Annotated in this window: 53 protein-coding genes (2 of these 53 running past the window's edge); 25 read left to right on the top strand and 28 right to left on the bottom strand. The window is 62.4% G+C overall.

Annotated elements, in window-relative coordinates; translation table 11 throughout:
* From rpsM to bfr, 7 genes are all read left to right on the top strand, one after another.
* Window positions 1-219 carry the 3' portion of a 30S ribosomal protein S13 gene (gene rpsM / locus WIN67_RS27570; protein ID WP_003186020.1) on the top strand. Its footprint begins 138 nt before the window's first position, so 219 of the gene's 357 nt are visible here — the last part of the coding sequence; the start codon falls outside the window, past its left edge; the stop codon is at window positions 217-219.
* Between the two features lie 30 nt (window positions 220-249).
* Window positions 250-639, top strand: coding sequence for a 30S ribosomal protein S11 (rpsK, locus tag WIN67_RS27565; RefSeq protein ID WP_007924177.1), 390 nt, complete (start codon window positions 250-252; stop codon window positions 637-639).
* A gap of 18 nt (window positions 640-657) precedes the next feature.
* Window positions 658-1,278, top strand: coding sequence for a 30S ribosomal protein S4 (rpsD, locus tag WIN67_RS27560; RefSeq protein ID WP_011063772.1), 621 nt, complete (start codon window positions 658-660; stop codon window positions 1,276-1,278).
* Between the two features lie 22 nt (window positions 1,279-1,300).
* Window positions 1,301-2,302 carry a DNA-directed RNA polymerase subunit alpha gene (locus tag WIN67_RS27555; protein ID WP_007970428.1) on the top strand — a complete coding sequence of 334 codons (1,002 nt, stop codon included), beginning with the start codon at window positions 1,301-1,303 and terminating at the stop codon, window positions 2,300-2,302.
* Between the two features lie 42 nt (window positions 2,303-2,344).
* Window positions 2,345-2,731 carry a 50S ribosomal protein L17 gene (rplQ, locus tag WIN67_RS27550; protein ID WP_007924175.1) on the top strand — a complete coding sequence of 129 codons (387 nt, stop codon included), beginning with the start codon at window positions 2,345-2,347 and terminating at the stop codon, window positions 2,729-2,731.
* Between the two features lie 176 nt (window positions 2,732-2,907).
* Complete coding sequence (locus WIN67_RS27545) at window positions 2,908-4,356, top strand: catalase (protein ID WP_339070315.1); 1,449 nt, start codon at window positions 2,908-2,910, stop codon at window positions 4,354-4,356.
* Window positions 4,357-4,511: 155 nt separating this feature from the next.
* The gene (gene bfr / locus WIN67_RS27540) at window positions 4,512-4,976 is read left to right on the top strand and encodes a bacterioferritin (protein ID WP_025129396.1); all 465 of its coding nucleotides are present in this window, start codon (window positions 4,512-4,514) and stop codon (window positions 4,974-4,976) included.
* A 117-nt stretch (window positions 4,977-5,093) separates the two neighbouring features.
* Here the strand turns inward: bfr and uvrA are convergent, their stop codons facing one another.
* Window positions 5,094-7,928 carry an excinuclease ABC subunit UvrA gene (uvrA, locus tag WIN67_RS27535; RefSeq protein WP_102882401.1) on the bottom strand — a complete coding sequence of 945 codons (2,835 nt, stop codon included), beginning with the start codon at window positions 7,926-7,928 and terminating at the stop codon, window positions 5,094-5,096.
* Window positions 7,929-8,105: 177 nt separating this feature from the next.
* On the opposite strand from uvrA, the gene WIN67_RS27530 reads away from it, so the two are divergent.
* Window positions 8,106-9,500, top strand: coding sequence for an MFS transporter (locus WIN67_RS27530; RefSeq protein ID WP_110596282.1), 1,395 nt, complete (start codon window positions 8,106-8,108; stop codon window positions 9,498-9,500).
* A 9-nt stretch (window positions 9,501-9,509) separates the two neighbouring features.
* Window positions 9,510-10,019, top strand: a complete 510-nt coding sequence (locus tag WIN67_RS27525; RefSeq protein ID WP_011063767.1) for a single-stranded DNA-binding protein — start codon at window positions 9,510-9,512, stop codon at window positions 10,017-10,019.
* A gap of 96 nt (window positions 10,020-10,115) precedes the next feature.
* Here the strand turns inward: WIN67_RS27525 and WIN67_RS27520 are convergent, their stop codons facing one another.
* The 13 genes from WIN67_RS27520 to WIN67_RS27460 all read right to left on the bottom strand — a co-directional run bounded on the left by WIN67_RS27520 (window position 10,116) and on the right by WIN67_RS27460 (window position 27,404).
* Complete coding sequence (locus tag WIN67_RS27520) at window positions 10,116-11,168, bottom strand: hypothetical protein (protein WP_339070314.1); 1,053 nt, start codon at window positions 11,166-11,168, stop codon at window positions 10,116-10,118.
* A gap of 14 nt (window positions 11,169-11,182) precedes the next feature.
* Entirely contained in the window at window positions 11,183-13,009 is a 1,827-nt protein-coding gene (locus WIN67_RS27515; protein WP_339070313.1) for a hypothetical protein, read from the bottom strand.
* A 3-nt stretch (window positions 13,010-13,012) separates the two neighbouring features.
* Entirely contained in the window at window positions 13,013-14,299 is a 1,287-nt protein-coding gene (locus WIN67_RS27510) for a hypothetical protein (RefSeq protein WP_306400029.1), read from the bottom strand.
* Between the two features lie 13 nt (window positions 14,300-14,312).
* On the bottom strand, window positions 14,313-15,260 hold the full coding sequence (locus tag WIN67_RS27505) for a hypothetical protein (protein WP_110596278.1): 948 nt from the start codon (window positions 15,258-15,260) through the stop codon (window positions 14,313-14,315).
* 66 nt (window positions 15,261-15,326) lie between these two features.
* Window positions 15,327-17,774: a hypothetical protein gene (locus WIN67_RS27500; RefSeq protein WP_339070312.1), complete on the bottom strand. Its 2,448-nt coding sequence runs from the start codon at window positions 17,772-17,774 to the stop codon at window positions 15,327-15,329.
* Between the two features lie 12 nt (window positions 17,775-17,786).
* Complete coding sequence (locus WIN67_RS27495) at window positions 17,787-18,974, bottom strand: hypothetical protein (RefSeq protein ID WP_339070311.1); 1,188 nt, start codon at window positions 18,972-18,974, stop codon at window positions 17,787-17,789.
* Complete coding sequence (locus WIN67_RS27490) at window positions 18,953-20,398, bottom strand: alkaline phosphatase family protein (protein ID WP_102882393.1); 1,446 nt, start codon at window positions 20,396-20,398, stop codon at window positions 18,953-18,955. The genes WIN67_RS27495 and WIN67_RS27490 overlap by 22 nt, the downstream gene beginning before the upstream one ends.
* Window positions 20,388-21,626: a metabolite traffic protein EboE gene (eboE, locus tag WIN67_RS27485; RefSeq protein WP_339070310.1), complete on the bottom strand. Its 1,239-nt coding sequence runs from the start codon at window positions 21,624-21,626 to the stop codon at window positions 20,388-20,390. The genes WIN67_RS27490 and eboE overlap by 11 nt, the downstream gene beginning before the upstream one ends.
* Window positions 21,623-22,507 carry a TatD family hydrolase gene (locus tag WIN67_RS27480; protein WP_102865272.1) on the bottom strand — a complete coding sequence of 295 codons (885 nt, stop codon included), beginning with the start codon at window positions 22,505-22,507 and terminating at the stop codon, window positions 21,623-21,625. Before WIN67_RS27480 ends, eboE begins: the two co-directional genes overlap by 4 nt.
* 54 nt (window positions 22,508-22,561) lie before the next feature.
* Window positions 22,562-23,329 (bottom strand): EboA domain-containing protein, encoded by a 768-nt coding sequence (locus tag WIN67_RS27475; RefSeq protein WP_102882391.1) that lies wholly within the window; start codon window positions 23,327-23,329, stop codon window positions 22,562-22,564.
* Complete coding sequence (locus WIN67_RS27470) at window positions 23,326-24,210, bottom strand: UbiA family prenyltransferase (protein ID WP_339070309.1); 885 nt, start codon at window positions 24,208-24,210, stop codon at window positions 23,326-23,328. The genes WIN67_RS27475 and WIN67_RS27470 overlap by 4 nt, the downstream gene beginning before the upstream one ends.
* Complete coding sequence (locus tag WIN67_RS27465; RefSeq protein WP_339070308.1) at window positions 24,207-26,090, bottom strand: 3-dehydroquinate synthase; 1,884 nt, start codon at window positions 26,088-26,090, stop codon at window positions 24,207-24,209. The genes WIN67_RS27470 and WIN67_RS27465 overlap by 4 nt, the downstream gene beginning before the upstream one ends.
* Window positions 26,091-26,855: 765 nt before the next feature.
* The gene (locus WIN67_RS27460; protein ID WP_102882388.1) at window positions 26,856-27,404 is read right to left on the bottom strand and encodes a cysteine hydrolase family protein; all 549 of its coding nucleotides are present in this window, start codon (window positions 27,402-27,404) and stop codon (window positions 26,856-26,858) included.
* A gap of 159 nt (window positions 27,405-27,563) precedes the next feature.
* Between WIN67_RS27460 and WIN67_RS27455 the strand changes: the two genes are divergently transcribed.
* Window positions 27,564-28,505, top strand: coding sequence for a GlxA family transcriptional regulator (locus tag WIN67_RS27455; protein ID WP_222933686.1), 942 nt, complete (start codon window positions 27,564-27,566; stop codon window positions 28,503-28,505).
* Window positions 28,506-28,611: 106 nt separating this feature from the next.
* Here WIN67_RS27455 and WIN67_RS27450 read toward each other — a convergent pair whose 3' ends face one another.
* Window positions 28,612-32,898 (bottom strand): DEAD/DEAH box helicase, encoded by a 4,287-nt coding sequence (locus tag WIN67_RS27450; RefSeq protein ID WP_339070307.1) that lies wholly within the window; start codon window positions 32,896-32,898, stop codon window positions 28,612-28,614.
* Between the two features lie 220 nt (window positions 32,899-33,118).
* Between WIN67_RS27450 and WIN67_RS27445 the strand changes: the two genes are divergently transcribed.
* The gene (locus WIN67_RS27445) at window positions 33,119-34,003 is read left to right on the top strand and encodes a sugar nucleotide-binding protein (RefSeq protein ID WP_102865279.1); all 885 of its coding nucleotides are present in this window, start codon (window positions 33,119-33,121) and stop codon (window positions 34,001-34,003) included.
* Window positions 33,996-34,925, top strand: coding sequence for an NAD-dependent epimerase/dehydratase family protein (locus tag WIN67_RS27440; protein WP_253085098.1), 930 nt, complete (start codon window positions 33,996-33,998; stop codon window positions 34,923-34,925). Before WIN67_RS27445 ends, WIN67_RS27440 begins: the two co-directional genes overlap by 8 nt.
* Window positions 34,926-34,985: 60 nt before the next feature.
* On the opposite strand, the gene WIN67_RS27435 is transcribed toward WIN67_RS27440, so the two are convergent.
* From WIN67_RS27435 to WIN67_RS27415, 5 genes are all read right to left on the bottom strand, one after another.
* The gene (locus WIN67_RS27435; protein WP_041120027.1) at window positions 34,986-35,684 is read right to left on the bottom strand and encodes an OmpW/AlkL family protein; all 699 of its coding nucleotides are present in this window, start codon (window positions 35,682-35,684) and stop codon (window positions 34,986-34,988) included.
* Window positions 35,685-35,862: 178 nt separating this feature from the next.
* Window positions 35,863-36,384, bottom strand: a complete 522-nt coding sequence (locus tag WIN67_RS27430) for a DUF3299 domain-containing protein (RefSeq protein WP_102865508.1) — start codon at window positions 36,382-36,384, stop codon at window positions 35,863-35,865.
* Window positions 36,385-36,409: 25 nt separating this feature from the next.
* Window positions 36,410-37,675, bottom strand: coding sequence for an ABC transporter permease (locus tag WIN67_RS27425; protein WP_102865281.1), 1,266 nt, complete (start codon window positions 37,673-37,675; stop codon window positions 36,410-36,412).
* 1 nt (window position 37,676) lies between these two features.
* Window positions 37,677-38,387 carry an ABC transporter ATP-binding protein gene (locus WIN67_RS27420; protein WP_110596268.1) on the bottom strand — a complete coding sequence of 237 codons (711 nt, stop codon included), beginning with the start codon at window positions 38,385-38,387 and terminating at the stop codon, window positions 37,677-37,679.
* Window positions 38,388-38,450: 63 nt separating this feature from the next.
* On the bottom strand, window positions 38,451-39,044 hold the full coding sequence (locus WIN67_RS27415) for a DUF2796 domain-containing protein (RefSeq protein WP_339070306.1): 594 nt from the start codon (window positions 39,042-39,044) through the stop codon (window positions 38,451-38,453).
* A 134-nt stretch (window positions 39,045-39,178) separates the two neighbouring features.
* Here WIN67_RS27415 and WIN67_RS27410 point away from each other — a divergent pair, with 134 nt between their 5' ends.
* Window positions 39,179-39,520 carry a hypothetical protein gene (locus WIN67_RS27410; RefSeq protein ID WP_102882381.1) on the top strand — a complete coding sequence of 114 codons (342 nt, stop codon included), beginning with the start codon at window positions 39,179-39,181 and terminating at the stop codon, window positions 39,518-39,520.
* Window positions 39,521-39,612: 92 nt separating this feature from the next.
* Here the strand turns inward: WIN67_RS27410 and trxA are convergent, their stop codons facing one another.
* The 3 genes from trxA to WIN67_RS27395 are packed head-to-tail and all read right to left on the bottom strand — an operon-like array spanning window position 39,613 to window position 41,682.
* Complete coding sequence (gene trxA / locus WIN67_RS27405) at window positions 39,613-40,485, bottom strand: thioredoxin (RefSeq protein WP_339070305.1); 873 nt, start codon at window positions 40,483-40,485, stop codon at window positions 39,613-39,615.
* 31 nt (window positions 40,486-40,516) lie between these two features.
* A complete protein-coding gene (locus tag WIN67_RS27400) occupies window positions 40,517-41,227 on the bottom strand; it encodes a class I SAM-dependent methyltransferase (RefSeq protein ID WP_115581033.1) in 711 nt (236 codons plus the stop codon).
* Window positions 41,224-41,682, bottom strand: a complete 459-nt coding sequence (locus WIN67_RS27395; RefSeq protein ID WP_339070304.1) for a hypothetical protein — start codon at window positions 41,680-41,682, stop codon at window positions 41,224-41,226. The genes WIN67_RS27400 and WIN67_RS27395 overlap by 4 nt, the downstream gene beginning before the upstream one ends.
* Window positions 41,683-41,811: 129 nt before the next feature.
* On the opposite strand from WIN67_RS27395, the gene nrdR reads away from it, so the two are divergent.
* The 12 genes from nrdR (at window position 41,812) to WIN67_RS27335 (ending at window position 50,489) form a co-directional block, all read left to right on the top strand.
* Window positions 41,812-42,276, top strand: coding sequence for a transcriptional regulator NrdR (nrdR, locus tag WIN67_RS27390; protein WP_019095943.1), 465 nt, complete (start codon window positions 41,812-41,814; stop codon window positions 42,274-42,276).
* Window positions 42,273-43,406, top strand: a complete 1,134-nt coding sequence (gene ribD / locus WIN67_RS27385) for a bifunctional diaminohydroxyphosphoribosylaminopyrimidine deaminase/5-amino-6-(5-phosphoribosylamino)uracil reductase RibD (protein WP_102882378.1) — start codon at window positions 42,273-42,275, stop codon at window positions 43,404-43,406. Before nrdR ends, ribD begins: the two co-directional genes overlap by 4 nt.
* 47 nt (window positions 43,407-43,453) lie before the next feature.
* Window positions 43,454-44,119 carry a riboflavin synthase gene (locus WIN67_RS27380; RefSeq protein WP_047306287.1) on the top strand — a complete coding sequence of 222 codons (666 nt, stop codon included), beginning with the start codon at window positions 43,454-43,456 and terminating at the stop codon, window positions 44,117-44,119.
* Window positions 44,120-44,135: 16 nt separating this feature from the next.
* Entirely contained in the window at window positions 44,136-45,227 is a 1,092-nt protein-coding gene (ribBA, locus tag WIN67_RS27375; RefSeq protein WP_102882377.1) for a bifunctional 3,4-dihydroxy-2-butanone-4-phosphate synthase/GTP cyclohydrolase II, read from the top strand.
* A 91-nt stretch (window positions 45,228-45,318) separates the two neighbouring features.
* Entirely contained in the window at window positions 45,319-45,795 is a 477-nt protein-coding gene (gene ribE, locus WIN67_RS27370; protein ID WP_003228649.1) for a 6,7-dimethyl-8-ribityllumazine synthase, read from the top strand.
* Window positions 45,792-46,292, top strand: a complete 501-nt coding sequence (gene nusB / locus WIN67_RS27365) for a transcription antitermination factor NusB (protein ID WP_102865291.1) — start codon at window positions 45,792-45,794, stop codon at window positions 46,290-46,292. Before ribE ends, nusB begins: the two co-directional genes overlap by 4 nt.
* 18 nt (window positions 46,293-46,310) lie before the next feature.
* Entirely contained in the window at window positions 46,311-47,276 is a 966-nt protein-coding gene (thiL, locus tag WIN67_RS27360) for a thiamine-phosphate kinase (RefSeq protein WP_213665102.1), read from the top strand.
* Complete coding sequence (locus WIN67_RS27355; RefSeq protein WP_102865293.1) at window positions 47,273-47,776, top strand: phosphatidylglycerophosphatase A family protein; 504 nt, start codon at window positions 47,273-47,275, stop codon at window positions 47,774-47,776. The genes thiL and WIN67_RS27355 overlap by 4 nt, the downstream gene beginning before the upstream one ends.
* A 10-nt stretch (window positions 47,777-47,786) precedes the next feature.
* Window positions 47,787-48,545, top strand: coding sequence for a substrate-binding periplasmic protein (locus tag WIN67_RS27350; RefSeq protein ID WP_110652019.1), 759 nt, complete (start codon window positions 47,787-47,789; stop codon window positions 48,543-48,545).
* A 113-nt stretch (window positions 48,546-48,658) separates the two neighbouring features.
* Complete coding sequence (gene ribA, locus WIN67_RS27345) at window positions 48,659-49,276, top strand: GTP cyclohydrolase II (protein WP_102865295.1); 618 nt, start codon at window positions 48,659-48,661, stop codon at window positions 49,274-49,276.
* Window positions 49,273-49,692, top strand: a complete 420-nt coding sequence (locus WIN67_RS27340) for an MFS transporter (RefSeq protein WP_102865296.1) — start codon at window positions 49,273-49,275, stop codon at window positions 49,690-49,692. Before ribA ends, WIN67_RS27340 begins: the two co-directional genes overlap by 4 nt.
* The gene (locus tag WIN67_RS27335) at window positions 49,692-50,489 is read left to right on the top strand and encodes a cobalamin-binding protein (RefSeq protein WP_339070302.1); all 798 of its coding nucleotides are present in this window, start codon (window positions 49,692-49,694) and stop codon (window positions 50,487-50,489) included. Before WIN67_RS27340 ends, WIN67_RS27335 begins: the two co-directional genes overlap by 1 nt.
* Window positions 50,490-50,505: 16 nt before the next feature.
* Here the strand turns inward: WIN67_RS27335 and WIN67_RS27330 are convergent, their stop codons facing one another.
* From WIN67_RS27330 to WIN67_RS27310, 5 genes are all read right to left on the bottom strand, one after another.
* Window positions 50,506-52,398 carry a TonB-dependent receptor plug domain-containing protein gene (locus WIN67_RS27330; RefSeq protein ID WP_339070301.1) on the bottom strand — a complete coding sequence of 631 codons (1,893 nt, stop codon included), beginning with the start codon at window positions 52,396-52,398 and terminating at the stop codon, window positions 50,506-50,508.
* A 119-nt stretch (window positions 52,399-52,517) separates the two neighbouring features.
* Window positions 52,518-54,419 carry a 1-deoxy-D-xylulose-5-phosphate synthase gene (dxs, locus tag WIN67_RS27325; protein ID WP_110596265.1) on the bottom strand — a complete coding sequence of 634 codons (1,902 nt, stop codon included), beginning with the start codon at window positions 54,417-54,419 and terminating at the stop codon, window positions 52,518-52,520.
* Between the two features lie 112 nt (window positions 54,420-54,531).
* Window positions 54,532-55,419, bottom strand: coding sequence for a polyprenyl synthetase family protein (locus tag WIN67_RS27320; protein ID WP_102882371.1), 888 nt, complete (start codon window positions 55,417-55,419; stop codon window positions 54,532-54,534).
* Window positions 55,416-55,658, bottom strand: a complete 243-nt coding sequence (locus WIN67_RS27315) for an exodeoxyribonuclease VII small subunit (protein WP_011063724.1) — start codon at window positions 55,656-55,658, stop codon at window positions 55,416-55,418. The genes WIN67_RS27320 and WIN67_RS27315 overlap by 4 nt, the downstream gene beginning before the upstream one ends.
* A 111-nt stretch (window positions 55,659-55,769) precedes the next feature.
* A protein-coding gene (locus tag WIN67_RS27310) for a Fic family protein (RefSeq protein WP_339070300.1) crosses the window boundary here: on the bottom strand, window positions 55,770-56,013 show its final stretch. Its footprint extends 920 nt past the window's final position; only the last 244 of its 1,164 coding nucleotides appear in the window; its start codon lies off the right edge, out of view — the gene reads right to left on this strand; it ends in the stop codon at window positions 55,770-55,772.

Genomic DNA, 56,013 nt, shown 5'->3' with positions numbered 1-56,013 from the left:
GATCTGAGCGACGAGCAAATTGAACAGCTGCGTGGCGAAGTGGCGAAGTTCACCACTGAAGGTGACCTGCGTCGCGAAATCAACATGAAAATCAAACGCTTGATGGATCTGGGCTGCTACCGCGGTCTGCGCCATCGTCGTGGTCTTCCAGTGCGCGGTCAGCGTACCAAGACCAACGCGCGTACTCGCAAAGGTCCGCGTAAGCCGATCCGCAAGTAATCGCACCAGCGAATCGACAGGAATTTAGTCATGGCAAAACCTGCTGCTCGTCCTCGTAAAAAGATTAAAAAGACAGTGGTTGATGGCATCGCCCACATCCACGCGTCTTTCAACAACACCATCGTGACCATTACCGACCGTCAAGGTAACGCTCTTTCCTGGGCAACCTCCGGTGGTTCGGGTTTCCGCGGTTCTCGCAAGTCCACCCCGTTCGCTGCTCAAGTAGCTGCCGAGCGTGCTGGTCAAGCTGCGCTGGAATATGGCCTGAAGAACCTCGACGTTAACGTCAAGGGCCCAGGTCCAGGTCGTGAATCCGCAGTCCGCGCTTTGAACGGCTGTGGCTACAAGATCGCCAGCATCACCGACGTGACGCCAATCCCGCACAACGGGTGCCGTCCGCCGAAGAAGCGCCGCGTGTAATCCAGGAGATTGTAAAGAATGGCTCGTTACATTGGTCCAAAATGCAAACTGGCTCGTCGCGAAGGCACCGATCTCTTCCTGAAGAGCGGCGTGCGCGCTATCGAATCCAAGTGCAACATCGAAGCAGCTCCTGGCATCCACGGCCAGCGTCGTGGTCGTCAATCCGACTACGGTACTCAGCTGCGTGAAAAGCAAAAAGTTCGTCGTATCTACGGCGTGCTCGAGCGTCAATTCAGCGGCTACTACAAACAAGCAGCTGGCAAGAAGGGCGCAACCGGCGAAAACCTGTTGCAACTGCTCGAATGCCGTCTGGACAACGTTGTATACCGCATGGGCTTCGGTTCTACTCGTGCCGAATCCCGTCAGCTGGTATCGCACAAGTCGATCAGCGTAAACGGTCAGACCGTTAACGTTCCGTCCTACCAGGTTCGTGCTGGTGACGTGGTTGCTGTTCGCGAGAAAGCAAAAAATCAACTTCGCATTGTCCAAGCTCTCGATCTGTGTGCTCAACGTGGCCGCGTAGAATGGGTAGAAGTAGACACTGAGAAGAAGTCGGGCGTTTTCAAGAACGTTCCAGCTCGCAGTGATCTGTCCGCCGACATCAACGAAAGCCTGATTGTCGAGCTCTACTCCAAGTAAGGGCTAGAAAATAGGTGCATCCATGCAGATTTCGGTAAATGAGTTCCTGACACCCCGCCACATTGATGTGCAGGTTGTCAGTCCAACCCGCGCCAAGATCACCCTCGAGCCTCTCGAGCGTGGTTTTGGCCACACCCTGGGCAACGCGCTGCGCCGCATCCTGTTGTCCTCAATGCCCGGCTGTGCAGTAGTCGAGGCCGAGATTGACGGTGTGCTCCACGAGTACAGCGCCATCGAAGGTGTACAGGAAGACGTAATTGAAATCCTGTTGAACCTTAAAGGTCTGGCTATCAAGCTGCACGGCCGTGACGAAGTTACGCTGACCTTGTCGAAGAAGGGTTCGGGGGTGGTTACCGCTGCCGATATTCAGCTGGATCATGATGTCGAGATCGTTAACCCCGATCACGTAATCGCTAACCTGGCGTCTAACGGCGCCCTGAACATGAAGCTCGTAGTAGCTCGTGGTCGTGGTTATGAACCGGCCGACTCGCGTCAGAGCGATGAAGACGAAAGCCGCAGCATTGGTCGCTTGCAGCTCGACTCTTCGTTCAGTCCGGTTCGCCGTATCGCATACGTGGTGGAAAACGCCCGTGTCGAGCAGCGTACTAACCTGGACAAGCTGGTTATTGATCTGGAAACCAACGGTACTCTGGATCCTGAAGAGGCTATCCGTCGTGCTGCAACCATTCTGCAACAGCAGTTGGCTGCGTTCGTCGACCTCAAAGGTGACAGTGAGCCAGTGGTAGTCGAGCAGGAAGACGAGATCGATCCGATCCTGCTTCGCCCGGTTGACGATCTGGAACTGACTGTACGTTCGGCTAACTGCCTTAAGGCGGAAAACATTTACTACATCGGCGACCTGATTCAGCGTACCGAAGTAGAACTGTTGAAGACTCCGAACCTGGGCAAGAAATCCTTGACCGAAATCAAGGACGTTCTGGCCTCCCGCGGTCTGTCCCTCGGCATGCGCCTCGACAACTGGCCGCCTGCAAGTCTTAAGAAGGACGACAAGGCGACTGCCTGATCGTCGTAATCACCGAACGTTGTGTTTGGTAAGGAATGAACCATGCGTCATCGTAAAAGTGGGCGTCACCTGAGCCGCACCAGCTCGCACCGCAAGGCCATGTTCCAGAACATGGCGGTGTCGCTGTTCGAGCACGAGCTGATCAAAACTACACTGCCGAAAGCTAAAGAACTGCGCCGCGTTGCCGAGCCGCTGATCACTTTGGCCAAGACAGACAGCCTGGCTAACCGCCGTCTGGCTTTCGACCGTACTCGTTCGAAAGCTATCGTTGGTAAGCTCTTCAACGACCTGGGCAAGCGTTACGCTACCCGTGAGGGTGGCTACCTGCGCATCCTCAAGTGCGGTTTCCGCGCTGGCGACAACGCTCCTATGGCGTACGTTGAACTGGTTGATCGTGCTGTCGGCGGTGAAGCTGTATCCGCTGAGTAAGACGTCAGTCTGAAACAAGGAACCGGGCCTAGTGCCCGGTTTTTTGTGTCTTTATGTATTAGATATTTCTATCGTTAGCTAATGTGTAATGCATTGGATGTTGTAACACTGGTGGTCAATACTCTTCGTCAGCCGATTAGCCGGCAGTTTCACAGACTGACAGAGGAAGATTGTGCATGAGCCAGACCAAAACTCTTACTACCGCTAGTGGCGCTCCTGTCGCTGATAACCAGAATTCCCGTTCCGCCGGCCCTCGTGGCCCGCTGCTTCTCGACGATTTTCATCTGATCGAAAAGCTCGCCCATTTCAATCGCGAGAATATCCCTGAGCGTCGCGTGCACGCCAAGGGCTCGGGTGCCTACGGCACTTTCACGGTCTCTCGCGACATCACCCAATACACCAGTGCCAAGTTGTTTGAAGCGATTGGCAAGAAAACTCCGACCTTCCTGCGTTTCTCTACAGTAGGCGGCGAACGTGGTTCGGCTGACACCGAGCGCGATCCCCGCGGCTTTGCCCTCAAGTTCTACACCGAAGAAGGCAACTGGGACATCGTGGGTAACAACACCCCGGTCTTCTTCATTCGTGACCCGCTGAAGTTTCCCGATTTCATCCACACTCAGAAGCGCCTTCCTCAGAGCAACCTGAAAAGTGCTCAGATGATGTGGGATTTCTGGTCGCATTCGCCTGAGGCGCTGCACCAGGTAACCATTCTGTTTTCCGATCGGGGCATTCCAGACGGCTACCGTCATATGCACGGCTTTGGCAGTCACACCTACAGCCTGATAAACGCCAAGGGCGAGCGGCACTGGGTCAAGTGGCACTACAAGACCAAGCAAGGCATCAAGAACCTGGCGCCGGCAGAGGCTGCACGTCTGGCGGGTACCGATCCGGATTACGCTCAGCGCGACCTGTTCAACGCGATCGAGCGCGGCGACTTTCCGAAGTGGAGCGTGTGCATCCAGATCATGACTGAGGCGCAAGCCGCGGCGCACTATGAGAACCCGTTCGATGTGACCAAGACCTGGTCGCAGAAGGAGTTCCCGTTGATCGAGGTTGGCGAGTTGGAGTTGAACCGCAATCCGCTGAACTACTTCGCTGAGGTCGAACAGGCCGCTTTCGGACCAAGCAACATGGTGCCAGGGGTCGGGCTTTCTCCAGATCGCATGCTGCAGGGCCGGGTGTTTGCTTACGCCGATGCTCACCGTTATCGCGTTGGTACCAATCACCAGCAACTGCCAGTGAATGCGCCGCTGAGCCCGGTGAACAGCTATCAGCGCGACGGCTCCATGGCTTTCGGAAGCAATGGCGGTGCTGCGCCGAACTACGAGCCCAACAGCTACAGCGATGCGCCTAAGCAGGCTCCACGCTACGCAGAACCGCCCCTGGCCCTTAGCGGTGGTGCAGACCGCTACGATCATCGCGAAGACACCGACTATTACAGTCATGCAGGAGCTCTGTTCCGCTTGATGAGTGTTGAGCAGAAGGCTCTGTTGATCAGCAACATTGCCGGTGCCATGACTGGAGTGACTGCTGATGTGGTTGATCGTCAGCTGCAACATTTCTATAAGGCTGACCCGGCTTACGGCGAGGGTATTGCCAAGGCTTTGGGTGTATCGCTCAAGTAAGTCTAAATAAGAAGCAGAACCGCCCTCATTTGGGCGGTTTTTGCGTTATTTATACTGCTTTTCTCAGATAATCTTCACTTTTTCGGTTATTTCTAAGTGACCTGCAAGTCAGCTTGGTTCACACTATCGACTTTCAAGCAGGGAGATGTAGGGCGATGCAAGGTCACCCGGACGTAATCGATTACCTCAACACGTTGCTGACGGGCGAACTGGCAGCACGCGACCAATATTTCATCCACTCGCGGATGTACGAAGACTGGGGCTTTACCAAGCTCTACGAGCGTATCAACCACGAAATGGAAGAAGAGGCGCAACACGCCGATGCCCTGATGCGCCGCATTCTGATGCTGGAAGGCACGCCGCGCATGCGTCCTGACGATCTCGACACCGGGACCACGGTGCCGGACATGCTGGCCAGCGACTTGCGCCTTGAATACAAGGTTCGCGCTGCGCTGTGCAAAGGTATCGAGCTGTGTGAACTGCACAAGGACTACGTCAGCCGCGATATTCTGCGTATCCAGTTGGCAGATACCGAGGAAGATCACACCTACTGGCTGGAGAAGCAGTTGGGCCTGATCAAATCCATCGGGCTGGAGAACTACCTGCAGTCGCAGTTCTGACTGCATAAGGCGTGGATACCGGTTTGCGAGCAAGCTCGCTCCTACGGTAGATGCGTCAATCCTGAGATGTAAAAAAGCCCCTGTCACCGTGAGATGACAGGGGCTTTTTCATGGGGCTCAGGCTCGATCGCGGGTTAGCAGCGGCTTGAGGTAGTGCCCGGTGTGGGACTGCGGCATTTCCGCTACCTGTTCCGGGGTGCCGACGGCGATGATCTGGCCGCCTTTGGAGCCGCCTTCCGGCCCCAGGTCCACCAGCCAGTCGGCAGTTTTGATCACATCCAGGTTGTGCTCGATCACTACCACGGTGTTGCCGTGATCACGCAGGCGGTGCAGGACGTCCAGCAATTGCTGGATATCCGCGAAGTGCAACCCAGTGGTCGGTTCATCGAGGATATACAGGGTCTTGCCAGTGTCACGTTTGGACAGCTCGCGTGACAGCTTGACCCGTTGTGCCTCGCCGCCAGACAGCGTGGTAGCCGACTGGCCGAGCTTGATGTAGGACAGGCCCACATCCATCAGGGTCTGCAGCTTACGCGCCAGGGCCGGGACGGGAGCGAAGAACTCGCGGGCCTCCTCGATGGTCATTTCCAGCACCTCGTGGATGCTCTTGCCCTTGTACTTGATCTCCAGCGTTTCGCGGTTGTAGCGCTTGCTCTTGCACACATCGCAGGGCACGTAGATGTCCGGCAGGAAGTGCATCTCGACCTTGATCAAGCCATCGCCCTGGCAGGCTTCACAGCGTCCACCCTTGACGTTGAAGGAGAAACGTCCAGGCCCGTAGCCTCGGGAACGGGACTCAGGAACCCCAGCGAACAACTCGCGGATCGGCGTGAACAGCCCGGTGTAAGTGGCTGGGTTGGAGCGCGGAGTACGACCGATCGGGCTCTGATCGATATCCACGACCTTATCCAGGTGCTGCAGACCATTGATGCTGTCGTGAGGCGCCGCCTCCAGGGTCGTGGCACCGTTCAACGCCGTAGCGCTCAAGGGGAACAGGGTGTTGTTGATCAGCGTCGATTTGCCCGAGCCGGAAACCCCGGTCACGCAGGTCAGCAGGCCGATGGGGATTTCAAGGTCGACATTGCGCAGGTTGTTGCCGCGAGCGCCCTTGAGTGTCAGGGACAGCTTCTTGTTGCGCGGCGTACGTTTGGCCGGCACCACGATCTTCACCCGCCCCGACAAGTACTTGCCGGTCAACGAGTCCGGGTGCGCCATGACTTCAGCAGCCGTGCCTTCGGCGACGATGCGTCCACCGTGCACACCGGCGCCCGGGCCGATATCCACCACATAGTCGGCCAGGCGGATGGCGTCTTCGTCGTGTTCAACCACGATTACGGTGTTGCCAATATCCCGCAGGTGTTTCAGGGTCCCCAGCAGCCGATCATTGTCCCGCTGGTGCAGGCCAATGGATGGTTCGTCGAGGATGTACATGACCCCCACCAGGCCGGCACCGATCTGGCTGGCCAGGCGAATACGCTGAGCTTCGCCGCCGGACAGGGTATCGGCGCTGCGATCCAGGGTGAGGTAGTCGAGCCCGACGTTCACCAAGAACTGCAGGCGCTCGCGGATCTCCTTGAGGATCTTGTCGGCAATCTCACCACGGCGTCCGGTGAGTTTCAGCGTACCGAAGTAGTTCGTGGCATCGCCGATGGGCAGGCTGGTGACCGCCGGCAGGGTCTTCTCGCCGACCCAGACGTGGCGAGCCTCGCGACGCAGGCGTGTGCCACGGCAATCCGGACAGGGCTGGGTGCTGAGGAACTTGGCCAGCTCTTCACGTACGGTGGCCGATTCGGTCTCCCGGTAGCGCCGCTCCAGGTTCGGCACTATGCCTTCGAAGGGGTGGGAGCGCTTGACGATGTCGCCCCGGTCGTTGAGGTACTTGAAGTCGACGTTCTGGGTGCCACTGCCGTGCAGGATGACCTTCTGCTGATCCGCCGGCAGTTGGTTGAACGGTACTTCCAGGCTGAAGCCGTAATGAGAGGCCAGTGAACCGAGCATCTGGAAGTAATAGACGTTGCGTCGGTCCCAGCCGCGAATCGCCCCTTCGGCCAAGGTCAGTTCGCCATTGACCAGGCGCTTGATGTCGAAGAACTGCTTGACCCCCAGACCGTCGCAGGTAGGACAAGCGCCGGCGGGGTTGTTGAAGGAGAACAGCTTGGGTTCCAGTTCGCTGATGGCATGACCGCAAATCGGGCAGGCGAAACGCGCGGAGAAGATCATCTCTTCCCCCGGCTCGTCGTCCATCGGCGCTACCAGGGCAATCCCGTCCGCCAGTTTCAGCGCGGTTTCAAAGGACTCTGCTAGACGTTGCTGCAGATCGCCACGCACCTTGAAGCGGTCGACCACCACATCGATGGAATGCTTCTTCTGTTTATCCAGCTTCGGCAGCTCGTCCAGTTCAAACAGCTTGCCGTTGACCCGGGCCCGCACGAAGCCCTGGGCTCGCAGCTCTTCAAAGACCGAGAGGTGTTCGCCCTTGCGCTCACGAATGACCGGGGCCAGCAGCATCAGCTTGCTGCCTTCGGGCTGCGCCAGCACCAGGTCGACCATCTGGCTGACGGTCTGGGCTTCCAGCGGAATGTCGTGGTCCGGGCAGCGCGGGGTGCCCACGCGAGCATAGAGCAGGCGCAGGTAATCGTAGATTTCGGTAATGGTGCCGACGGTGGAGCGCGGGTTGTGAGAGGTGGATTTCTGTTCGATGGATATCGCCGGCGACAGCCCTTCGATGGTGTCGACATCGGGCTTTTCCATCATCGACAGGAACTGTCGGGCGTAAGCCGACAGCGATTCGACATAGCGGCGCTGGCCTTCGGCATAAAGCGTGTCGAAAGCCAGGGACGACTTGCCGGACCCAGACAGCCCGGTGATGACGATCAACTTGTCCCGCGGCAGAGTCAGGTCGATGTTCTTCAGGTTGTGGGTGCGGGCCCCACGAATCAGAATCTTGTCCAAAAGTGGCCTCGATCGGCGGGCGTAAAGGCAGGAGTATAAAACCAAATACTGGATGGATGCACACTATCATGCGGTGCTTTTTTGCTCGCTGTTGGGGCTGCGCGGCAAAGCGTCGCCATATACCCCCTCAATCGATCGGACTGGTAGAATCGCCGCCGGTTCACATGAGGTTTATCCATGCACGATCCCCACAGCGAACGCATGAGTGGCAGCGAGACCCGCGCAGCGAGCGGTCTGGCCCTGGTGTTCGCCTTCCGTATGCTTGGCATGTTTATGGTACTGCCGGTCCTGGCGACCTATGGAATGGATCTCGCAGGAGCGACCCCGACTCTGATCGGCTTGGCGATTGGCGCCTATGGTCTGACCCAGGCGGTTTTCCAGATTCCCTTCGGCATCATTTCCGACCGTATCGGTCGTCGCCCAGTGATTTACCTGGGGTTGATCGTGTTCGCCCTGGGCAGCGTGCTGGCGGCCAATGCCGATTCGATCTGGGGTGTGATCGCCGGACGAATCCTGCAAGGTGCCGGGGCGATTTCCGCCGCAGTGATGGCGCTGCTTTCGGACCTGACCCGCGAGCAGCACCGGACCAAGGCCATGGCCATGATCGGCATGACCATCGGCCTGTCCTTTGCCGTGGCCATGGTGGTTGGTCCGCTGCTGACCCGCAGCTTTGGTCTGTCGGGGCTGTTCCTGGCCACGGGTGCCATGGCCCTGGTGGGCATCCTGATCGTTGCTTTCATGGTCCCGCGCTCCACCGGCCCGTTGCAGCACCGCGAGTCCGGCGTGGCGCGCCAAGCGCTGATCCCGACCCTCAAGCATCCCGATCTGCTGCGCCTGGATCTTGGTATCTTCGTGTTGCACGCCATGCTGATGTCGAGCTTCGTCGCCTTGCCCCTGGCACTGGTGGAAAAGGCCGGCCTGCCCAAGGAACAGCACTGGTGGGTCTACCTCACCGCGCTGCTGATTTCCTTCTTCGCCATGATCCCGTTCATCATCTACGGCGAGAAAAAACGCAAGATGAAACGAGTTCTGCTCGGCGCGGTCATTACGCTGCTGCTCACCGAGCTATTCTTCTGGGAGTTCGGCGACAGTTTGCGGGCGCTGGTGATCGGCACCGTGGTGTTCTTCACCGCATTCAACCTGCTGGAGGCGTCGTTGCCGTCGCTGATCAGCAAAGTCTCGCCGGCAGGCGGCAAGGGCACGGCGATGGGGGTGTATTCCACCAGCCAGTTCCTCGGTTCGGCACTGGGTGGCATCCTCGGCGGCTGGTTGTTCCAGCATGGCGGTTTGTCGGTTGTGTTCCTTGGATGCGCAGGTCTGGCTGCACTCTGGTTGGGCTTTGCTGTTACCATGCGCGAGCCTCCATATGTGACGAGCCTGCGCTTGCCGTTATCGCCCGAAGCGATCCGCGAAGCTGGTCTGGTTGAGCGCCTGAAAGCCGTCGCTGGAGTAACAGATGCCGTGGTGGTGGCCGAAGAGGCTGCCATTTACATCAAATTGGACACCGAATTATTGGATCGCGCGACGCTCGAGCAGTTGGTCAACTCAGCGCCGTCGCCGCGCGAAGCCTAGGAGAACGTTATGGCCCGTGGGGTTAACAAAGTCATATTGGTCGGTACTTGCGGCCAGGATCCCGAAGTTCGCTATCTGCCTAACGGTAACGCCGTGACCAACCTGAGTCTGGCCACCAGCGAACAGTGGACCGACAAGCAGACCGGTCAGAAGGTCGAGCGCACCGAGTGGCACCGTGTTTCGATGTTCGGCAAGGTCGCGGAGATTGCCGGTGAGTACCTGCGCAAGGGTTCCCAGGTCTACATCGAGGGCAAACTGCAGACTCGCGAGTGGGAAAAAGACGGCATCAAGCGCTACACCACCGAGATCATTGTCGACATGCAAGGCACCATGCAGCTGCTGGGTGGCCGTCCACAGGGCGACCAGCAAGGCCAGGGCGGCATGTCCAACTCGGCACCGCGTCCTCAGCAGTCCCGTCCTGCTCCGCAGCCACAGCGTGAGTCGCGTCCAGCGCCACAGCAGGCCGCTCCGCAGCCGGCACCGGATTTCGACAGCTTCGATGACGATATTCCGTTCTGATTGCTCCCTCGAGCATTCAGTATCGATGAGAAAGGGGCCCCGTACAGGGCCCCTTTTTTATGCCGGATTGTTTCCTTTCAGGCGCTGGAATTGGGCTCAAAGTTGCACTCGGCGCAATCGACCGCTCAGGGCAACCACCTGATGATCCGGTGTGGGAATCGGCCGTCCACTGAGGCCCATGCCTTCGCTCACCAGCACCGCTCCCTCGACGCAGCACAGATTGGACGGTGTATCCAGTTCGTTGGCGAGCACCTGCACACTGCGTTGCTGCAGGTCGCAGCGCAGCAGCCGTCCACTGAAGCGGGCAAAGCCGCCGTGCAAGGTCTCGCCGGACCAGTCGGGCTGCAGGGGCTGCAACAGCCGGTCGCACAGTTCCAGCACCAGAATCCGCTCCTGCGGGTCCAGCGCCAGCCCGGTGGGCAGTTGCAGCCCGCGAATCAGTACCTCGATCCTGCCACTCTCGGGCCAGACCCGGATTACCTGGCCCGCCTTGTCGGCGAAGTCGATGCCCTTTCGCGCCGGGTCACGGTGCAGCTCGCCAGAGAACAGGCTGATCAGCACCGCGTCGGTCTGTGGCTCATGCACCAGGGTCACGGGTACGGCTTCCTGGCCCTGATCCAGGTCGGGCAGTTGGGCCAGGATCTGCTCCTCACCCTGAGTGAACTCCACCAACTGGTTGGTATCGGGCTTGACCGCCATCCAGCTCTGGCGCGTGGGGTGATAGCACAATGAGTTGAGGTTGCCGTGGCTGTGGAACAGCGGCTCGGGCGGGCTGTATTGCAGGTCCAGAAGCTTGGAACCGGCGACGTAATCGGTCTGGCTGGCCAGGTAGCGCCCGGCACCGAAGGCAATGTCCGACAGCCCCATGATTTCATCGCGCAGCATCCGCGACTGCATGTTCATCGAGCGAAAACCCTTGGCCAGAACCTCGGGTGGCAGGTAGGTGCCGGGGGCGTGAGGATCTGGTCGCAGGCGACTGATGCGACCGCTGAACGCTTGGTGCGGGAGGCCTGAGCCAGCTTCCACCAGCAGCAAGCTGCCATCGTTTTCCACGCAGACGCCGCGTGGGTTGAAGAGGCCTTCGGCGATGATGCTGCTTGGGCACAGCATCCGTTCCGGCTGGGCGGGAATGTGTAGAGCAACGGGCATGGTCTTCTCCTTGTTCAAGGTTGCCAGGGCGTGCCGTTGAGATAGGCGGTCAGCAGGGAGCGTTGGCTCGGCGACATCGAACGCACCACGGACATGTACAAGGTGGTGTTCTGGTACTCGGGGGATATCCGGGCCAGGATCGCCTGTTTGTAACCCATCACCGCGTCGGGTTGATTGAGCTGGATGTAGCGCGACATGGCAGGGAAGGCCAGGTAATGAAAGCGCAGCACGTTTTGAAACGCCTGCTCCCAGGTGACGATGCTGCCGGTTGGAATGCCGAAGTCGCTCCAGGCGTACTTGCGGAAGTTGCTGAAGCTCTGGGTCAGAAGGTTGTTGGCGATGGTGTAGGTCAGTGTGGTGAAACCGGCCTGGGTATTGGAACCGGCGACGGGGACGACGTTGAAGCTCACCGAAGGTTGACCGGCCGGCACCGTTACCGAGTTCGGTAGCTCCAGGAAGTTCCAGTAGCGATTGGCTTGATAGACGGCGGTCGCCGAGGCGTCGATGCTGATTGGCGTATCTTCCTGTACCGGTGCTCCCAGGTAACGGACTTGCAAGGTGATCTGCACGCCGCTGCTGTTGGGGTCCAGGTAGGTGTTGCGCTGATCGCTGTAGACCCGATACGGGCATTCGGGAGCCGACAGCGCCGGGTTGCGGGTGGTCCCGGGGGCACTGATGCACAAGGGCGTGCTCTGCACCAACTGTGTCTGGGTCGAGTTGAGCGGCACGTCGATGATGCCGCCGTACCGGTAGTAGTCCTGCAGCAGCGGGTCGCTGGGCTCAAAGCTCGCCAGGGGCGTCGTTCCGGCCGCGATGGTGACGGTCCCGTAGTCGGCGTTGGGGCCGATGGGGCTGGTGATGTCGTCGCGTACAGCCCTGAACGTCTGCTTGGGGATCAGGTTGACCATGTCGATGCTCAGTTGCCCGTTGGCAACCTCGGCATAGGCAACGCTGTTGATGTTCAGGTCTTTGTCGGCATTGATGATTTGCCGGCCCGGCGGACAGATTTGCGGCTCATCGGTAAACGCCGTGGCCAGGGTGCCGATGACTCGGCCGATACTCGGGTTTGGGCTGAACTGGTTGGCGGCGTAGTCGGCATTCAGTTGCTCGGTGGTCAGGGTCGGACACATTTCGAACATCACGAAACGCAGCACGATCCCAGTCGCGTTGGGCGCTTCGATCAGGGCCCTGAGTCCGGCACTTTCCTTGTTGTAGCTGACGATGCTGCTCAGCGGAAAGGTCAGTTGAAAGGTGCCGCTGGCATGGAAGGAGCCCGGCGAGTCCATGGTTGCCGGCTCCAGCACCCGGGTGTTGAGGTCGAAACTGCTGCACACGGTATCCCAGCGAATCAGTAGCTCAGGCGTGTTGCCGTTGCCGATCTGCAGGCCTCCGACAAAGATCTGGGTTGTGGTGCTGGCTGTGGGGTCCAGGTCGACCATCATCGGGCCGGAGTAGGGCCCTTGTCCGGTGCCGGGTGTAACGGAGCCGAGCAGGTAGACCGGCTGGCCGACCATATCCCCTTCCAGCGCAATGTTGCCCGGAGTGCCTTGGGAGCTGATCAACGCGTTGTGCAGCGTCACCACGTGTTCGCCATAGTGGTTCCAGCCGCCGGCCGTGTACCGGCTGTTGGGGCCGATTCTCGGGTCCGGGGCGTTGATCAGTTGGTACAGGTGCTCATCGCTGTAGGTCTTGGCCTGGTCCGCCACGGTCGAGGTGGTCAGGTCGAACAGCTCAAGGGACGTGGTGATGCCGTTGGGCAAGGTCGGTGAGTTGTTCGGCACGCTGACGTCGGTGGAGATACCGCCCCAGAAGTTCAGTCGGGGTCCATTCAATATGCTCATGTTCTATTCCTTATCCTTGGTGACGCTGCTGACCGGGGCTTGGGCGAATCTGAACAGGAAGGAGAAGTCGCTCTTGTACTGGCTGTTGAGCGGTGCCGCCATGGAGTGGCAGTTCATGCAGCTGCTGTTGGGCTGGATGTAACTTTCCATGGTGACGTTGGCCGAAAGTGACGGCGTTGGCTGCCCCAACGGATTGCCGGGGTTGTCCGGCGACTGTGGGCGTTGGGTGGTGATCAACTGGTAGTACTTGAACACGCTCTGCTGTACCTGCGGATCGCTCTGGTACTGGGTATTGATCTGCTGGGTGACGTCCGTGATCGGGGTGACCCGGTTCAGCGGGTCAGGGGTGCTGAAGCTGCTACCGGGTTTGGGCGTACAGACCATCTTTCCCGCCTGTTGCTGCCACAGGCACGGGGACTGGTTGAGGCTTTCGGCGGGCGCCTTGGCGTTGAAGTAGGAGTAGAAAATCCCCGAGGCCGGTTGGTCCACCCAACGGCCCCCCAGCTTGGTTTTGGGAGGCACGTTGTCGACCTGCTCGAAGGTCGACCAGATCCACTGCGGGAACCCCTCCACCTTGCTGATGATGTGCAGCCCCACCAATCCCAAGTTGGCCTCGGTGGTGCCATTGGGCTGTCCCTGACTGTCGAACTGGGTGACCAATGCCTTCATCGTCAGATAGCGGCTGCTGTCGTCGGCGCTGGTGAGGATGCGCCAGCTGCTCTTGATCTCGCCGGCGTTGTTGGGAAAGCCGATGTTCTTCGCGGCATCGACGACCACCGCGTTGTAGAAGTCGTTAGCGACGATGTAGTTGTAGGAGACCTCGTTGGCGGCGATGTCGTAGTAGGTCGGGTTGCCGCGCTGATCAATCAGCCAGCCGCCCACCGCCTGGTTGTCCGCTTGCACCACCTGAGTGTTCTTGACCGCGGCAATGTTGATCAGGCTGAGGTTTCTGCGGGGCAGTTGCGAGTTCCAGGGGCCCGGATTCTTGGCCCCGGGGAGGAAGGTCTCGCTGACGCTCTTGTAGGTCTGCCACACGGTATCGCCTGGGCTGCCCAGGGGCTTGCTGCAATCGGCCACTCCGCGCTGTCCCGCCTGGGCGGGCCAACTCAGGTTGATGAACATCTGCCAGCTGTATTGATCGAAAGCCTGCTGCGAGGCGCCAGCGGCAGGCACCGTGGCTGTGGGTGGGCAACTGGTTTGCGCCCCCGCTGCGCTGGGTTGCAGGGCGCTGGCTTGCTGGCTGCCCAGGCCAAGCAACAACAGGGCGGTGAAACGGCTCCAACGGTTCATGAGGCTGCTCCTGTCACTGCGGGGTGGGTGAAAGTTGGTTCCACTGTGGCCGTGCACCGTTCTTCAGCGATGGCGGTGGCGTGAAGAGCTGGCAGTCAGGCGGGTTGGCCGGGCACATCTTCGCCACCTGGTCCCAGGTCTTGGCCGGGTCCGGCTTTGCATTGCTCCAGTTGCGGTAGTTCTGGCTGACGATTGGCGCGTTGGCGACGCTGGCATCACCGGAGAAATAGAACGACTGCGGATGTTGATAGGCCGGTTGGCCCGGCCCGTCGCTGGTGGCCTGCTTGTAGAAGGCATAGCCGAAGAGGATGGGGGGGCTGCCTTTGCCGGGTTTGAGCTCCAAGGCGTAGGCCTGCACGCTGCCGTCCAGATGCTGGCTGCGGGCGGCGCTGTAGGGCAGGTGCTTGATGAAGTCCCGGCGTGGCGGATGGTTCATGGGCGAGAACAGGCAGCAGGCTGGCATGTCCTTGGGCCGGTCCTCGGGGTAGGTGAGGAAGTAGGCCTTGTTACCCAGGGAGACGAAAGAGCAGGTGTAGTTGTTGTCCTTGATCGGGAAGATCGGCAGGCAGTATTTCTCGTAGTGCTCCATCATCGCCCCGGAGCCGTCGCCGTCGGCCGGAACATAGTCGTTGTCGTAATAGCTGCTGCCCTGGGACACGGTGTAGTCGGCAGGTTGCAGGGTGCTGGGCGGGCTGCTGTAGGGCGGCGGGTTCTTCTCGTAGTTGGCGGTGACCCGGTACATGGTCCAGTCACTGACCCAGGTTGCCGGATAGAGCGGATCGGTCGGCTCGCCGGCCTTGCGCTTGATCACGCAGTTGTTGTTCAGGGCATTGCAGCCCTTGGTGTTGTGCACGCCCATGTTGAAGTAGACGTTGTCGGGGTATTTCTGGGCCCACAGTGTCTGGCTGGCGCACAGCAGGGTGGCGGCCAACAGCAGGCGCTTGAAGAAACTGGCGTTCATCTGACTCTCCTTTGCAAAGCCGGGCGACCCAGGTCGCCCGGTGTTCCAGTGCATGGCCGTTGCGGCTCAGCCTTGCTGATAGTCGTCGAGGTTCAGCGGGGTCGGCGGGTAGCCGGTGCTCACCAGGTCCTTGGCCCAGATCTCCAGCACCTGGCGCCGGCTCTGCGGCAGGTCCCGGGTGATGGGCATGGCCAGGGTGCTGGCCTCCTGGTACTCCTTGCTGATCAGTTTGATGAACTGCTCGATCGCGCCCTCGATACGTTGCAGGGAGTTGAGCGGCATGTACTTGTTCATGATCGGGTAGAGGTAATAGAAGGGCTGGAGGATCTGCGGAAAGATGAACTCCTTCCAGATCCGCACATTGGCGTCGTCGAACTGGTACACCCGGTTCCAGCAGTCGATGAAGTCCTTGAGCATCTGCGGTTCTTGCGGCAGCACCCGCAGCGGCGAAAGGAAGTCGGTGAAGGCTTCGGTGTAGGAGAAGCTGAACGGAATGCCCGTCGGATCGTCCTGGATGAAAAACCGCACAGTGGGGAAGCCCGGCGCCACGGCATGCACCGTCAACTGGGCAATGCCGTCGGCATTGGTCTGGATGCGGGTCAGGCTGTAGTTCACGGTGGCGCCCATGCCGGCGTTATTATCCAGTTTCCCGCTCATCGCTTGCGGGTTCTCGAACCTCAGGCAGGGCCTCAGATCGACCGCAGCCGGGGTTTTCAGGAACTCCTGATAGGTGATGGCGTTGCTGACCGACTCATTGCACGCGGAACCCCTGACGGTCATGGCACTCAGGCGTCTGCCACTGCCCTCCATTAACAGGCTCGGATGCTGCGAACCGCCGATGAACTGGGGCATTCCCGGCTCGTTCTTGGCACGTGCATCGGGATAGTCAGTGATCAGCACGAAATCCGCCGGGTTGCTGAACGCCAGGTAGTAGTTGCTGGTGGTCAGCATAAAGGCGTTGTTGTACTCGGCGACCCACAAGGTGGTGCCGGCCGCTGCGGGCTTGCCGTTGTTTTGCACCATGATGTTCAGCGTCCGGCTGTCACCGACGTCGATGAAGCTGCCGCTCTCGATGACTTCCGCGGTCCACGTCTGCTGAGTGGCGGCGATGGTTTCGCTACCTTTCAGCCGCAGCGCCAGGTTGCCCTGTTGCAGCAAGGTTTGGGCGCTGGCGTCCAGGGGCAGGTCCAGCAGACCGGAGCGCTTATCGAATGCCGTTTGCTGATACTGCTCGAAGCCAAAACTGGTCAATGCCTTGAAGGTTTTCGAGTCGCTTCCCTGCAAGACACCCAGTTCATACGCGCCGACGTTGAATTTGGCGGCGACCGGAAGGCCGGTGTTCAGCCGGTCCGGATCGGGGTCGACTGCTCCGTCATGGATGGCCGGGTAGATCGGGAAGGTGTTGCCCAGGTCCAGGGACAAGATGTTGTCATGCAGTTGGGCGCTGGTTACCCCCAGATTGATCACGGTTCTCGGATCGTCTGGCGCGCCGATCACCGTGTCTCCCGGTGTCACTTTATAGAACGGTACCGAATCATTGGGCACCAGGCGCGGGCCTGCCGGCGCGGTAGGGAACTCATTTTTCAGCCACAGGCCCAATATGCCGGCTGTGCGGCTGTGGGCCGGGTTGAAAAAGGTTTCGGTCGGGTTGTCCAGGCCCATTTGGTACAGCATCTGCAGCCTGGATATGTCCCAGGGCGCCTGCGAGTGGCTGTTGACCACCTTGAAGTCATTGAACAGACCATTCTTGTCGTAAACGGTCAGGTAAGTGGTGAACCTGAGCATCAGGCCCTGGGCGTCCTTGTTCTGCTCCATTTCATTTTTCAGGCTCTGCAGCAATGGCGAACCGCCGACGACCCAGTCCACCTGATCCTTGGTAAAGCAGGTCTGCCAGGTGCAGGTCACATAAACCAGGCCGCCGATCGGCGCCCACTTGAAATCAAGGAAGCGGTTGAGCATGCGGCAGCCTTGTTTCAGGGTTACACCGCAGGTGGCATCGCCCAGCGTTATCCTGTCGAAGTACAGGGCGGTGAAGGTGTTCTGCCAGGGGCTGACGTCGACAAAACGTGCCGCAGTCGGGCTCGGGTTACCGAACGAGTTGCCCAGCAGTTGGTAGGGCTTGTTGATCAGCGGATCGCTGTCGATGTAGCTGTCGACCTTGGATTCCCCGCCAATGATCACCGAGCGGGCCTTTTGGTAATTGACGGTGCCGCAGGCGTTGTCGCCGAACAGATCCCACTCGGCGGGAATCATCGGGTAGTTGTTGGGATCGCCGTTGGTGGGCACCTGCAGCACATAGTCCGGGACGTTCTTGTAGGCCAGCGGCGTGATGCCCCAAGGCATCAGCGTTTGCGGGGCATTCTTGTCGTTGATCCCGTACCGGTTCAGGAAAGGCCAGTTCATCTGCATCTTCACCGCGTCATACAGCGGCAGCACATCGTTGTTGTTGAAGGTTGGCGGGTTCCAGAACATGAAACCGTTGAGGTAGATCCGTGGAAAGTTCAAGACGCTCATGGGCTGCTCTCCTTAGCGTTTCCACTGGGCGCGTTTGAGCGACCAGACGTAATCCAGTTTTTGATAACCGATGAAGTCTTTGTCCGGCAGTACGCTGGTGGGGTAGAGGATTCCGCCTGTGTGGTCGATGTTGAACGAGAAGAAGGTGTTCTTCTTCGTCGAATAGGCCGCCGTGCTGTGGCAGGCCAGGCACGATGAGGAGCCTTGGAACGCCGACTCCAGCTGGGAGTTGGCCAGCAGCTTGGGTTCGGCAAGGTTCTGGTCGTACTGCACGCCGATCAGTTCGTACTGGGCCAGGTTCGAATACTGCTGCTGGAAGCTGGTGTTCACCGGTTTGGCCGCCTCGGTGGGGCCGGTGATGTTGGTCATCGGCTTGGGTGGGGTGTCATTGGTGACGGTGTACTTGGGATTGTTGCGGTTCTCGAAGGTGGTCCAGACCCAGTCCGGGGTCAGCTTGTTGATCACATGCATGCCGCTCAGGGCGGCGTAGCCCACCTGATACTGGCCCGTGCTGTCCACGTAATAGGCCTGGGAGATGTAGTACCCGTCCTGGTTCAACAGGGCCTTGAAGTCCTGGTCGGTGCCGATCCAGAACCAGGAGGTTTTCAGCTCCCAGGCCGTGTCCGGGAAGTCCAGGTTGCTGGTGAGCTTGGCCAGGCCATCGCGGTTGTAGATCTTGTTGGCGACGATGTAGTTGAAGGTGTCCTCGCCCATCAACAGGTGAAAGCGCACCAACTGTTCGTTTTTCGACGGTGGCACCGGTGGGCCGCTGCGCATTTTCAGAGCCAGGCCATCCACCTGCTGGATGCCGTTCTGCGGGCTGCCTGGCATGTCGTTGCCGAGAAACTGAAACAGCCCTTTGGGGTCCATGCCCTGCTTTTGTGCCAGTTCCGGTACTTCGCTCGGCAGGTTTTCATGGTCGGAGTAGGGCAGGGGCTCGGCCCCCTTCAACAGGTAAACCTGATCGGAAGGCTTGAACGTTTCCCAGACCCGATTGTTGTTGCGGCTGGCATCCGGCTGGTTGAGGCAGACAAACCAGTTCCAGGCCATGGTTTCCGGGCTCTGCTTGAACGTCGCCAGGGTGGTCGTGGGGTCGTCTGCGAAGGTCAGGAACTTGTTGCAATCGAAGGTGTTCGGGCTCTGTGCCTGAGCGAGACCGCTCAACACACTGAGTACCGCTATAGGGATGGTTCGCCGCATGGAATCTCCTTGGCTTGAGCCGTGTCGTCATAGGGGCGCCCTAGGAAATGCTCTAGGAGCAGGTGCTTTACCGCAGTGGCCGGCAGATGCTCCGGCAGTGGTAAATCGCAATCGGTGATCAAGAGCGGTCCCACCTCATCGTTGCTCGGCAAGCGTCCGTGGCTGCCGCGAATCAGTCGGGTGTCCAGGGGAATCAGGTCCATGTAGTAGCGAAAGCCGAGCTTCTTCTGCAGCAGGCGGCGGGCGACCCGCAGCTTGGGAAAGCGGATCGCCGGATCGATGAACAGCTCCAGCGGGTCATAGCCCGGCTTGCGGTGGATATCCACGGTGCGGGCGAAGTCCGGGGCCAGGCGGTCGTCGAACCAGTAGTAGTAATCGAACCAGAAGCCCGGGGCGGCCACCGCCACCAGCTCGCCGCTGCGCGGGTGATCCAGCTGCCAGGCCCGCTGTTCGGTTTTATCCAGCACCTGCTCGATGCCCGGCTGGCGCTGCAGCAGGGCCTTGACCCGAGCAATGTCCCTGGGCTGGCGCACGTAGACGTGGGCGATCTGATGGTCGGCCACGGCAAAGGCGGCACTGGCACCGGGGTCGAGCAGCTCCCAACTCAGGGAACGGCGTACTTGCAGCAGGCCCTGTTCCCGTAGCACGCGGTTGATGGAGATTGATTGCTGCACCGCTTCGATGCCGTATTCGGAAACCAGCATCACCGCCGCGCCTTGTTGCTGGGCAAAGTCCAGCAGGCGCCCGACTTCATGGTCGATGGCCCGCACTTCGTCGCTGATGGAAGGATGCTCGGGCCCCAGGCGTTGCAGGCTGTAGTCCAGGTGCGGCAGGTAGATCAGTTGCAGATCGGGGCGACTGATCTGGAACTCGGCGATGGCGCAGTCGACGATCCAGCGACTGGAGGCAATGCCCGCCGCCGGGCCCCAGAAGCCCGGAAAGGGAAACTCGCCAATCTGCCGTTCGATGCGTTCGTGCAGCCCGGGCGGTGACGAGTAGAGGCCGAACATCTTGCGCCCGTCGGCCGGGTAGTGGGGGCGTGGCGTAATGGCGGCATCCACCTCGGCGTACATGTTGAACCACCAGAACAACTGGCTGCAGCGCAGGCCGGGGATCTCACGTTGCAAGGTCTGCCAGACCTTTTCACCCTGGATCAGCGCATTGGGCTGCAGCCAGAAGCGCACTTCGGCCTGATCGCGGAAATACCAGCCGTTGCCGACAATGCCGTGTTGCGAAGGCGGCAGGCCGGTGAGGATCGAGGCCTGTACCGTCGAGGTCACGGCCGGGAACACCGGGCGCAGCCGGGCCATTTTGGCCCGTTGCAGCAGGGCGTTGATCCGCGGCGTGGCCGGGCCCAGCAAGCTGGGGGTCAGGCCGACCACGTTGATCAGCAGCAGGGGCTGGCGCAGTGCTTCAGAGGGCATGGGCTGGCGCCTCCATGGGGGACGATTGCCCATGCAGCAAGTGCCGCTGGCGCAACTGTTGTTCAACCCACTGCAGCTCTGCGGCAATGCCTTGGAGCAGGGCTTGTTCGGTGTCCGGACGCAGGGTGCCGGGCAGTACGTTCCAGCTGTAGGTCTCGACTTCCAGCACCGGCTGGCACTGCGGATGGGCGGCGAGAAAGTCGAAGGTGCGCATCAGGGCCTGCTGGCTGCCGTTGAGCTCTGGCAACAGGAACTGTTCACTGAACAAGGGCACGTGAAAGTGAATGCGCAACTCGGGGCACTGGCCCTGCACCGGTTCCACCGCCTGCAGTGCCTTCGGCAGGTCGGCCCAGGCCAGCAGTTGGCCTTTGCGGTCACGGGCTTTCACCTGATGCAGGTAGGTGGCTTCGGCGAAGTTGCCCAGGGCCTGCAGCACCTGCTCGCGGCGTGCCAGGTCCGTCACCGGCAAGTGACAGATCAGTGCATTGGACAGTTGGATCTTGCCCACCGGAATGCGCGCCTGCAGCAGCCGTTGCAGCGATTGGTAGCAGTCCTCGAAGACCACCGCCTGGTGGCAGACGTCGAAGCACAGCGCCAGGTATTGATGGTGGGGGTCGGTGGCTTTCCAGCGCTGAAAGAAGGCGATGGCCTGATCGGTGTTTTCCAGTACGCAGTCCGGCTCCATCTCCAGGCACAGCAGGATCTTCTTACCGCTGCGCCGATGCAGGCTGGCCAGCCCGGCGGTCAACTGCAACAGCTGGGCCTCGGCCTGTTGTTGCTGGGCGTCGTCCCAAAGGGCGGCGTAACCCAAGGGCACGCTGGAAATCACGCCCTGCTGGCAGTCCAGGGGCAGGGCGGCGGCGAGCAACTCCGCCAGTTGCAGGCTGTATTCCAGGCGTTGCGGTTCGGCCCAGGTCGGTCGGTAGACCTCGGCTTTCACCGCACCCTGATGGAACTGACCGTAGGGAAAGCCGTTGAGGGACGTCAGGCGCAGCCCGCTGTCGTGCAACAGCCCGAGGAAGGCTTCGCGCACTGCGGGCTGCTGCAGCTCGGCGGCCGCCTGGGCACTGATCCACAGGCCGCTGTCCTGCACCGCCAGGCCACGCTGGCGGCGCACCCCCTGGAAGTGCTGGCGGATCGAGCTCTCCAGGCCGGCCACGTCCCGCGCCGGGTGCACGTTGCTGCAGTAACCGATCTGCGCGGCGCTCCAACCGGCCCGGGCGCTCATTTGACCACCGGTTCCTGGCCGCGCAGGGCGGAGTTGTCCTGCCATTGGCGACGCTGGTCGATGGGCAGCGGGGTGCTCACCTGTTGCTTGTCGAGTTGTCCGCTCTGGGCGAAGAAATCCACCGGGTTATGGAACAGCACCTGTTCCACCTGAGCCTCGCTGAATCCGGAGGCGAGCATGGCCTGGCCGGTCTTTGGCACCTTGAGCGGATCGCTGATGCCCCAGTCGGCGGCGCTGTTGACCACCATCTTCTCGGTGCCGTACTCCTTGAGCAGGGCCACCATGCGCTGCTCCGACATCTTGGTGTTGGGGTAGATGGAGTGCCCGCGCCAGCAGTCGCTGTCCAGCACCAGGGGCAGGGTCAGTTCGTTGAGGTGGTCGATGATCACCAGATGCTCGGCGATGCCCACTTCACGGATCACCGCCAGGGTGCGCTTGGTGCCGCCGATCTTGTCCCGATGCGGGGTGTGCACCAGCACCGGCAGGTTGAACTGCTTGGCCAGCTCCAGTTGTGCGGCGAGAAAGCGGTCTTCCTCGGGGGTGATGTCGTCGTAGCCGATCTCGCCCACCGCGACCACACCGTCCTTGACCAGATAGCGCGGCAGGATCTCCAGCACCTCGTTGGCCACCGACAGGTCATTGGCTTCCTTGGGATTGAGGCCGATGGTGCAGAAGTGGTGAATGCCGAACATGCTGGCGCGAAAGCGCTCCCAGCCCAGAAGGGTGTCGAAGTAGTCAATGAAGCTGCCGACGCTGGTGCGCGCCTGGCCTTGCCAGAAGGCCGGCTCGATCACCCCGGTGATGCCGGCGGCGGCCATGTTCTGATAGTCGTCGGTGGTGCGGCTGACCATATGAATGTGCGGGTCGAAGTACTTCGGCATGGTGAGTCCCTGATGCAGTGGTAGAGAAAATTGAGTGGGTGCGCCGGTGTCGAATCAGGCGTCGGGTGGCAAGTGCTGGAGCCAGTGCGGTGGCAGTCGTCGCTGCTGGCACAGGTGGCGCAAGCGTTGGCGCTGGGCCTGGCTCAACAGCTCGAAGGCGATGGCATGGGGCAGTCCGTCGCTGACACTGCGGAACGCCGCCAACTGTTCTTCCATATGCTCCAGGGCCAGTTGGTTGAGGTCGACGCTGTGGCGCTGGGCCAGGCCTTTGACGCGGCCACTGTCCAGGCCCATGCCCAGGGTCTTGAGCAGCAACTGGTGAAAGGCCCGGTCGTGGTAGTGGCGAGCGGGAAAGGGGTTGTCCAGGGCGAGGGCGGCGAACACTTCACGGTTGTTGGTACGTCCTGCCTGGAGCGCCAGTTCGAGGCTGCGACCCTCTGTGTCGAGGTCATCGAGGACCCTGAGCAGTACGCTTTTTTCCTGGTCATCGCCCCACAGAAACAGCTGGCGCAGCAGGGCCAGTTGATCGCCGCCGGCCTGCTGTTCCAGCAGTTGCTCCAGGAGCAAGGCGCGGGCCAGTTGAGTCCGGTTCCAGCCTGGGCTGGCGCTGACCTCGGCGTTGCCAAAGCGACGCTTGCACTGGCTGCTGAGCAGCACCAGGGTGTTGGCCGACGGTTGGCTGGCCAGTTGCTCCAGGGCGGCGTGCCACCAGCGGCGGTTCTCGTCGTCGAGCTGGTCATCCAGTTGGCGGCGGCGTTCGGCAAAGGCCTCATGGCGCATGACGAGCGGGAGCGAGGCGGGGAAAGTGACGTCCATGGTCATGTCGGCTTGATCCAGCGTTGAAGGTGGGGCAGCAGAAAGAACACCAGCACGCACAGCAGGCTGCCCAGGGGTTGATTGGCCAGGGCCAGCACCAGGGCATCGAACAATGGCAGGGCGGCGAGGCCAGCACCGATAAAGGCACGAATCTGCCTCTGTTGCGGGTTGGCCAAATGACGCCGGTAGTGCCAGCCCAACCAGCCCAGCCACAGCAGCAGGACCAGCCAGAACACGCCGCTGTCTGCGTAAGCGGCGAGGGCCAGGGGGCTGAGCATCAGCAGCAGCGGCAGGCGGCTGAGCAGTTGGTTGCGATGCTCCAGTCGCGCCAGGTAGGTCAGGCCGGCGATGTAGGTGCCCAGCAGCGCGGCACACAGCCACAGCGGCTGCGGTGGCATGGCCAGGCTGGCGGCGGCGGTCAGGTACAGGGCCGAGCGGCAGCCGCCCATGAGCCAGACGCTGTGGGGGTATTTCTTGTGCAGCAGGTTGTAGGCCAGGATGAACAGCAGCAGCAAACCGGCGCTGGCCAGCAGCCAATGGGGCTGCGCGATCAGGTGGCTCAGGCCCAGTACGGACAGTGCCGCCAGCAGCAACAGGGCGGCAGTGGCCAGGCTGACCTGAGTCCGGCTGACCAGGCCCAGGACAATCGGCCGCGGGTTCTGATGTTGCTGGTCCCAATCGGCATCCAGCAGGTCGTTGAGCAGCATCCCGGCCAGGTACAGCGCCGAGAGCGCCACCAGCAGCAGGGTCCACACCAGTGGCGAGGGCGGTGCCAGGGTGGTGGCGCTGCTGGCCAGCAACGCGGCGGCCAGGGCGTTGGTCCACACCGTCGGCAGGTTGGATACCCGGCCCAGGGTCAGCCAGGTGGTCAGGGAGGAGTGGCTCATTGGGCGCAGCCTTCGGTCCAGGCGAAGTCCGGCCCACCGAAACTGCTCAGACGCAGCAGGGCCTGCTCCATGACCGGCAGTTCGATGTGGTGCACATCGGTGGACTGGCCCAGGCGGGTGAGCATCGGGATCGACAACTGGCCCCCCAGGTGCTGGCGAAACTCCTCCAGCCCCAGTAGCACCAGGGAGCGGCCCTGGGCATCCTGCAACCGCAACTCCGGCGGGCACAGGTTGAAGCCGAGCTTGTCCAGCAGCTGCAACAGGCGCTGGGTTTCAGCATGGCTCAGCAAACCGGTGGCATTGGCATAGAGCGCGTCCAGGGCCATGCCCACCGCCACCGCCTCACCATGGCGCAAGCGATGCTGGCTGAGGTTCTCCAGCTTGTGCGCAGCCCAGTGCCCATAGTCCAGGGGGCGGCCATTGCCCCGTTCGAAAGGGTCGCCGGCCCCGGTGATATGGCCCAGATGCAATTGCGCACAGCGGAAGATGGCGTAGCGGCTGGCGCTGTGTTCAAAGCTCGCCAGGGCCTCGGCCTGCTGCTCCATCCACTGGAAGAATGCAGCGTCCTTGATCACGGCCACTTTCACCGCTTCGGCCAGCCCGGCGATCTGGTCCCGGGGTGACAGGCTGAGCAGCAGTTGGAAGTCGTTGATCACCGCCGTGGCCGGGTAGAAGGCGCCCAGCAGGTTCTTCTGGGCGAACGCGTTGATGCCGTTCTTGACCCCGATGCCGGCGTCGTTCTGGGCCAGCACCGTGGTCGGGATGCGGATCAGCCGCATCCCCCGATGAAAGGTGGCGCAGGCATAGCCGACGGCGTCCAGTACCGCGCCGCCGCCCAGGGCCAGCACATAGCAGTGGCGGTCCAGGCCGTGTTCAAGCATGTGGGCATACAACTGCTGGAGCACCTCCGGGGTCTTGCTCAGTTCGCCCGCCGGCACCGGGATCGGTGCGGCCTGCAGATGCAGGTCGGCGGCGTGGGCGCTGAAATAGGCGTCGATCTGTTGCGGCAGTTGTGGGCAGCACTGCAGCAATTGTTCATCGATGAACACCAGCACGGTGGTGCGTCCCTGTTGCGCCTGGACCAGTTGCCGGTGCAGGCAGGGATTGTCGGCCTGGAAAATGTGATCGGTGAACAGCACCGGGTAGTGGTAGCTCACCTCGAAGCGTCCTTCCAGAGGATGGTTTTGCTCCATCGGCGGCTGCGCAGCGCGAGGCTTGAGCAGGCTGCGGGCGCCCAGGACCAGCCCCGGCAGCACCATGCTGGCGAGAATGGTCGCCAGCAGTGCGTTCTGCTCCACCAGCAAACTGCCGATGGCGGCGTAGGCCAGGGCCAGCCCGGCATTGGCCAGGGTGGTGACCAGCAGGAACTGGCGCAGTGGATAACGCTGCATGCCCGCGGCCAGCACCGAGGTCTCTGCCAGCACCGGGACCCCACGCAGGCAGATCAGCGACAGGGTGCTGAGGCGATAGGCCAGTTGCCCCGGCTGCCAGCTCCTGAGTCCCAGCCAGTTGGATAACAGGCGAAAGTAGCCGGCCCCCAGCCAGTAGCCCAGACAGGCTCCCAGGCACAGGCCGATGAAAATCACCAGATAGCCGCCAACGGCGCCCAGAACCGCAACGGCCAGCAGCGCCACCAGGCTCGAAGGCACCGGCAAGAGCACGTCCAGGGCCAGCAGGGTGACCAGCAGCAGAGCGAGGCTGGTGCGTTGCACGGGATCGGAAGGGAGGAAGTTGCCAAGGTGATTCAGCAACTGTTGGATCTGTTGTTCAAACAGCAGGAAGCTGGCGACCACCAGGATCGAAAACAGCACTAACGAGAGCCAGTAATTTTCGGCCGCACCCTTGAATGAAAAAACTCGAGGCAATGAACTGCGCTTCATCAAGCATCCCTCTTGATTAATATGACTAATTCCGTGTCAGTCTCAGCTGGGGCAGGCGGGGGGCGTCCGGTTATTGAACTCCTCGACAGTTATTATTGGTTTTCTGGCGGCTGAAGAGCACTTCAGTGGCGAGTAGCTATCAACTTAGCCAAGGCCGCTGGATTTGCAAGTAAGGTGATTGAAGTGGCTCGCAAGGCTCTTTTTTGGCGCGCTGGGAAAGTATCGGGTTCGGCTGTTGATACTGTTGCAAACACCCTCCCCAGGGGCGTGGTGCAACCTTGTTGCTTGGCTTTAAGGGCAATGAATCCGGGGTGGGGAGTCCTGTTATAGGCGGGTTCTGGATTTTGTTATATGTTTTATTCGCTTTGGTTATATCGAATTACAGGTAACCGTAAGAAGTAAGCACTGAGATTTATAAGTGTTGATGTTATTAGGCGTGAAGCGACTCTTGGTAAAGCTCAAGGCAGGATTTGAAATAATCGGGGTTAAAACATTTCCATTAGTCAGCTATTGAATGTCGACCATTGTTAATGGCGCCATTTATTTGACCGCTTTGAGTTGTGACGGCGAGAGTTTGGTCGTAACTAACAATTAGCCTGGATAACAAGAATCATTCGTAAGTAGTTCGGGAAGTTGTCTTGCTGGCGACAACAGGCGGTGTGGCGTGCTTGCCTGTGGATATCTGTCTGGGGCAGGTCTGCCTGCCCAGACACAAACGGCAGTGAGGCTGAACTCACCGCCATCGTCGGCGCAGAATGCCAGCGATCAGGCTGCGAGGAACTCTTCGGTGGACAGGACATCGGCGTAGGCGAATGCCAGGGCCGACATCACCGCGCTTTGTACTTGCGCCGCCGGTACTCGCTGGCCGTTGAACTCCAGGTCGAGGGTGGCACAGGCGTCGTGTATCACCTTGACCGGGTAGCCCAGGTCGGCAGCAGCCCGTGCGGTGCCCTCTACGCACATGTGGCTCATGTTGCCCACGATCACCAGTTCGTCGATGCCCTGTTGCTGGAGGATCGCCTGCAGCTCGGTTTCCCGGAACGAGTTGACGAAGTGCTTGAGCACCACGGGTTCGTCGGCGCGGTTCAGCACCTTGGGGTGCAAGTGCGCACCCTCGGAGCCTGGGGTGAAAAAGGGCGCGCTGTCGGAGGTGAATTCGTGGCGGATGTGCACCACCGCTTGCGCCTTCTGGCGAAAGGCCTGGATCAGCCTTGCCGCGTTGTCCGCCGCCGCGTCGACCCCGACCAGGGGCCATTTGCCGTGGGCGAAGTAGTCGTTCTGGATATCGATTACGATGAGCGCCTGTTTGGCCATGGGTGTTGCCTCCAAGTGAGTGGATAACCTGGGGCCCAGTATCGGTGGCCCTTGCTCCCAGGAGGATTGGCCGCATCGACATTAACAGGGGGAAAACTGACAGTGGGCATTCAAGGCTCGGTCGCCGAACTGGGCGTACTGCTTTATCCCGGGGTACAGATGGCGGCGGTGCATGGTCTGACCGATCTGTTCGAAGTGGCCAATCGGATTGCCGGTGAACAGCCCCTGGCGCAACTGCCGCGGTTGCGGGTCAGTCATTGGCAAGCCTCTGAAGCACAAGGCCCACGGCGGATCTATGACAGCCAGGAGGGAGAGAGCGGCAACCTGCTGGCCGTGGTGATACCGCCTTCGTTGGCAGGTTTTTCCGCGAACCAGTCGTCCTCTGCCCTGGTGAGCTGGTTGCGCCAGCAGCATGCGGCCGGCGCCACGCTTGGCGGGGTCTGTGTGGGCTCGATCCTGCTGGCCGAGAGTGGCCTGCTCGATGGCCGCAGCGCCACCACCCACTGGACCTCGGCCAAGGCGTTCGCCGCCCGTTATCCACAGGTGCGCCTGGAGGCCGACCAACCCATAGTCGACGATGGCGACCTGATCACCACGGCCGGGTTGATGGCCTGGGCCGAACTGGGACTGCGCCTGGTGGACCGCCTGCTGGGGCCGAGCATCGCCAGTGCCACGGCGCGTTTTCTAGTGATGGAGCACAGCGACAGCGCCAGCCAGTGCGGCAGCAATTTCGCGCCGATCCTCAACCATGGTGATGGGGCGATCCTCAAGTTGCAGCACTGGCTGCAGGCCAATGGCGCGGTGGATGTGTCGCTGCCGACGATGGCGCAACAGGCGGGTCTTGAAGAGCGCACCTTGCTGCGACGTTTCCGCGCCGCCACCGGCCTCAAACCGACCCAGTACTGCCAGCACCTGCGGGTGGGCAAGGCGCGGGAGATGCTGGAGTTCACCAACGGCACCATCGATCACATCGCCTGGACCGTGGGTTACCAGGACCCGGCGACCTTTCGCAGCCTGTTCAAGAAAATCACCGGTCTGGCCCCCAGCGAATACCGCAACCGCTTCGGTGTGTCTCCCAGTGCCGCCAATCGGGGGCAATAGGCTCGGCGCCGGTTAAGTCTGATCCCATAGCCGTTGCACAGGCGGGGCAATGGGCCGGGATTGACGGGGCCGCCTTCGCCGGCAAGCCGGCTCCTGCGGGGGAAGGTCAGTGCTGGATGAGTTTGTTGCGCAGGGCCTGGGCGGCCTCGGGTTCCAGTTCCAGCCACCAGTGTTGGGTGCCGCCGATCTCGGCCGCGGCGGGCAGGCCGTCGCGATACACCAGGCGGTTGCCACTGAGTGCCGCTACCTTGGGCCCGGGCAGCAGGGTGCCGGCAAGGTTCAGCGGGTCCACGCCACACACCGCGATCAGGCTGCCGTCATGGGGCCGGCGGCGTACCTCCCGTAGCAGCGGGATGGCTTCCGGCAGGGCGAACTGCTCGCCGGCCAGACCGCTGACAAAGCGCCCGCCACGGATCTCTCCCCGGGCTTCCAGCCGATGGAAGGTGCGCAGCAGTTCGCGCCAGCTGGGCAGCCAGTCCGCCTCGCGTTCCAGCAGTCGCCAGAACACCACGCCGTAACGGCGCAGCAAGGTCATGGCCACCTGTTCCAGGGTGGCTGTCGAGTCTTGAGTCGCTGAACGACGCAGCAAGGCCCAGCGTCCGGCATCGTCCATGCCACCGACAAAGGCCCCGCGACCTCGTCGGCTGCTGCGGTTCTGGCGTTTGCTCGCCGGTGTAATCAGGGCGCGCAGCCCGGCGAAACTGTCGGCGTTCACCAGGCCGGCGCCCACCAGTTCCTGGAGCACGCTTTCCAGTTCGCTGCGCAGCAGGTGGGCTTCGTGCAGCAGCTCATCAAAAAACAGAGCGCCTTGCTGGCTCAGTACGCTGTGGACTTTCTGCGCCCTGGGCGAGAGCTCGTGGCTGTCGGCCGGACAGGTCAATGCGCTCCAGAGAGCGGCCTGGGAGCGTGGCAGCAGCACGATCGGCGTGCTGCGCAGGGCGCTGCTGGCGGTCTTGCCCGTGCTGTTGATCCGGCTCCAGACCACCTTGCCGCTGCGGCACAGCTCATCCAGCCAATTGGCGGAGTAATCCCTGATCCGCGCCGGCAGCAGGTCGCTGTCCCAGGCTGAGGCCGCCGCCGGGTAGCCTGCGAGCTGGCTGACCACTTCGGCGAGCATGGCGCTGCCCTGGCCCTGGGTGCCTGGAGACAGGTGCTGCCAGTCGAACAGGAAACGCATGAAGTCCTGCAGGGCCACCGGTTCGATTTCCCGGCGCAAGCGCTTCACCGTGTAGCGATGAATCCGTGCCAGCAGGTGGCGTTCGCACCACTGTTCTTCGTGGCTGCCGGGGCTGAAGCGCCCCCGCAGTACATAGCCTTCGGTTTCAAGCTGAACCAGGGCCTGGGCGATTTGCCCGGGAGGCAGTCCCAGGGGGGCGGCGATCTGGCTCAGGGTCTGGGGGGCAAAACCGCTGAGGCGCGCGCGAATCAGTTCCACTCGCGCAGGTTCCGGGTCCCAGGCCTGATCGAAGCCGGGCACGGGGTTCAGGGCCGGCTGCAAGGGAGCGTGGGGATACAGGGCCTGCAGGCAGGTAATGCGTTCCAGGGCCAGCCACAGCTGTGCACTGGGGCCCACCGGCAAGCAGCAGGCACGGCCTTGGGCTGCCAGGGTTGCCAGCCATTGCGGCCACAGGGGGTTGGCTTGGGCTTCAGCCTCGCTGATGGCGGCAAGGCTCATCAGGGCTTCGTGCATTTCATCGACCGTGGCCGGGTTCGGCCACGCCTCTTGAGCCACGGCGGTTATGGCGTCGGCATCCAGGGCGCCAAGGTCGTCGGTGGCTTGCGGGTCGTTCCAGCGCCGCGCCAATACTGCCTGAGTGCGGCGCTCTTCAAGGGGCGCGTCATCGAGAAAGGTGTAGGGCTTGGCGCTGAGAATTTCCGCCGCCAGGGGCGAGGGCGCGGGCAGCTCGCGGCTGAGCAGGCGCACCTGGCCCTGTTCCATGCGCCGCAACAGCTGCAGCCAGCCTTCGCTGTCCATGGCGTCGTGCAGGCAGTCGTCGAGGGTCTGTTCCACCAGCGGGTGATCGGGAATTTCCCGTTCGCCGGCGAGGTTTTCCAGGCAGGCGATCTGGTCGGGAAACACACTGGCGATCAAGTCTTCGCTTTTCATCCGCTGGATCTGCGGCGCCACTTTGCGCCCGCCGCTGTAGCGCGGCAGCGCCAGGGCGATCCCGGCGTTCCAGCGCCAGCGCACGCCGAACAGTGGGGCGTCCAGCAGCGCCTGGATGAGGATGTGCTCGGCGCTGTTGCTGTGCAGATACCGCCAGACTTCATCCAGGGCGAAGCTGTGGCTGGTAGACAGCGACAGGACGATGGCGTCCTCGCTGGCGGCAGCCTGCAGTTCGAAGTTGAAGGTGCGACAGAAACGCTTGCGCAGGGCCAGGCCCCAGGCGCGGTTGATGCGGCTGCCGAAGGGGCTGTGGATCACCAGTTGGGTGCCGCCGGATTCGTCGAAGAAACGCTCCATGATCAGCGTGTCCTGGGACGGCAGGGCGCCCAGGGCCAGGCGCGCGGGCGCCAGGTAATCCACCAGTTGCTCGGCGCTGGCGCGGTTCAGCCCCAGCGCCTGCTGCAGCCAGTCGATGGCCGGTTGCAACTGGCCCGGAGTCGCGCCGAGCAGGGCGTCGAGTTGCGCCAGCAGGCGGGCCACGGCGCTGGACAGCTCGGCACTGCGCCCCGGGGCTTCACCGAGCCAGAAGGGAATGTTCGGCGGCTGGCCCTGGGCATCCTCGACCCGCACCTTGCCGGTTTCCACCCGCAAGATGCGGTAGGAGGTATTGCCCAGTTGGAACACGTCGCCGGCAATGCTTTCCACGGCGAAGTCTTCGTTGACGCTGCCGATGTTCAGGCCCTGAGGTTCCAGCAGCACGCTGTAGTCGGCGTTGTCGGGAATGGTGCCGCCGCTGGTGACCGCCGTCAGCTTGGCTCCACGACGGCCGCGCAGGGTGCGGGTCAGGGCATCACGATGCAGATAGGCGCTGCGTAGGCCCTGGCGACCGTTGAAGCCTTCGGCAAGCATCTGCAGCAGGGCCTGGTAGTGGGCCTGATCCAGGTCGGCGTAAGGCGTGGCCCGGCGCAGCAGGTCCAGCAGCGCTCCTTCCGGCCATTCCTGGCAGCTGACTTCGGCGACGATCTGCTGGGCCAGCACATCCAGCGGCGCATGGGGGATCAGCAGACTGTCCAGCTCGCCGCGGTGCACGCAGTCCAGCAGAGCGGCGCATTCGATCAGGTCGTCCCGGGTCAGGGCAAACAATCGGCCCTTCGGGGTGCCGCCGACCTGGTGGCCGGAGCGCCCGACGCGCTGTAAAAAGGCCGAGATCGAGCGCGGCGAGCCGATCTGGCACACCAGATCGACATCACCGATATCGATGCCCAGCTCCAGGGAGGCAGTGGCGATCAACACTTGCAGGTCCCCGGCCTTGAGCCGCTGCTCGGCCTCCAGGCGCTGCTCCTTGGCCAGGCTGCCGTGGTGCGCGGCCACCGCCTGTTTGCCCAGGCGTTCGCTCAGGTGCCGGGCCAGCCGCTCGGCCAGGCGTCGGGTGTTGACGAAAATCAGCGTGGTGCGGTGTTCCCGGCTCAGGGCGGCGAGGCGCTCGTACACCAGCTCCCAGACATCATTGGACATGACTGCCGACAGCGGTACGGGCGGCACTTCGATATCCAGGTCCCGGGGGCGGGCATGGCCGATGTCGACGATGTCGCAAGGCCGCTCATGCCCCACCAGAAAACGTGACACGGCCTCGATGGGCTTCTGCGTGGCCGACAGACCGATGCGCAACAGGGGCTCGGCGCACAGCGCCTGCAAGCGCTCCAGGCTCAGGGCCAGATGGCTGCCGCGCTTGCTCCCGGCCAGGGCGTGGATCTCGTCGACGATCACGCTGCGGGTGCTGGCCAGCATCTTGCGCCCGGAGTCCGACCCCAGCAGCACGTAGAGCGATTCCGGGGTGGTGACGAGAATCTGTGGCGCACTCTTGCGCATGGCGTTGCGTTCTTTCTGCGGGGTGTCGCCGGTGCGCACCGCGGTGCGGATGCACAGTTCCGGCAGGCCCATCAGACGCAGTTGTTCGGTGATGCCGGCCAGCGGCTGCTGCAGGTTGATCTGGATATCGTTGCTCAGGGCCTTGAGCGGCGAGACGTAGACCACCAGGGTGGCGTCCGGCAACTGGCCGCCAGCGGCCAGGCCCTGGCGCACCAGGTCATCGATCACGGCGAGAAAGGCGGTGAGGGTCTTGCCCGAGCCGGTGGGGGCGGCGATCAGGGTCGAGCGGCGCTGGGCGATCAACGGCCAGGCGCGGGCCTGGGCCGTGGTCACGGCGGCAAAGGTGCGCTCGAACCAGGCGCTGACGGCGGGATGAAAACCGTCCAGGACCGGGTTCATGGATTCGGCGAGGGTCATGGATGGGTTTATGCGGCCGCTCGGGGCAACTTGCAAGTAGCGTGCTGTGCAGCTGGCGCCGCAGTCGGCGCTGAGGGCACAAGGTCGCACCGACACTTTCTCAGTGACGCTTGCGCCACAAACCCGCAAAATGCAACGATTCCGGCAATTCTCGACGGTCAAACCCACGGGACTGGCCGATCCAAACCATCGTTCTGAACAGACTGGGCCTGCTGACTCTATGCGAATGCGCCTTATGTTACTGGGCGGCGGAAATGCCCTTGGGCAGGCGCTGATTCGCCTGGGTGCGGAGGAGGACATCGGTTTCCTCGCCCCCCGTCCGCCGCAAGACGGTTGGGATGCCGCGAGCCTCACGCAACTGCTCGACGACACCCGCCCGGATGCCTTGATCAACCTGGCTTACTACTTCGACTGGTTTCAGGCGGAGACGGTGAGCGAGGCACGCCTGAGTGCTCAGGAGCGCGCGGTCGAACGGCTGGCGGAGCTTTGCCAGCATCACAACATCATTCTTGCGCAGCCTTCGAGCTATCGAGTGTTCGACGGTTCCCGGGCCACCGCCTACAGCGAGAAAGACGAGCCGGTGCCCCTGGGGCTGCGCGGTCAGGCATTGTGGCGGATCGAGCAGAGCGTTCGCGCCACCTGTCCGCAGCACGTCTTGCTGCGTTTCGGCTGGTTGCTGGACGACAGCTCCGACGGCATTCTCGGGCGTTTCCTGGCTCGGGCCGAATCCCCGGAAGAACTGTTGATGGCGGACGACCGTCGGGGCAATCCGACCCCGGTGGACGACGCCGCGCGGGTGATCATCTCGGTGCTCAAGCAGCTCGATTGTGCCGCGCCGCTGTGGGGCACCTATCACTATGCCGGTCAGGAAGCGACCACGCCCCTGGCTCTGGGCCAGGCGGTCCTGACAGAAGCACGGCAACTGCACCCGCTGGCCATCGAGGCCCCTACTGCCCAGGCCCATGCCGCCTGTGGCGATGCTGCCGAAGAACCGCAGCACGCGGTGCTGGCCTGCAAGAAGATTCTTCATACCTTCGGGATCAAGCCGCGCGCCTGGCGTGCCGCGCTCCCGGCCTTACTGGATAGGTTTTATCGTCATGGCTGATGGCCCTGTATTGATCACCGGCGGCGCCGGTTTCATTGGTTCGCACTTGACCGACGCCCTACTCGCCAAGGGCTACTCGGTGCGGGTGCTGGACGACTTGTCCACCGGCAAACCGAGCAACCTGCCGCTGGACGACCCGCGGGTAGAACTGATCGAGGGCGACGTCGCCGACGCGGATCTGGTGAGCCGTGCCATGCAAGGCTGTTGCGCCGTGGCGCATCTGGCGGCAGTGGCCTCGGTACAGGCCTCGGTGGACGATCCGGTGCAGACTCACCAGAGCAATTTCATCGGCACCCTGAATGTCTGCGAGGCCATGCGCCAGTGCGGCGTCAAGCGGGTGTTGTTCGCCTCCAGCGCGGCGGTCTATGGCAACAACGGCGAAGGCCAGTCCATTGATGAGGACACGGCCAAGGCGCCGCTGACCCCTTATGCGTCGGACAAGCTGGCCAGCGAGCATTATTTTGATTTCTATCGGCGCCAGCATGGCCTGGAACCGGCGATCTTCCGCTTCTTCAATATCTTTGGCCCGCGTCAGGACCCGTCCTCGCCCTATTCCGGGGTCATCAGCATCTTCAGCGAGCGGGCCCAACAGGGACTGCCCATTACCGTGTTCGGCGATGGCGAGCAGACTCGGGACTTTGTTTACGTCGGTGATCTGGTGCAGGTGCTGGTGCAGGCCATCGAGGCACCGCAGCTGGAAGTGGGGGCGGTCAACGTCGGCCTGAATCAGGCCACCACCCTCAAGCAGATGCTTGCGGCCCTGGCCGAGGTGGTCGGCGAATTGCCTGTCATCAGCTACGGTCCGGCCCGGGCCGGTGACATCCGTCATTCCCGTGCCAGTAACCAGCGTTTGCTGCAGCGTTTCACGTTTCCCGAGCCGACTCCGATGAGTGTCGGCCTCGCCCGCCTGATGGGGCGCTGAGGGAAAGTGCAGGCATGAAAAAGGCGCCTTTCGAGGCGCCTTTTTTCATTGTCGGCGGGCTTAGAACTTGTAGCCCAGACCCACCATGTAGACCCAAGGATCAACGTCGACATTGACCTTGGCGCGGGTGCCGGCGGCCAGGGCGTTGTTATCCACATACGCACGGGTATCGATATCGATGTAGCGCACCTGGGCGTTGACCATGATCTTGTCGGTCAGCATGTAGTCGGCACCGACCTGCCAGGCCAGGCCCCAGGAGTTCTTGGCGCGGAAATTGTCGAAACCTGCGGCCTGGGCGCGGCTGCCGACGTGCTCGTCGTAGATCCAGGTGTAGTTGATACCGGCACCGACGTAGGGTTGGAACGCCGATTTGCTATCCAGCGGGTAGTACACAACGCTCAGGGTCGGCGGCAGGTGCTTGAGGGTACCGAGCTTGCCGTTGGCGGCGGCCAGGGAGGTGTCCTTGATCTTCACATCGTGTTCGAACGGGGTGGCGGCCAGCAGTTCGATACCGACGTTATTGGTCACCATGTAGGCGAAGTTCAGACCCAGCTGAGTGTCGCTGCTCATGGTCGCCTTGCCGCCCAGGTTGGCGCCGGCCAACGGGCCGCTGTCGACCTTGACGTCGGAGCTGTTGGCTTTTGGATTGACGGTAATGGCACCGGCGCGGATCAGGATATCGCCAGCTTCATGGGCGTTGGCAATCGGGGCGGCGAGTGCGAGCGCGATCAGGGAAGCGCTAAGCAGAGACTTGTGCATGGGAGCTCCAAAGGACGATTCAAATTGGCTATGTCCAATGGTAAGGATCGTCAAGTTGACTGCCTTGACTCAGCTCAATGAAATGGCGAACCCCGGTGGCAGGGCTGAACTATTCTTTTGTTCTGCACTCTTTTGGCCTGGTGCCCGAACCCTGTCCGAGCCGGCACCGCTGCTGCACTCACTCCTGCAACTCATAGACATAGATCTTCTGCGCCGCCATCTGGTAGCCGGCGTCCGCCAGCTCGCTGGTAGAGGGTTTGACCTGCATGGCGCCCTCGATCCAGTAAGGCTGATACAGCTCGTCGAGCTTTACCCCGAGCTCGCTGGTGACGTGGACGATCTGGTTCGACGGCGGGGGTGGCACGTGGATGCAGGCGCCGAAGTAGGGCACCAGGAGAAATTCCGTGGTGCGGCCTTCCTCGTTTACTTCCAGGGGCACTATATAGCCGGGCAGGCGCACCGTCTGGCCGTCCAGGCTCTTCACCACCGGCGCATTGGGCAGGTCCTGCTTGGCGGCGGGGGCCGATTCGGCGGCCAGTGCATCGCTCATCTGCGACAGGTCGTGCAGCGGCTGCATGTTCGGCACTTCCGGCGGCGCGTCCGGCGGGATCATTTCCGACCAGGTCAGATCCTTCGGTGCTCCGGCCGCCCACAACGGCGTGGCGATCAGCAGCGACAGGGCAAGCAGGGGGCGCAGCAGACGTTGGGCTTTCATAAAGCGGTGCTCATAAACGAATCGACAGGCCATCGGCCAGGGATTGCCGGTAGGCGCGCCAGGCCGGCACGCTGCCCATCAGCAGCGCGGCGATCAGGATACCGCCCAGCAACGTCCACTCATACTGGCTGGGCCAGGACAGCGGCAGGTACAGGCCATAGTTCGATTGCACGTAGCCCTGGGCCAGGGCGATGCCCAGGTACAGCAGGCCCAGGCCGGCCAGGACCCCGAACAGTGCCAGGGCGAACGCCTCCAGTACCAGCAGGGTTGCAATATGCCAGGGACGGGCGCCTACCGAACGCAGGATGGCCATCTCCCGACGACGCTCGTTGAGGCTGGTGAGGATCGCCGTGAGCATGCCGATCAGGCCGGTAAGAACCACGAACAGCGACACCACGAACAAGGCTTTCTCGGCGGTGCCCATCAGGCTCCAGAGTTCCTGCAGGGCCACGCCGGGCAGGATCGCCAGCATCGGCTCGCCGCGAAATTCGTTGATCTCCCGTTGCAGGGCGAAGGTCGAAATCTTGCTGTTGAGGCCAAGCATGAAGGCGGTGATCGCCTGGGGCGTCAGGTCCAAGTTGCGCGCCTGATCGGCAGTAATACGACCGTCGCCACGGGCTGGCACGCCGTTGTGCCAGTCGATGTGGATCGCCTCCATACCGCCCAGGCTGATATGCAGCGTGCGGTCCACCGGAGTACCGGTGCGCTTGAGGATACCCACCACGGTGAAGGGCTTGTCGTCATGCTTGACCAGGCTGATGGCCGCCACGCCGTGGGCCAGCACCAGCTTGTCGCCAAGTTTGTAGTGCAGGGCATCGGCGACTTCGGCCCCCAGTACCACCTCGAAAGGATCACTGGCGAAAGCCCGGCCCACGGCCAGTTGCAGGCTCTGCTGATGACCGTACTGGTAGTGCTGGAAGTAGGCCTCGGTGGTGCCCATGACCCGGTAGCCACGATGGGAGTCGCCCAGCGAAATCGGGATCGCCCACTTCACCTTTGGGTTGTTGGCGAAGTGCTCGAAGCTGTCCCAGCGGATGTTGTTGGTGGCGTTGCCGATGCGGAACACCGAGTACAACAGCAGGTTCACCGAGCCGGAGCGGGCGCCGACGATCAGGTCGGTGCCGCTGATGGTGCTGGCGAAACTGGCCCGGGCTTCGGTGCGGACCCGTTCCACCGCCAGCAGCAGGCAGACCGAGAGAGCAATGGCGAAGGCGGTGAGGATCGCGGTGAAGCGACGGTTAGCCAGGCTGGCCATGGCTAGACGGAACAGATACATCTCAGACCTCTGCGGGCGTGGCGGCGCGATTGAGTTCGGCCAGCGACAGGTTGCGATCAAACAGCGGCGCCAGGCTCTGGTCATGGCTGACGAACAGCAGGCTGGCTCCAGCCTCGCGGCACTCGGCGAAGAGCAGTTGGATGAAGGCTTCCCGGGCGTCGTAGTCCAGCGCCGAGGTGGGTTCGTCGGCGATCACCAGCTCTGGCTGGCCGATCAAGGCCCTGGCGGCGGCGACCCGTTGCTGTTGGCCGATGGACAGCGAGTCGGCACGACGGCCGAGCAGGTCGGGGTCCTTCAGACCCAGATGGGCCAGCAAAGTGGCGGCCGCCTGATCGACGCTGCCGTGGCGCTGAATGGCGCGGCTGGCCCGCAGTTTGGAGAAGTGGCAGGGCAGTTCGACGTTCTCGCGCACCGAGAGAAACGGCAGCAGGTTGAACTGCTGGAAGATGTAGCCGGTGTGATCGACGCGAAAGCGGTCACGTGCTCCGGCGGCCAGCTCGGTCAGCTCCTGGCCCAGCAGGCGGATGCTGCCCTGGTTGGGTTTCTGCACCCCGCCCAGCAAGCCCAGCAGTGTGGTCTTGCCGCTGCCGCTGGGGCCCTTGAGGAACAGTGTTTCGCCGGCTTCCAGGCGGAAACTCGGGATGTCCAGCAACTGAGGGTGGCCGGGCCAGCTGAAGCCCAGGTCGGACAGTTCGATAAGTGCTTGGGTCATGTTGGGCCGATCATGCAGTGAGTGGTGTGGCCGCTGCTGGAGCCGCGGCTACAGGCGCAGCGCTTAGAACTTCAGGGTGGCAGCCTTGGCGGTGGCTTCGACACCTTGCTGGCCGTTTGGCGAAATCAGTTGTACCTGAATTTTCTGGGTGGCGGGGAAGGTCTTGAAGACTTGTCCCAGGTCGAGGTTCTTCAGGGCGTCCGGCTTGGCGCAGGTGAACTGGTAGTGAGCGTGGATCTCGCTGTGTTCGTGGTGATGTTCATGACCTGCCGCGTCCTTGTCATCGTCATCGTGGTCATCGGCATCGGGCTTGTCGCCGAACAGCGGGCTCTCCAGTTCCTGTTTGGCCACGGTGCAGGCGGCGGCCTTGGGCAGGCTGAACAGCGCCAGGGGCTGTTCCAGTTGAGTGCGGGCGGCAGCGACCTTGGCCTTGTCGGCGTCGGTGCTGGGGGCGTGTTCGAAACCCACCAGGTTCATCGCCGGGCTTTCCAGTTCCAGCTCCAGGGCCTGGCCATCGAGCACCGCATTCAAACGGGCCACGCCGTGTTCATGGGCGCCGAGGCTGTCGTGTTCATGCTCGTGATCATGGGCTTGCGCGGCCTGGGCAACGGCCAGCGGCAACAGGGCGAAGGGCAGGGCGAGTAGCAGACGGCGCATAGCAAGTCTCCAGGGCAAAGATGAAATAAATGTTATGTGATCTTATAACAATTGGCCGCAGAGTTTGACCGCCCGCTTGGCGTTGCGCAAGACGCGTGGGAGCATGCTCGTCAGAAAAATGTGGGAGCACAGCGATGTTGCGGATTCGTGGAAGCATCGGCGATTGGCCGGTGGATTTGACCCTGGAACTGGACGAAGGCGATTGGGCGCAACTGGGCGCGCAGTTGCAGGCGGCCAAGCCTGAAAGTGTCGCGGTAGCCACCCGGCCGGCCAGTCAGGACGATGCGTTGTGGCAGACCGCCAAGGATCTGTTGCGCAAGGCGGGCCAGATCAGCGGGCCCGAGTTGCTGGAGCAGTTGCAGGGGCTGACCGGCAGCGCGGCGGCGGGCAAGCGTTTGCTGGTGCGCTTGCGCCACTGCGCCGAGGTCAAGGTGATCAGCGGCGCCGATACGCCGCTCTACAGCTGGGTGCAATGATCCTGTAGGAGCCAGCTTGCTGGCCAATGGGTTCTGTCTGTCAGAACGCTTTCGCTGGCAAGCCTGCTCCTACATAAGTCGGCAGATCAGTCTCAGTACAGCGCGGCGAACAGTTTGCGGCGATACGCGGTCACTAGCGGGTGATCGTTGCCCAACAGGTCGAAGACTTGCAGCAGGGTCTTGTGGGCAATGCCTTCGTTGTAGCTGCGGTTGCGCATGAAGAGTTTGAGCAAGGCTTCCAGCGCCGCTTCGTATTGCTGGCGGGCCAGTTGCTGGATCGACAGCTGGTACGTTGCCTCGTCGTCCAGCGGGTCCTTGGCCAGGCGCGCCTTGAGGTCGGCGGCATCCGGCAGGTCGGCGGCCTGCTTGAGGAAGGTGATCTGCGCCTTGGCACCGGCCAGAGCGGCCTTGTGTTCATCGCTCTTGACCGCGTCGAGCACGGTCTGGGCTTCGCCCAGTTCACCGCGCTCGGCCAGGCAGCGGGCGTAGAGAATCAGGGCCTTGGCGTTGCTGTTGTCTTCCCCCAGCAGCACTTTGAGAATGGCCTCGGCGTCGCCGATACGAGCGTCGTTGAACAAGGCTTCGGCCTGCTCCAGCGGGTCGGCGGCAGGGGGTGGCGGCATCTGCACATGGGGTTCGAGCATCGCCCGTACTGCGGATTCCGGTTGTGCGCCGGCAAAGCCGTCCACCGGTTGACCGTCCTTGAACAGCACCACGGTGGGCAGGCTGCGGATGCCGAAGCGGGCGACGATGTCCTGCTCGATATCGCAGTTGACCTTGGCCAGCAGCAACTCGCCCTGATAGCTCTCGGTGATCTGTTGCAGCATCGGCATCAGCGCCTTGCAGGGCGCGCACCATTCTGCCCAGAAGTCCACCAGGACCGGTTTGTGGAAGGAGTTCTCGATCACCGACTGGTCGAAATCAGCGGTGCGGGCGTCGAAGATATACGGCGTGTCCTGACTCATGGGGTATCTCGAATAAGCGGGAATGGAACCACTATAAAGTTGCGCGAAGTAGATCGCTATTGCCCGTGGCAGCCGGGTCGCCGGTGAATGGCCGCTGCGCGTGATACAGGCTCACGTTGCGAAACTCCCAAGGCTCGGCCAGGTCAGGCAGAGTCAGGGCGTTGAGCATTTCCAGGCGCTGATACAGCGGGTGCTGGAAGTCCCTGACCCGGGAATCCGCCACCAGGGCTTCGCGGCCGCGGCTGAGGAATTCATCCAGCAGCGGCAGGTTGGCTCGGTCATAGAGCACGTCCGCCACCAGGATCAGGTCGAAGCGATCGGCCTCGGCGAAAAAGTCCGTTGAATAGCTCAGTTCGACGTCGTTGAGTGCGGCGTTGGCCCGGCAGGCGGCGATGGCCAGTGGGTCGAGGTCGCAGGCCACCACTTCCAGGGCGCCGGCCTTGGCCGCGGCAATCGCCGCCACCCCGGAACCGGCACCGAAGTCCAGCACCCGCTTGCCTTGCACCCAGTGCGGGTGTTCGGCCAGGTAACGGGCCAGGGCCAGGCCGCTGGCCCAGCAGAAACTCCAGTAAGGCGGTTCATGGAGAATGCGTCGGGTTTCTTCCGGGGTGAAGGCGCGGTCCATGTTCTGGGCGTCGATCAGCCAGAGTTTCAGGCGCGTGTCGGGCAGCTCGCAGGCCACCAGTTGTGCATCACCCAGCAGCTCGCTGAGGGCGTCTTGCAGGTCGAGCGGTACCTTCATGGGGCTTTGACGAATTGCAGTGGTCCCAGGGCCTGGGTGGTGGGTTGGTCGATGCGCACCGCCGGCAGGTGCAGGATCAACTGGCCGGATTGGCTGGCGCGGCCGCGCAGTTCGACCCGGGCGCCGGCGGGGAAGGCGTCGGGAGCGAAACGCAGGCGAAAGGGCAGGGCCTGGTTGGTGCCGGTCAAGTTGTTGCTGGCCAGCAAGCGTTGCGGACGGCCGCGCTCATCGATCACCAGCAGCGCCAGCTCGACGTTGGCGCCGGCCGGCACCCCGTCGAGGGTACCGCTCAGTTCGCGCTGGTAGGCCGGCAAGGGCCCAAGATCGGCAGGTTCCTGATTTTTTTGCGTGGTCTGTTGCTGTGAAGAAGAGGGAACCGCAGGTTTCGGAGCATCGCTGCTGCAAGCGACCAGCAGGCTGACGAGACTGAGCAAAACGAGCGGTCTGAGCGGCATCTGAAGCTCCAACAAGGCGAATGTCCATGTGCGAAACATAATAGTCGGTCTGTATACCGTAAAGGCTATGGCTTGTCTTGCCAGTGGGATGCGCTACCATGGCCCTCCCTTTTTTTGTTGCCTGCCACCATGCACTGTCCCTTCTGCGGTGCCAACGACACCAAGGTCATCGACTCGCGTCTGGTCGCCGAGGGCGAACAGGTGCGCCGCCGGCGTGAATGCCTGGCCTGTGGTGAACGTTTCACCACCTTCGAAACCGCCGAACTGGTGATGCCGCGCCTGATCAAGACTGACGGTAGCCGTCAGCCCTTCGACGAAGAAAAACTGCGCGCCGGTATGCAGCGCGCCCTGGAAAAACGCCCGGTCAGTGTCGAGCGCCTGGAGGCGGCGCTGGTGCACATCAAGCACAAGCTGCGGGCCACTGGCGAGCGCGAAGTCAAATCCCTGGTCGTGGGTGAACTGGTGATGACCGAGCTGCAGAAGCTCGATGAAGTCGCCTATATCCGTTTCGCTTCGGTCTATCGGCGTTTCCAGGACCTCAACGAATTCCGCGAAGAGATCGACCGTCTCGCCCGCGAGCCGGCCAAGCAATGAGCCTGTCCCCGGAGCAAGCGGTACTCGACGCGCACTACATGGCCCGTGCCCTGGAACTGGCGCGCAAGGGCCGGTATTCCACCCATCCCAACCCCCGCGTCGGCTGTGTCATCGTTCGCGACGGCCAGGTGGTAGGCGAAGGCTGGCATGTGCGTGCCGGTGAACCCCACGCTGAAGTCCATGCCCTGCGTGCCGCCGGGGAACTGGCCCGTGGCGCCACGGCCTATGTGACTCTCGAGCCTTGCAGCCATCACGGCCGCACACCGCCTTGCGCCGATGCCCTGGTCAATGCCGGGGTGGCGCGGGTGGTTGCGGCGATGCAGGACCCGAACCCGGAAGTGGCCGGTCGCGGTTTACAGCGTCTGGCCCAGGCCGGCATCGACACCCACAGCGGTGTACTGGAAGCCGAGGCCCGTGCGATCAACAAGGGTTTCCTGAAACGCATGGAGCACGGCCTGCCTTATGTGCGGGTCAAGCTGGCGATGAGTCTCGACGGTCGCACTGCCATGGCCAGTGGCGAGAGCCAATGGATTACCGGGCCTGCCGCTCGTTCTGCGGTGCAGCGTCTGCGGGCCGAATCTTCGGTGGTGCTGACCGGTGCCGACACAGTGCTGGCGGATGACGCCCGGCTGACCGTCCGCGCCGCTGAGCTGGGCCTGGACCCTGAGCAGACTGCCCTGGCCATGAGTCGCCCACCGCTGCGGGTGTTGATCGATGGTCGTTTGCGGGTGCCTCTCGACGCGCCGTTCTTCAAGGCCGGACCGGTGTTGGTGGCCACCTGCGCGGCGGTGGAAGAACAATATGCCAACGGCCCGGAGTGCCTGATCGTTCCCGGCCCCGATGGCCAGGTCGACCTGCATCGCTTGCTGTTGGAGCTGGCCGCCCGTGGCGTCAATGAAGTGCTGGTGGAAGCCGGCCCGCGGCTGGCGGGAGCCTTTGCCCAGCAGGGGCTGGTGGACGAGTACCAGATCTTCGTCGCCGGCAAGTTCCTCGGTTCCTCGGCGCGGCCGTTGCTGGACTGGCCGCTGGCGCAGATGAGCGAGGCACCGTTGCTCAAGATCATTGAAATGCGTGCGGTGGGCGATGACTGGCGAGTCACTGCCATCCCGGCCCCGCCAGCGAGCGTATAATTCCCGACTTTCGCCTACCCGGCGGCCCTGTTCTCGAGGAGGACTCCATGTTCACCGGCATCATCGAATCCATCGGCAGCATTCGCGCATTGACCCCAAAAGGCGGAGATGTGCGGGTCTATGTAGAAACCGGCAAGCTTGATCTGGCCGACGTCAAACTGGGCGACAGCATCGCGGTGAACGGCGTCTGCCTGACCGCAGTCGAGTTGCCGGGTGACGGTTTCTGGGCCGATGTCAGCCGCGAGACCCTCGATTGCACGGCCTTCCATCAGTTGAAAGCCGGCAGCCGGGTCAACCTGGAGAAAGCCCTGACCCCGACCACCCGCCTGGGCGGTCACCTGGTCAGCGGTCACGTCGACGGCGTCGGTGAAGTGGTGGCGCGGGAAGAAAATGCCCGGGCCATTCAGTTCCGCATCCGCGCACCGAAAGAACTGGCCAAGTACATCGCCCATAAAGGCTCGATCACCGTCGACGGCACCAGCCTGACGGTCAACGCGGTCAATGGCGCCGAGTTCGAGCTGACCATCGTGCCCCACACCCTGGCGGAAACCATCATGGCCGACTACCGGCCGGGTCGGCAGGTCAACCTCGAGGTCGACCTGCTGGCGCGCTACCTGGAACGCCTGCTGTTGGGTGACAAGGCGGCTGAAGCCACCACCGGCGGCACCATTACCGAAAGTTTTCTGGCCGCTAACGGCTATCTCAAATCCTGACCCAAGGGGGTGCCGCGTGGCGCTCAACAGCATCGAAGAACTGGTTGAAGACATCCGCCAAGGCAAGATGGTCATCCTCATGGATGACGAAGACCGCGAGAACGAAGGCGACCTGATCATGGCCGCCGAGTGCTGCAAGGCCGAACACATCAACTTCATGGCCAAGCACGCCCGTGGCCTGATCTGCATGCCCATGAGCCGCGAGCGCTGCGAGCTGCTCAAGTTGCCGCTGATGGCGCCGCGCAACGGTTCCGGCTTCGGCACCAAGTTCACCGTTTCCATCGAGGCCACCGAAGGCGTGACCACCGGCATCTCTGCCGCTGACCGTGCGCGTACCGTACAAGCGGCAGCGGCCAAGGACGCCAAGGCCGAGGACATCGTCAGCCCGGGCCACATCTTCCCGCTGATGGCCCAACCCGGCGGTACCCTGGCCCGTGCCGGCCACACCGAAGCCGCCTGCGACCTGGCGCGCATGGCCGGTTTCGAGCCAAGCGGGGTGATCTGCGAAGTGATGAACGACGACGGCACCATGTCCCGTCGTACCGAACTGGAAGCCTTCGCCGCTGAACACAACATCAAGATCGGTACCATCGCCGACCTGATTCACTATCGGATGATCCACGAACGTACCGTTCAGCGGATTGCCGAGCAGCCCCTGGACAGCGAATTGGGCCAGTTCAACCTGGTGACCTATCGTGATTCGGTGGAAGGCGACGTGCACATGGCCCTGACCCTGGGCGATATCTGTGCTGAAGAGCCGACCCTGGTGCGCGTGCATAACATGGACCCGCTGCGCGACTTGCTGATGGTCAAGCAGCCGGGCCGCTGGAGCCTGCGCGCGGCCATGGTCAAAGTGGCCGAGGCCGGCAGTGGCGTGGTGCTGTTGCTGGGTCACCCGCTGGATGGCGATGTACTGCTGGCGCACATCCGTGAAACCGCGGAACACCAGCCGGTGAAGAAACCCACCACCTACAGCATCGTCGGTGCCGGTTCGCAGATCCTTCGCGACCTGGGCGTACGTAAAATGCGCCTGATGAGTGCGCCGATGAAGTTTAATGCGATATCCGGTTTCGACCTGGAAGTTGTAGAATACGTGCCCTCCGAATAAAAGCCGGTCGTTTCCGGCTTGAAATTCGCGGTTCAAATATCACTGAAGAGCGTGTGCTAGACACGCTCTGGCTCTTTAAGAGATTTGTCGAATGACCCTGAAGACCATCGAAGGTACCTTCATCGCCCCTAAAGGCCGCTATGCCCTGGTGGTCGGCCGTTTCAACAGCTTCGTCGTCGAAAGCCTGGTCAGCGGCGCGGTTGACGCCCTGGTTCGCCACGGCGTGAGCGAAAGCGACATCACCATCATCCGTGCCCCTGGCGCCTTCGAAATTCCGTTGGTCGCGCAGAAAGTCGCACAGAAAGGTGAGTTCGCGGCGATCATCGCCCTGGGCGCGGTCATTCGTGGCGGTACTCCGCACTTCGAATACGTGGCCGGCGAATGCACCAAGGGCCTGGCCCAGGTGTCCATGGAGTTCGGCGTGCCAGTGGCCTTCGGCGTGCTGACCGTTGACTCGATCGAACAAGCCATCGAACGTTCCGGCACCAAGGCCGGCAACAAAGGTGCTGAAGCTGCCCTGTCCGCCCTGGAAATGGTCAGCCTGCTGGCGCAGTTGGAGGCCAAGTGATTAGCGACGATAGCGATCGTTTCAACCCACGCGATCCCAAGCCTGCCAACGCCGGCAAGCCATCCAAGAGCGCCAAGCGTCGCGAAGCCCGTCAGCTCGCGACCCAGGCGCTGTACCAATGGCACATGGCCAAGCATTCGCTGAACGAGATCGAAGCACAGTTTCGGGTCGACAACGATTTCACTGACATCGACGGCGCCTACTTCCGGGAGATCCTGCACGGAGTTCCGGCCAACAAGAACGAGATCGACAACGCGCTCGTGCCTTGCCTGGACCTGGCCATCGATGAGCTGGACCCGGTTGAACTGGCGGTACTGCGGCTGTCCACCTGGGAACTGCTCAAGCGCGTCGACGTGCCGTACCGCGTTGTGATCAACGAAGGTATCGAACTGGCCAAGGTTTTCGGTTCCACCGACGGCCACAAGTTCGTCAACGGTGTTCTCGACAAGCTGGCCCCACGCCTGCGTGAAGCTGAAGTGAAGGCGTTCAAGCGCTGAACCGCGCTTGCAGCTGCCATGGGCGAGTTTGAGCTGATCCGTAACTTCTTCGCTGCCGCGCCTTGTGCGCAAGGCGGCGAGGGTGTTGCCCTGGGGATTGGTGACGACTGCGCCTTGCTGGCGGTTGCTCCGGGCGAGCAGTTGGCGATTTCCACCGACACCCTGGTGGCCGGTGTGCATTTCGCCGATCCCTGCGACCCCTATCTTTTAGGCCAACGCTCCCTGGCGGTGGCTGTCAGCGATCTGGCTGCCATGGGCGCCACCCCGCTGGCCTTTACCCTTGCCCTGACCCTGCCGACGGTAAGCGCCGATTGGCTGCAGGCCTATGCCCGCGGCCTGAACGCCATGGCCCAGAGTTGCGACGTGCGCCTGATTGGTGGCGACACCACTCGTGGCTCGCTGACCTTGACCCTGACCGTCTTCGGGCGAGTGCCCGCAGGCCTTGCCCTGACCCGCAGTGGTGCCCGTGTGGGTGATTTGCTGTGCGTCGGCGGTGAGTTGGGCAATGCCGCCGGAGCCCTGCCGCTGGTCCTGGGCCAGCGCAGTGCTGATGCAACCATCGCCGCCCCCTTGCTGGCTCACTACTGGTCACCGCAACCGCAATTGGCCCTGGGCCAGGCACTGCGGGGCAAGGCCACCTCGGCCCTGGATATCTCCGATGGCCTGCTGGCCGATTGCGGGCATATCGCGGCCGCTTCGAAGGTCGCCTTGCAGGTGGAGGTGGAGAAATTGCCACTGTCGCCGGCATTGTTGAGCTTTCTTGGCGAACAGGGTGCCCGCGCTGCGGCCTTGAGTGGCGGCGATGACTATGTCCTGGCCTTTACCTTGCCGCCTGCCGAGCTGGCGCCGCTGTTGGCGGCTGGTTGGCCGGTGCAGGTGGTGGGGCAAGTGGTGGCCGGGCAGGGCGTGACCCTGCTGGACGCCGGCGGCCAGGACATCACCCCCGGCACCCGGGGTTATCAACACTTTGCGGAGACACCGTGACAGATCATCCCAAACAGGTCCCGGCGGAGTTCGTACCGCCGTCGGTCTGGCGTAATCCCTGGCATTTCCTGGCGTTCGGTTTTGGTTCCGGCACCTTGCCCAAGGCGCCAGGCACCTGGGGCTCGCTGGTTGCACTACCCTTTATCCCGCTGTGGCAGATGTTGCCGGACTGGGGTTACTGGCTGATGCTCGGCGTCACCATGCTGTTCGGCTTCTGGCTGTGCGGCAAGGTCGCCGACGATCTGCGGGTGCATGACCACGAAGGTATCGTCTGGGACGAGATGGTCGGCATGTGGATCACCCTGTGGCTGGTGCCCGAGGGCTGGTACTGGCTGTTGGCGGGGTTTCTAATGTTCCGTTTCTTCGACATTCTCAAGCCGTGGCCGATTCGCTGGGTCGACCGGCATGTGCATGGCGGTGTCGGCATCATGCTCGATGATGTGCTGGCTGGCGTGTTTGCCTGGTTGGCGATGCAAGGGTTGGTGTGGTGCTTCAACTGAGGAATTAGGCATGGATGTCTGCCGCGTGCTGCTGGTGTTGCTGGTTGCCTGGAGCTGTTGCAGCGTCCGGGCCGGCGAGCTGCAGGCGCCATCCGGGCAGATTCGCATCGCCAGTGAGGTCTGGAGCGAATACACCGAGGCCGACGGCGATGGGTTGGCCTGGGACATCCTGCGCGAAGTCTTCGAGCCCGTGGGAATCACCATCGAGCGTTACAGCGTGCCTTATACCCGTTCGGTCGGGTTGGTGCAGCGCGGCGAGGTGGATGCACAGGTTGGGGCTTATCGCGACGAATCGCCGGGCGTGCTGTACCCGCACTGGAACTACGACACGGACCACATCTACGCCCTGGGCCTGGCGAGCAGTCCGGAACTGAGCCCGGCGACGCTCGGCAGTTACCGACTGGTCTGGGTGCGTGGCTACAAGTACCAGGACTACCTGCCCAATGTTCGCCGCTACAACGAGATCCGGCGGCGTGTCGGTATCCTGCCGATGCTGCTCTACAGTCGCGCCGACTACTATATCGATGCCCAGACCGAGATCGATTATGTGCTGAGCCAGGCTCAGGACCCGAGCCAGTTCAAGCGCACCCATTTGGCCGAGCTGCCGCTGTACCTGGGGTTTGCCAGTAATCCCCGGGGCCGGGAAATGCGCGAGCTGTATGACCAGCGCATGGCGCAGTTGGTGAGTACAGGGCGATTACGGCCAATCTTCGAGCGTTGGAAGCAGCCTTATCCCTTTGATGGGAGTCCGCGTCCGGCGGTCCGTTGATCAAACTTATCGATCTTTATCTCCGATAATTCAGCCTAAGCGTGCAGTGGAGGCTGCTGTTACAATGCCGCCTCTGCGAATCTCCAGTCCTCATACAGATCAGGAGCACAACAGTGCCCGTCGTTTTTGTTGCCGCCTCCAAGCTGCCTACACCTTTTGCGCAATTCACCATGCATGGTTTTCTCGATGAAGCCACCGGTCGCGAGCACGTCGTGCTCAGCCTGGGGGACATCGCCGATGGCGCGCCGGTTCTCGGTCGCCTGCACTCCGAATGCCTGACCGGCGACGCCCTGTTCAGCCAGCGTTGCGATTGCGGCTCGCAGCTGGAAGCCGCCCTGCGGGCCATCGCCCGGGAAGGGCGTGGCGTATTGCTGTACCTGCGTCAGGAAGGTCGCGGTATTGGCCTGCTGAACAAGATCCGTGCCTATGAGCTGCAAGATGGTGGCGCCGATACCGTGGAAGCCAACGAGCGCCTGGGGTTCGCCGCGGATCAGCGTGACTACGGCATGTGCCTGCCGATGCTCGAGCATCTGGGGGTCAAGTCCCTACGCCTGATGACCAACAACCCGCGCAAGGTCAAGGCACTGACCGAGATGGGCATCCAGGTTGCCGAGCGGGTGCCGCTGCACACCGGGCACAACCCCCACAACAAGCTGTACCTGGCGACCAAGGCCAGCAAGCTCGACCACATGATGGGCAACGAGCACCAGGGCGAGGTCGACCGCGCGTGACTCGGGGTCAAGTCAAACGGCGTCTGACCGTAAGCTGGTGGCAATACCTGGCGCTGGCCTTGCTGCCGCTGTTTGTGATCAACCTGGTGTTTGGTCAGGGCGAGGCGTTGATGCCCGTGCTGGCGATGCCATTCTTTATCGCCGGTACGGCCTCGATGTTCGTCAGCCTGCGTTTTTTCAACGGCTACAAGCATGCCTTGATCGCCGCCGGCAAAGCCCTCGATACCCCTGAGGAGCCTGCCGCCTGGATCACCCTGGCGGCCCGTCGTCGCGCCGCCTTCCTGGCGGCATCCTTGCCCGCCTGGATCGGTGCCCTGGCAGTGTTTGTCGGCCTGGAAGCGGTGCCGCTGATGCTCCTGGCGCTGTCCACCGCGGTGCTGTTCTACCTCTACCGTATTCCTCGTCAGCTGGGCTGATGTGGCGCTGGCTGGCGGTCCTGTGCCTGCTGGCCGGCACTCCGGCCCTGGCGGCGCAGCGTGTGGTCAGCCTCGCACCGTCACTGTCGGAGATCGTCGTTGAACTGGGCGCCGCTGATCGGCTGGTCGGGGTGCTGGATGCCGGCGAACGCCCGCCAATGCTCAAGGAGCTACCCTCGGTCGGGCGTTACGGCCAGTTGGACATGGAGCGCCTGCTCAGCCTCAAGCCCGATTTGCTGCTGCTCTGGCCCGCCAGTGTCGGCCCGGCCCAGCGCGATCAGCTGGCCCGCTTGGGCATTCCCACCTACGTTGCCGAACCCCATGATTTCCTGCAGTTGCTGGCGCAGATCGCCGAGATCGGCGAGCGCCTGGGCCGCCCGGCCGCCGGGCGCAAACTGGCAGACGAGTTGAATGGTCAGCTGGCCAGCCTGCGTGCACGCTATCACCGCAAGCCTGCCGTGCCGGTGTTCTATCAGGTCTGGGATCAGCCGCTGTACACCGTGGGCGGTGGGCAGATCATCAGTGAAGCCTTGAGCGTCTGCGGGGCGCGCAATGTATTTGCCGACCAGCACCTGCCGGCGCCCCAGGTCAGTATCGAATCGGTATTGCAGCGTAATCCGCAGGCGATCCTGGCCACCGCCCAGGGGCAGCTGGATGCCTGGAAGGCCTGGCCGCAGATCGCAGCGGTGCGGCAGGGGCGGTTGTTGCTGGTGAGGGACAAGGGCCTGGAACGGCCCAGTGGGCAGATGATCGCGGCCACTGCCAAGCTCTGTGCCTTGATTGCGCCTGAGCGCTGAGCCCCTTCGGCGGATCTTACAGCTCGGGCGTCCAGGTCACGCCGAGCATCCAGGTGCGGCCTTCTTCGCGGTAGCCGTAATCGTTGCCGTTGTATTCGTAAAGCTCGCGGGTATAGGACTTGTCGAGAACATTGTCGAGTTTCAGGTCCAGCTTTAGCTCCCGATTGAGTGCCCAACTGCTGCGCAGGGCAAACAGGCCGTAGCCGCCCACAGGTACCTGCTTTTTCACGTTCAGGTCTTCATAACTCTTGCTTACTAGTTGCCAGCTGGCACCGAACGCCAATGGGTCGAATTGTCGGTCCAGGTCCAGGCTCAAGGTGCGCCGGGCACGGCGCGGCAGTTGATGGCCATCCTTGCGGTTGCGTGGATCGATGATTGCGGTGCCGATGCTGGTCTGCCAGCCGAGCAGCTCCTGTTTCAGGGCCGCCTCGAAACCATTGATCCTTGCTGCGCCAACGTTTTCCGGGCGCTGCGCAACACGGTCATAAATAATCGCCTCTTTGATATCGGTCCGGTAGATCGAAGCTTCCAGACGGCTGCTTTGCGTCAGCTGGCTACGCCATTGCAGTTCATAGCTCTTGGAGTGCTCCGGCTTGAGATCTTGATTGCTGAAACCGGGGTAATACAGATCGCTGAAATTGGGCGCCCGGAAGCCTTCGCTATAGGACAGCAGCAGGTCATTGTCCGGGTTCAGCGGCAGGGTGAAGGTGCCGCTCCAAGTGTTCTGGCTGCCATATTGCTGGTTCTGATCGCGGCGCAAACCCAGTTCGGTGGAGAAGCTTTCACCGTGAAAACGATGCTGGATGAAGGCTGCCCGGTTCCAGCGGCTGTCTTCGGCAAATGATGCTGGGCTGGTATTGAGCCGGTCTTCGTACCAGTCTGCGCCGAGGATCAGGCTGTTGTCCTCGTCCAGGCGCATATCGTTCTGCCAGTTCAGCGAGTCCCGGTAGGTATTGAACACGCTACGTTCGTCGCTGAGCTTGTCGCGTTTGAGGTCGCGGTTTTCGCTATGTCCGAGCTCCAGCCGCGATTTCCAGTAGTCATTGAGGTTCGCGTCGAGATAGCCGCTGACGCTGCTGACACTGAAGTCGGTGTAAGGGTCCTGGGCGAAGACGTTGTAGCTTGAATCGTAGCGTCCGAAAGGGTTGTCGTAGCGAGCGCGGCCACGGTTATCCAGCAGGTTGAAGCCCACCTCTAAATCATCGTTCAGCGCGTGGCTGAGGGTGAAGCTCAACGACTGGTTGCGGTAGCCATCATGGTCGGTATCGCTGGGAAACGACTCATGGGTCCAGTCGATCCCCGCCGTTTCATCCAGGCTGGCGCCAAGGCTGAAGCGCGTCTGCTGATCGCCACCGGATAGTCCCAGGCTGCGTTCCCAAGTCTGGTTGCTGCCCACCCCCAGATGCATGCGTGCTTGCAGGCCTTGCTGGGCGCCACGCCGGGTGAAAATCTGGATCACCCCGCCAATGGCGTCGCTGCCGTAGATCACCGAGCGCGAGCCGCGCAGCACTTCCACTCGCTCGATCTGCTCGATGCTGATGAATTGCAGATTGCTGTCGCCGGAAGATGAGCTGCTGATGCGCTGGCCATCCACCAGCACCAGGCTCTGGGCCGAGTTGGTGCCGCGAATGAAGATGCCTGGCAGGCTGCCGCGGCCGCCGCTTCGGGCGACCTGCACACCAGGCACCCGTTGCAGCAGATCGGTCAGGCTGGTGGGTTGCAGGCGGTCGATGTCTTCCCGGGTGAACACGGTGTTGGCCGCGCTGCTGTCGTTGCGAGCTTCCACCTGACGGTTGGCGCTGATCAGCATCTCGGGCAGTTTCAGCGCCTGATCGCGCTCGGAGGTGTCGGCCAGCAGATCGGCGCAGGGCAGGAGACATAGCGGCAGGGCCAGGCGAGAGAGTTTCATGGCTATTCCGTTAGCGCGGCTCGGCCTTCGCCGCAGTGTGTGAAGCCGGATAAGGAAGGGAGCAAAAGCGACGCCCGCATGGCGGGCGTGCAGCAGCGGCTACAGGTAGCCGCTGTGGATCAAGCCAGGCCCAGCAGTTCCAGACGCTGGCGTACCGAAGCTTCGATGCCGGCTTCGTCGAGGCCGCATTCGGCAAGCATCTGCGCCGGTTTGGCGTGCTCGACGTAGGCATCCGGCAGCCCCAGGTGCAGGATCGGCTTGAGGATGTTCTCGCGGGCCAGGAATTCGCTGACCGCGCCTCCGGCGCCGCCCATGATGGCGTTTTCCTCGATGGTCACCAGCAGTTCGTGGCTACCGGCGATCTCGCGGACCAGGGCTTCATCCAGGGGTTTGACGAAACGCATGTCGACCACGGTGGCGTCGAGCTTTTCGGCCACTTGCAGGGCTTGGGCCAGTTGCACGCCGAATACCAGCAGGGCCACTTGCTTGCCTTGGCGGCGGATCACGCCCTTGCCGATCTCGATCGGTTCCAGGTCCTTGTCGATCGGCGCGTTGGGGCCAGTACCGCGCGGGTAGCGCACGGCGGCGGGGCCGTTGTACAGGTGCCCGGTGCTGAGCATCTTGCGCAACTCGTTCTCGTCGCTCGGGGTCATCACCAGCATGCCGGGGATGCAGCGCAGGTAGGACAGGTCGAAGCTGCCGGCGTGGGTCGGGCCGTCTTCGCCCACCAGGCCGGCACGGTCGATGGCGAACAGCACATCGAGGTTCTGTACCGCCACGTCGTGGATCAGTTGGTCATAGCCGCGCTGCAGGAAGGTGGAGTAGATCGCCACCACCGGTTTGGCGCCTTCGCAGGCCATGCCGGCTGCCAGGGTCACTGCGTGCTGCTCGGCAATCGCCACGTCGAAGTAGCGCAGCGGGAAACGCTCGCTGAAGGCCACCAGGTCCGAGCCTTCCTTCATCGCCGGGGTGATGCCCACCAGGCGCGGATCGGCGGCGGCCATGTCGCACAGCCACTCGCCAAAGACGCCGGAATACTTCGGACCGCCGGCCTTTTTCGGTGCGGCCGCCGGAGCATCCAGGGGTTCCAGTTTGGTGATGGCGTGGTAGCCGATCGGGTCGACTTCCGCCGGGGCGAAGCCCTTGCCCTTCTTGGTCACCACATGCAGGAACTGCGGACCCTTGAGGTCACGCATGTTGCGCAGTGTGGCGATCAGGGTCGGCAGGTCGTGGCCATCGATGGGGCCGATGTAGTTCCAGCCCAGTTCTTCGAACAGGGTGCCGGGGACCAGCATGCCCTTGGCGTATTCTTCGGTGCGGCGAGCGATTTCCCAGGCACCGGGCAGGCGCGACAGCACTTTCTTGCTGCCTTCGCGCATGCTGGCGTAGGTGCGGCTGGAGAGGATCTTGGCCAGGTAGTTGGACAGCCCGCCGACATTGCGCGAGATCGACATGTCGTTGTCGTTGAGGATCACCAGCATGTTGGCGTCCACTTCCGGCGCGTGGTTCAGCGCCTCGAAGGCCATGCCCGCGGTCAGGGCGCCGTCGCCGATCACTGCGATGGCCTTGCGCTCGCTGTGCTGCAGGCGGGCGGCGATGGCCATGCCCAGGGCGGCGCTGATGGAGGTGCTGGAGTGGCCGACGCCAAAGGTGTCGTACTCGCTCTCGGAGCGCCGCGGGAAGGCCGCGAGGCCGTCTTTCTGGCGCAGGCTGGCCATCTGTTCGCGACGACCGGTGAGGATCTTGTGCGGATACGCCTGGTGACCCACGTCCCACACCAGCCGGTCGTCCGGGGTGTCGAACACGTAATGCAACGCAATGGTCAGCTCGATGACCCCGAGGCCGGCACCGAAATGCCCGCCGGTCTGGCCGACCGTGTAGAGCAATTCCAGGCGCAACTCATCGGCCAGGGTTTCCAGCTCGGCTTCACCTAACCGACGCAGGCCGTCCGGCGTCTGGGCACGGTCGAGCAGCGGCGTGGTAGGGCGTTTGCGGGGAATCTCATGAAACGTCGTGGGCATCAGGCGAATCGTTATAGGTATAGAAAGAGGCGGCAGTTTACCTTATGCATCGCAAGCTGCCCACGCGGAGCGCCGAACTTGGCCGATATGCGGTCCGGCTATCGGGAGTTGATCAGCTGCGGCGCTCGACGATATACCGCGCCAGCTCGCGCAAGGGCTCGGCCGCTGCGTCAAACGGACGCAGCGCATGCAGCGCCTGGTCCCGCAATTCCAGGGCGTATTCCTTGGCTGCGGCCAGGCCCAGCAGCGCCGGGTAGGTCGGTTTGTCCCGAGCGATGTCGGCACCCTGGCGCTTGCCCAGGGTTGCGGTATCGCTTTCGACGTCGAGGATGTCGTCCTGCACCTGGAATGCCAGGCCGACTGCCTGAGCGTAGGTCTGCAGGGCCTTGAGCTCGTCTTTCTCGGCCCGGCCGCTGGCCAGGGCCCCGAGAATCACGCTGGCTTCAATCAGCGCGCCGGTCTTGTGCCGGTGCATGTACTCCAGGGCTTTCTGATCGAGCTTGAGCCCCACCGAGCCCAGGTCGATGGCCTGGCCGCCCACCATGCCCGCCGGGCCTGCGGCCTGGGCCAGGGTGGTGACCATGCGCAGGCGGATCTCGGCGCTGGCGTCGCTCAGGCCCGGGTCCAGCAGGGCGCTGAAGGCCAGGCTCTGCAGGCCGTCGCCGGCGAGGATGGCGCAGGCTTCGTCGAACGCCTTGTGGGTGGTGGGCTGGCCGCGACGCAAGTCGTCATCGTCCATGGCCGGCAGGTCGTCGTGGACCAGGGAGTAAGCATGAATCAGTTCCACCGCGCAGGCGGCGCCGTTGGCTTGCTCGGGCCGGCCGCCCAGCGCCTCGCAGGCGGCGTAGGCCAGCAGCGGGCGCACGCGCTTGCCGCCATTCATCACGCTGTAGCGCATGGCTTCATAAAGGCGGGCAAGTTCGGGGCTTGGAGCGGTGAACAGGGTGTGCATTGCAGCGTCGACGCGGGCCTGGCTGGTGGCCTGATAAGCGGCAATCATTCTGGCTGTTCCGCGTCGAAAGGTTGTTCGGCCAGTTCGCCATCGCGCTCCAGCAGGATCTGCACCTTCTGCTCGGCCTGGGCCAGGGCGGCCTGGCAATCACGGGTCAGGCCGATGCCTTGTTCAAAGGCGGTCAACGAGTCTTCCAGCGACAGCTCGCCGTTCTCCAGACGCTCGACCAGGGTTTGCAGGTCGGCGAGGGATTGTTCGAAATCTAAGGCAGCTTTTTTGCGGGCCATGGCGGCTATCCCGGTTGACGTTAAACCGGCGCGACACTAGCAGACACCGGGGTTTCGGGCAAATGAGAAGCGCTTGCTGGCCTGGGTTTCAGTGGCCTTGGCTTGCGCTTTTCACGGGGTTTTTCCTGGGGCTCCAAGACGCTCCGGCAGGTTCGCTGCATAGCGGGTGCTGCGGCCACCTCCGGGCAAGCGGATGATGCAGCCTTTGGCCAGCAGGTCGGCCAGGTGGCGGGTTGCGGTGGCCTTGGAGACCTTGGCCAGCGCCTGGTATTGGCTGGCGCTGATGCCATGGGCAAAGCTGTCCTGATCCCCGTCGAACAGGCGATTGAGCACTTTGATCTGTTGCGTAGACAGC

It is taken from the genome of Pseudomonas idahonensis (genome assembly GCF_037903935.1).
Taxonomy (GTDB): domain Bacteria; phylum Pseudomonadota; class Gammaproteobacteria; order Pseudomonadales; family Pseudomonadaceae; genus Aquipseudomonas; species Aquipseudomonas danubii.
This window is presented reverse-complemented; position numbering and strand designations above follow the sequence as displayed.

What these genes read in the sequence shown, in the direction of transcription:
- rpsK (WP_007924177.1), top strand. Translation starts at nt 250, where the DNA reads ATGGCAAAACCTGCTGCTCGTCCTCGTAAAAAGATTAAAAAGACAGTG.
- rpsD (WP_011063772.1), top strand. Translation starts at nt 658, where the DNA reads ATGGCTCGTTACATTGGTCCAAAATGCAAACTGGCTCGTCGCGAAGGC.
- WIN67_RS27555 (WP_007970428.1), top strand. Translation starts at nt 1,301, where the DNA reads ATGCAGATTTCGGTAAATGAGTTCCTGACACCCCGCCACATTGATGTG.
- rplQ (WP_007924175.1), top strand. Translation starts at nt 2,345, where the DNA reads ATGCGTCATCGTAAAAGTGGGCGTCACCTGAGCCGCACCAGCTCGCAC.
- WIN67_RS27545 (WP_339070315.1), top strand. Translation starts at nt 2,908, where the DNA reads ATGAGCCAGACCAAAACTCTTACTACCGCTAGTGGCGCTCCTGTCGCT.
- bfr (WP_025129396.1), top strand. Translation starts at nt 4,512, where the DNA reads ATGCAAGGTCACCCGGACGTAATCGATTACCTCAACACGTTGCTGACG.
- WIN67_RS27530 (WP_110596282.1), top strand. Translation starts at nt 8,106, where the DNA reads ATGCACGATCCCCACAGCGAACGCATGAGTGGCAGCGAGACCCGCGCA.
- WIN67_RS27525 (WP_011063767.1), top strand. Translation starts at nt 9,510, where the DNA reads ATGGCCCGTGGGGTTAACAAAGTCATATTGGTCGGTACTTGCGGCCAG.
- WIN67_RS27520 (WP_339070314.1), bottom strand. Translation starts at nt 11,168, where the DNA reads ATGCCCGTTGCTCTACACATTCCCGCCCAGCCGGAACGGATGCTGTGC.
- WIN67_RS27515 (WP_339070313.1), bottom strand. Translation starts at nt 13,009, where the DNA reads ATGAGCATATTGAATGGACCCCGACTGAACTTCTGGGGCGGTATCTCC.
- WIN67_RS27510 (WP_306400029.1), bottom strand. Translation starts at nt 14,299, where the DNA reads ATGAACCGTTGGAGCCGTTTCACCGCCCTGTTGTTGCTTGGCCTGGGC.
- WIN67_RS27505 (WP_110596278.1), bottom strand. Translation starts at nt 15,260, where the DNA reads ATGAACGCCAGTTTCTTCAAGCGCCTGCTGTTGGCCGCCACCCTGCTG.
- WIN67_RS27500 (WP_339070312.1), bottom strand. Translation starts at nt 17,774, where the DNA reads ATGAGCGTCTTGAACTTTCCACGGATCTACCTCAACGGTTTCATGTTC.
- WIN67_RS27495 (WP_339070311.1), bottom strand. Translation starts at nt 18,974, where the DNA reads ATGCGGCGAACCATCCCTATAGCGGTACTCAGTGTGTTGAGCGGTCTC.
- WIN67_RS27490 (WP_102882393.1), bottom strand. Translation starts at nt 20,398, where the DNA reads ATGCCCTCTGAAGCACTGCGCCAGCCCCTGCTGCTGATCAACGTGGTC.
- eboE (WP_339070310.1), bottom strand. Translation starts at nt 21,626, where the DNA reads ATGAGCGCCCGGGCCGGTTGGAGCGCCGCGCAGATCGGTTACTGCAGC.
- WIN67_RS27480 (WP_102865272.1), bottom strand. Translation starts at nt 22,507, where the DNA reads ATGCCGAAGTACTTCGACCCGCACATTCATATGGTCAGCCGCACCACC.
- WIN67_RS27475 (WP_102882391.1), bottom strand. Translation starts at nt 23,329, where the DNA reads ATGACCATGGACGTCACTTTCCCCGCCTCGCTCCCGCTCGTCATGCGC.
- WIN67_RS27470 (WP_339070309.1), bottom strand. Translation starts at nt 24,210, where the DNA reads ATGAGCCACTCCTCCCTGACCACCTGGCTGACCCTGGGCCGGGTATCC.
- WIN67_RS27465 (WP_339070308.1), bottom strand. Translation starts at nt 26,090, where the DNA reads ATGAAGCGCAGTTCATTGCCTCGAGTTTTTTCATTCAAGGGTGCGGCC.
- WIN67_RS27460 (WP_102882388.1), bottom strand. Translation starts at nt 27,404, where the DNA reads ATGGCCAAACAGGCGCTCATCGTAATCGATATCCAGAACGACTACTTC.
- WIN67_RS27455 (WP_222933686.1), top strand. Translation starts at nt 27,564, where the DNA reads ATGGCGGCGGTGCATGGTCTGACCGATCTGTTCGAAGTGGCCAATCGG.
- WIN67_RS27450 (WP_339070307.1), bottom strand. Translation starts at nt 32,898, where the DNA reads ATGACCCTCGCCGAATCCATGAACCCGGTCCTGGACGGTTTTCATCCC.
- WIN67_RS27445 (WP_102865279.1), top strand. Translation starts at nt 33,119, where the DNA reads ATGCGAATGCGCCTTATGTTACTGGGCGGCGGAAATGCCCTTGGGCAG.
- WIN67_RS27440 (WP_253085098.1), top strand. Translation starts at nt 33,996, where the DNA reads ATGGCTGATGGCCCTGTATTGATCACCGGCGGCGCCGGTTTCATTGGT.
- WIN67_RS27435 (WP_041120027.1), bottom strand. Translation starts at nt 35,684, where the DNA reads ATGCACAAGTCTCTGCTTAGCGCTTCCCTGATCGCGCTCGCACTCGCC.
- WIN67_RS27425 (WP_102865281.1), bottom strand. Translation starts at nt 37,675, where the DNA reads ATGTATCTGTTCCGTCTAGCCATGGCCAGCCTGGCTAACCGTCGCTTC.
- WIN67_RS27420 (WP_110596268.1), bottom strand. Translation starts at nt 38,387, where the DNA reads ATGACCCAAGCACTTATCGAACTGTCCGACCTGGGCTTCAGCTGGCCC.
- WIN67_RS27415 (WP_339070306.1), bottom strand. Translation starts at nt 39,044, where the DNA reads ATGCGCCGTCTGCTACTCGCCCTGCCCTTCGCCCTGTTGCCGCTGGCC.
- WIN67_RS27410 (WP_102882381.1), top strand. Translation starts at nt 39,179, where the DNA reads ATGTTGCGGATTCGTGGAAGCATCGGCGATTGGCCGGTGGATTTGACC.
- trxA (WP_339070305.1), bottom strand. Translation starts at nt 40,485, where the DNA reads ATGAGTCAGGACACGCCGTATATCTTCGACGCCCGCACCGCTGATTTC.
- WIN67_RS27400 (WP_115581033.1), bottom strand. Translation starts at nt 41,227, where the DNA reads ATGAAGGTACCGCTCGACCTGCAAGACGCCCTCAGCGAGCTGCTGGGT.
- WIN67_RS27395 (WP_339070304.1), bottom strand. Translation starts at nt 41,682, where the DNA reads ATGCCGCTCAGACCGCTCGTTTTGCTCAGTCTCGTCAGCCTGCTGGTC.
- nrdR (WP_019095943.1), top strand. Translation starts at nt 41,812, where the DNA reads ATGCACTGTCCCTTCTGCGGTGCCAACGACACCAAGGTCATCGACTCG.
- ribD (WP_102882378.1), top strand. Translation starts at nt 42,273, where the DNA reads ATGAGCCTGTCCCCGGAGCAAGCGGTACTCGACGCGCACTACATGGCC.
- WIN67_RS27380 (WP_047306287.1), top strand. Translation starts at nt 43,454, where the DNA reads ATGTTCACCGGCATCATCGAATCCATCGGCAGCATTCGCGCATTGACC.
- ribE (WP_003228649.1), top strand. Translation starts at nt 45,319, where the DNA reads ATGACCCTGAAGACCATCGAAGGTACCTTCATCGCCCCTAAAGGCCGC.
- thiL (WP_213665102.1), top strand. Translation starts at nt 46,311, where the DNA reads ATGGGCGAGTTTGAGCTGATCCGTAACTTCTTCGCTGCCGCGCCTTGT.
- WIN67_RS27350 (WP_110652019.1), top strand. Translation starts at nt 47,787, where the DNA reads ATGGATGTCTGCCGCGTGCTGCTGGTGTTGCTGGTTGCCTGGAGCTGT.
- WIN67_RS27335 (WP_339070302.1), top strand. Translation starts at nt 49,692, where the DNA reads ATGTGGCGCTGGCTGGCGGTCCTGTGCCTGCTGGCCGGCACTCCGGCC.
- WIN67_RS27330 (WP_339070301.1), bottom strand. Translation starts at nt 52,398, where the DNA reads ATGAAACTCTCTCGCCTGGCCCTGCCGCTATGTCTCCTGCCCTGCGCC.
- dxs (WP_110596265.1), bottom strand. Translation starts at nt 54,419, where the DNA reads ATGCCCACGACGTTTCATGAGATTCCCCGCAAACGCCCTACCACGCCG.
- WIN67_RS27320 (WP_102882371.1), bottom strand. Translation starts at nt 55,419, where the DNA reads ATGATTGCCGCTTATCAGGCCACCAGCCAGGCCCGCGTCGACGCTGCA.
- WIN67_RS27315 (WP_011063724.1), bottom strand. Translation starts at nt 55,658, where the DNA reads ATGGCCCGCAAAAAAGCTGCCTTAGATTTCGAACAATCCCTCGCCGAC.